33 protein-coding genes, 1 tRNA gene and 1 pseudogene (1 of these 35 cut by a window edge) are annotated in these 43,094 nt (G+C 71.4%); 19 read left to right on the top strand and 16 right to left on the bottom strand.

Going from position 1 to position 43,094, the window contains the following annotated elements:
* A pseudogene (gene rpsA / locus ACFYYF_RS24740) lies at window positions 1-163 on the bottom strand (30S ribosomal protein S1); the annotation flags it as partial.
* A gap of 320 nt (window positions 164-483) precedes the next feature.
* Between rpsA and ACFYYF_RS24735 the strand changes: the two are divergent.
* Complete coding sequence (locus tag ACFYYF_RS24735; RefSeq protein WP_388779179.1) at window positions 484-1,344, top strand: class I SAM-dependent methyltransferase; 861 nt, start codon at window positions 484-486, stop codon at window positions 1,342-1,344.
* Window positions 1,345-1,379: 35 nt separating this feature from the next.
* On the top strand, window positions 1,380-4,067 hold the full coding sequence (locus ACFYYF_RS24730; RefSeq protein ID WP_388779176.1) for an ATP-dependent RNA helicase: 2,688 nt from the start codon (window positions 1,380-1,382) through the stop codon (window positions 4,065-4,067).
* Here the strand turns inward: ACFYYF_RS24730 and ACFYYF_RS24725 are convergent.
* The 3 genes from ACFYYF_RS24725 to ACFYYF_RS24715 all read right to left on the bottom strand — a co-directional run bounded on the left by ACFYYF_RS24725 (window position 4,057) and on the right by ACFYYF_RS24715 (window position 7,093).
* On the bottom strand, window positions 4,057-5,049 hold the full coding sequence (locus ACFYYF_RS24725; RefSeq protein WP_388779173.1) for a DUF3068 domain-containing protein: 993 nt from the start codon (window positions 5,047-5,049) through the stop codon (window positions 4,057-4,059). The two genes, ACFYYF_RS24730 and ACFYYF_RS24725, sit on opposite strands and share 11 nt — an antisense overlap.
* Window positions 5,050-5,074: 25 nt before the next feature.
* Window positions 5,075-5,209 (bottom strand): SPW_0924 family protein, encoded by a 135-nt coding sequence (locus ACFYYF_RS24720; protein WP_361695378.1) that lies wholly within the window; start codon window positions 5,207-5,209, stop codon window positions 5,075-5,077.
* Between the two features lie 165 nt (window positions 5,210-5,374).
* Window positions 5,375-7,093 carry a lytic transglycosylase domain-containing protein gene (locus tag ACFYYF_RS24715; protein ID WP_388779171.1) on the bottom strand — a complete coding sequence of 573 codons (1,719 nt, stop codon included), beginning with the start codon at window positions 7,091-7,093 and terminating at the stop codon, window positions 5,375-5,377.
* Between the two features lie 241 nt (window positions 7,094-7,334).
* Between ACFYYF_RS24715 and ACFYYF_RS24710 the strand changes: the two genes are divergently transcribed.
* Complete coding sequence (locus ACFYYF_RS24710) at window positions 7,335-8,189, top strand: DUF4184 family protein (RefSeq protein WP_388779222.1); 855 nt, start codon at window positions 7,335-7,337, stop codon at window positions 8,187-8,189.
* Here the strand turns inward: ACFYYF_RS24710 and ACFYYF_RS24705 are convergent.
* Window positions 8,110-8,844, bottom strand: coding sequence for a hypothetical protein (locus tag ACFYYF_RS24705; protein WP_388779168.1), 735 nt, complete (start codon window positions 8,842-8,844; stop codon window positions 8,110-8,112). The two genes, ACFYYF_RS24710 and ACFYYF_RS24705, sit on opposite strands and share 80 nt — an antisense overlap.
* Window positions 8,845-9,053: 209 nt before the next feature.
* Window positions 9,054-11,780: a DNA polymerase I gene (gene polA, locus ACFYYF_RS24700; RefSeq protein ID WP_388779165.1), complete on the bottom strand. Its 2,727-nt coding sequence runs from the start codon at window positions 11,778-11,780 to the stop codon at window positions 9,054-9,056.
* Between the two features lie 170 nt (window positions 11,781-11,950).
* Here polA and ACFYYF_RS24695 point away from each other — a divergent pair, with 170 nt between their 5' ends.
* The 7 genes from ACFYYF_RS24695 (at window position 11,951) to ACFYYF_RS24665 (ending at window position 22,396) form a co-directional block, all read left to right on the top strand.
* Window positions 11,951-14,230 (top strand): FdhF/YdeP family oxidoreductase, encoded by a 2,280-nt coding sequence (locus ACFYYF_RS24695; RefSeq protein ID WP_388779163.1) that lies wholly within the window; start codon window positions 11,951-11,953, stop codon window positions 14,228-14,230.
* Window positions 14,231-14,291: 61 nt separating this feature from the next.
* Window positions 14,292-14,753, top strand: a complete 462-nt coding sequence (locus ACFYYF_RS24690; protein ID WP_382796202.1) for a PaaI family thioesterase — start codon at window positions 14,292-14,294, stop codon at window positions 14,751-14,753.
* Window positions 14,754-16,509: 1,756 nt separating this feature from the next.
* Window positions 16,510-17,715 (top strand): branched-chain amino acid ABC transporter substrate-binding protein, encoded by a 1,206-nt coding sequence (locus ACFYYF_RS24685; protein WP_365491050.1) that lies wholly within the window; start codon window positions 16,510-16,512, stop codon window positions 17,713-17,715.
* 196 nt (window positions 17,716-17,911) lie between these two features.
* The gene (locus tag ACFYYF_RS24680; protein ID WP_361692257.1) at window positions 17,912-18,844 is read left to right on the top strand and encodes a branched-chain amino acid ABC transporter permease; all 933 of its coding nucleotides are present in this window, start codon (window positions 17,912-17,914) and stop codon (window positions 18,842-18,844) included.
* Between the two features lie 5 nt (window positions 18,845-18,849).
* Window positions 18,850-20,631 carry a branched-chain amino acid ABC transporter permease gene (locus ACFYYF_RS24675; protein WP_388779220.1) on the top strand — a complete coding sequence of 594 codons (1,782 nt, stop codon included), beginning with the start codon at window positions 18,850-18,852 and terminating at the stop codon, window positions 20,629-20,631.
* Between the two features lie 5 nt (window positions 20,632-20,636).
* Complete coding sequence (locus tag ACFYYF_RS24670; protein WP_388779159.1) at window positions 20,637-21,683, top strand: ABC transporter ATP-binding protein; 1,047 nt, start codon at window positions 20,637-20,639, stop codon at window positions 21,681-21,683.
* Entirely contained in the window at window positions 21,680-22,396 is a 717-nt protein-coding gene (locus tag ACFYYF_RS24665; protein ID WP_361692251.1) for an ABC transporter ATP-binding protein, read from the top strand. The genes ACFYYF_RS24670 and ACFYYF_RS24665 overlap by 4 nt, the downstream gene beginning before the upstream one ends.
* A 106-nt stretch (window positions 22,397-22,502) precedes the next feature.
* On the opposite strand, the gene ACFYYF_RS24660 is transcribed toward ACFYYF_RS24665, so the two are convergent.
* Window positions 22,503-23,159, bottom strand: coding sequence for an ANTAR domain-containing response regulator (locus ACFYYF_RS24660; protein ID WP_037624717.1), 657 nt, complete (start codon window positions 23,157-23,159; stop codon window positions 22,503-22,505).
* Between the two features lie 101 nt (window positions 23,160-23,260).
* On the opposite strand from ACFYYF_RS24660, the gene ACFYYF_RS24655 reads away from it, so the two are divergent.
* A tRNA-Leu gene (locus ACFYYF_RS24655) sits at window positions 23,261-23,343 on the top strand.
* A gap of 87 nt (window positions 23,344-23,430) precedes the next feature.
* Window positions 23,431-24,219 carry a helix-turn-helix domain-containing protein gene (locus ACFYYF_RS24650; protein ID WP_388779154.1) on the top strand — a complete coding sequence of 263 codons (789 nt, stop codon included), beginning with the start codon at window positions 23,431-23,433 and terminating at the stop codon, window positions 24,217-24,219.
* A 56-nt stretch (window positions 24,220-24,275) separates the two neighbouring features.
* Here the strand turns inward: ACFYYF_RS24650 and pyk are convergent, their stop codons facing one another.
* The gene (gene pyk, locus ACFYYF_RS24645) at window positions 24,276-25,712 is read right to left on the bottom strand and encodes a pyruvate kinase (protein WP_361692245.1); all 1,437 of its coding nucleotides are present in this window, start codon (window positions 25,710-25,712) and stop codon (window positions 24,276-24,278) included.
* 251 nt (window positions 25,713-25,963) lie between these two features.
* Window positions 25,964-26,698 (bottom strand): SIMPL domain-containing protein, encoded by a 735-nt coding sequence (locus ACFYYF_RS24640; RefSeq protein ID WP_388779151.1) that lies wholly within the window; start codon window positions 26,696-26,698, stop codon window positions 25,964-25,966.
* 138 nt (window positions 26,699-26,836) lie between these two features.
* Here ACFYYF_RS24640 and ACFYYF_RS24635 point away from each other — a divergent pair, with 138 nt between their 5' ends.
* Complete coding sequence (locus ACFYYF_RS24635) at window positions 26,837-28,642, top strand: bifunctional metallophosphatase/5'-nucleotidase (RefSeq protein WP_388779148.1); 1,806 nt, start codon at window positions 26,837-26,839, stop codon at window positions 28,640-28,642.
* A 151-nt stretch (window positions 28,643-28,793) separates the two neighbouring features.
* Here ACFYYF_RS24635 and ACFYYF_RS24630 read toward each other — a convergent pair whose 3' ends face one another.
* The 5 genes from ACFYYF_RS24630 to ACFYYF_RS24610 all read right to left on the bottom strand — a co-directional run bounded on the left by ACFYYF_RS24630 (window position 28,794) and on the right by ACFYYF_RS24610 (window position 36,102).
* Window positions 28,794-30,233: a SidA/IucD/PvdA family monooxygenase gene (locus tag ACFYYF_RS24630; RefSeq protein WP_361692236.1), complete on the bottom strand. Its 1,440-nt coding sequence runs from the start codon at window positions 30,231-30,233 to the stop codon at window positions 28,794-28,796.
* A complete protein-coding gene (locus tag ACFYYF_RS24625; protein WP_388779144.1) occupies window positions 30,230-31,753 on the bottom strand; it encodes a pyridoxal phosphate-dependent decarboxylase family protein in 1,524 nt (507 codons plus the stop codon). Before ACFYYF_RS24625 ends, ACFYYF_RS24630 begins: the two co-directional genes overlap by 4 nt.
* 274 nt (window positions 31,754-32,027) lie before the next feature.
* Window positions 32,028-34,520 carry an aminopeptidase N gene (gene pepN, locus ACFYYF_RS24620; RefSeq protein ID WP_388779141.1) on the bottom strand — a complete coding sequence of 831 codons (2,493 nt, stop codon included), beginning with the start codon at window positions 34,518-34,520 and terminating at the stop codon, window positions 32,028-32,030.
* Between the two features lie 277 nt (window positions 34,521-34,797).
* Window positions 34,798-35,196, bottom strand: coding sequence for a chorismate mutase (locus tag ACFYYF_RS24615; protein ID WP_388779138.1), 399 nt, complete (start codon window positions 35,194-35,196; stop codon window positions 34,798-34,800).
* 123 nt (window positions 35,197-35,319) lie between these two features.
* On the bottom strand, window positions 35,320-36,102 hold the full coding sequence (locus ACFYYF_RS24610) for a serine protease (protein WP_365490912.1): 783 nt from the start codon (window positions 36,100-36,102) through the stop codon (window positions 35,320-35,322).
* Between the two features lie 231 nt (window positions 36,103-36,333).
* Here ACFYYF_RS24610 and ACFYYF_RS24605 point away from each other — a divergent pair, with 231 nt between their 5' ends.
* A complete protein-coding gene (locus ACFYYF_RS24605) occupies window positions 36,334-37,227 on the top strand; it encodes a hypothetical protein (protein WP_388779135.1) in 894 nt (297 codons plus the stop codon).
* A gap of 168 nt (window positions 37,228-37,395) precedes the next feature.
* On the top strand, window positions 37,396-38,142 hold the full coding sequence (locus ACFYYF_RS24600; protein ID WP_361692218.1) for an ankyrin repeat domain-containing protein: 747 nt from the start codon (window positions 37,396-37,398) through the stop codon (window positions 38,140-38,142).
* A gap of 193 nt (window positions 38,143-38,335) precedes the next feature.
* Here the strand turns inward: ACFYYF_RS24600 and ACFYYF_RS24595 are convergent, their stop codons facing one another.
* Window positions 38,336-39,250 (bottom strand): SDR family oxidoreductase, encoded by a 915-nt coding sequence (locus ACFYYF_RS24595; protein WP_388779131.1) that lies wholly within the window; start codon window positions 39,248-39,250, stop codon window positions 38,336-38,338.
* The gene (locus ACFYYF_RS24590) at window positions 39,247-40,041 is read right to left on the bottom strand and encodes an SDR family oxidoreductase (RefSeq protein ID WP_388779129.1); all 795 of its coding nucleotides are present in this window, start codon (window positions 40,039-40,041) and stop codon (window positions 39,247-39,249) included. The genes ACFYYF_RS24595 and ACFYYF_RS24590 overlap by 4 nt, the downstream gene beginning before the upstream one ends.
* Before the next feature lie 82 nt (window positions 40,042-40,123).
* Between ACFYYF_RS24590 and ACFYYF_RS24585 the strand changes: the two genes are divergently transcribed.
* The 4 genes in view from ACFYYF_RS24585 to ACFYYF_RS24570 are tightly spaced (at most 38 nt apart) and all read left to right on the top strand, a layout consistent with a single transcriptional unit that may run on beyond the window.
* Window positions 40,124-40,876, top strand: a complete 753-nt coding sequence (locus ACFYYF_RS24585; RefSeq protein ID WP_388779127.1) for an enoyl-CoA hydratase family protein — start codon at window positions 40,124-40,126, stop codon at window positions 40,874-40,876.
* Complete coding sequence (locus ACFYYF_RS24580) at window positions 40,873-41,739, top strand: CoA transferase subunit A (RefSeq protein ID WP_388779125.1); 867 nt, start codon at window positions 40,873-40,875, stop codon at window positions 41,737-41,739. The genes ACFYYF_RS24585 and ACFYYF_RS24580 overlap by 4 nt, the downstream gene beginning before the upstream one ends.
* Window positions 41,740-41,777: 38 nt before the next feature.
* Window positions 41,778-42,578, top strand: a complete 801-nt coding sequence (locus ACFYYF_RS24575) for a CoA-transferase subunit beta (protein ID WP_388779123.1) — start codon at window positions 41,778-41,780, stop codon at window positions 42,576-42,578.
* Window positions 42,578-43,094 carry the 5' end (the start) of an NAD(P)H-dependent flavin oxidoreductase gene (locus ACFYYF_RS24570; RefSeq protein WP_388779120.1) on the top strand. Its footprint extends 578 nt past the window's final position, so only the first 517 of its 1,095 coding nucleotides appear in the window; the start codon lies at window positions 42,578-42,580; the stop codon falls past the right edge of the window. Before ACFYYF_RS24575 ends, ACFYYF_RS24570 begins: the two co-directional genes overlap by 1 nt.

The following is a 43,094-nucleotide window of genomic DNA, read 5'->3' as shown; positions in this document are numbered from 1 at the left end:
GGACCTCGTCCCGGTCGACCTTCACGATGACGCCGTCGACGATGTCGCCGTCGTTGAAGTACTTGATCGTCTCGTCGATCGCGGCGAGGAAGGCTTCCTCGTTACCGATGTCGTTGACCGCAACCTGCGGGGTGGTGGCGGTGGTCTCGGTGCTGCTCGTCATGTGGGAAAGGGCTCCGGTACGGACAGTGAGTCGTAGGTACTGCTTACGCCGGGAGCCCGTTTCGCCCTGTAGAAGCCGGACAGCCAAGGAAGCGCCCGACCCGGCCAAGCCGGAAGGCGCCTCGAGAACCGAGGGGACATACATACAGATGCGAGCACAGCCTGCTATGTCTGAGGAGCGCAGGCCCGCAGCGCAACTTGTAGCATACGGGGGCAGCCGGGCAGGGTCAATGCGCGAAGGCGCACACCCGGGGCGGATCGCCGCAATCCCGGCACAAGACCTGTCTCACAAGGCCACGCAGGCAGTAGGACGCCTCTGTCGTGACACGCCCGAGACGGGTTGGACGGAAGAGTACGACGAGGGAGCCGATCATCCAAGAGCCCGAACCGTTCGAACCGGAAGCCACCCGGCGTGACGCGGATCTCATCGAGAGTTCCCGGGCGAATCGGGGCTGGTGGGACCGGAACGCGGACGACTACCAGATCGAGCACGGCACGTTCCTCGGCGACGACCGGTTCGTGTGGTGCCCCGAGGGTCTCGACGAGGTGGAGGCCGAGCTGCTGGGCCCCGCGGAGGACCTCAAGGACAAGGACGTCCTGGAGATCGGTGCCGGCGCGGCGCAGTGCTCGCGCTGGCTGGCCGGACAGGGCGCGCGCCCGGTCGCCCTGGACCTCTCCCACCGCCAGCTCCAGCACGCGCTGCGCATCGGGGGCGCCGTGCCCCTCGTGGAGGCGGACGCGAGCGCGCTGCCCTTCGCGGACGGATCCTTCGACCTCGCGTGCTCGGCGTACGGCGCGCTGCCCTTCGTCGCCGATCCGGTACTGGTGCTGAGGGAGGTCCACCGGGTGCTGCGCCCCGGCGGCCGTTTCGTCTTCTCCGTCACGCACCCGGTCCGCTGGGCGTTCCCCGACGAACCGGGCCCCGAGGGCCTGTCGGTGGCCGCGTCCTACTTCGACCGCACCCCGTACGTGGAGCAGGACGAGGAGGGCCGCGCGGTCTACGTCGAGCACCACAGGACGTTCGGCGACCGGGTGCGTGACGTGGTGGCCGGCGGTTTCCGCCTGGTCGACGTCGTCGAGCCCGAGTGGCCCGCCTGGAACACCCAGGAGTGGGGCGGCTGGTCCCCGCTGCGCGGCAACCTCATCCCGGGCACGGCGATCTTCGTCTGCGAACGGGACTGACGTACACCCGTCGGCGCTCGTACGAGACTGGGGTCGTGATCCGTTACGAAGCCCTGGACGCGCTGCCCGTGCGCGGCGCTCTGCCCGCCGTGGACGACGCCCTGGAGGGGAACGGCGCCGCGGTGCTGGTGGCGCCGCCCGGCACCGGCAAGACGACGCTGGTGCCGCTCGCCCTGGCCGGTCTCCTGGACGACGGGCGCCCGGCGCGCCGGGTGGTGGTGGCCGAGCCGCGCCGGATCGCGGCCCGTGCGGCCGCCCGGCGAATGGCGTGGCTGCTGGGTGAGAAGACCGGGGAGAGCGTCGGCTTCACGGTGCGCGGGGAACGCGTGGTCGGTCCGCACGCGCGCGTGGAGGTCATCACGACCGGGGTCCTGCTCCAGCGGCTCCAGCGCGACCAGGAACTCGCGGGCGTCGACGTGGTCGTGCTCGACGAGTGTCACGAGCGGCATCTGGACGCCGACACGGTGGCCGCCTTCCTGCTGGACGTGCGGGCCGCGCTCCGTCCCGAGCTGCGGCTGGTCGCCGCGTCCGCGACGACGGACGCCGGGGGCTGGGCCCGGCTGCTGGGCGACGCGCCGGTCGTCGAGGCGCAGGGGGTCTCGTATCCGGTCGAGACGGTGTGGGCGCCGCCCGCGCGCCCCGTACGCCCCCCGCACGGGATGCGGGTGGATCCGGCCCTGCTGACGCATGTGGCGTCCACGGTCCGGCGGGCGCTGGCCGAGCGCCCGGGTGACCTCCTGTGCTTCCTTCCCGGGGTCGGGGAGATCGCGCGGGTGGCCGGGCAGCTCGGCGGTATCGGGGACGTCGACGTCCTCCAGGTGCACGGGCGGGCTCCGGCGGCCGTGCAGGACGCGGTGCTCACGGCCGGCGCGCGGCGCCGGGTGGTCCTCGCGACCTCGGTCGCGGAGTCGTCGCTGACGGTTCCGGGAGTGCGGGTGGTCGTGGACTCGGGGCTCGCGCGGGAGCCGCGGGTGGACCACGCGCGCGGGCTGAGCGCCCTGGCGACCGTACGGGCCTCGCAGGCGGCCGGGCGGCAGCGGGCGGGGCGCGCCGGCCGTGAGGCGCCGGGCACGGTCTACCGCTGCTGGGCGGAGGCGGAGGACGGCCGTCTGACGCGGTTCCCGGAACCCGAGATCAAGGTGGCCGACCTGACGGCGTTCGCGCTCCAGGCGGCCTGCTGGGGCGATCCCGGGGCGACCGGGCTGGCCCTGCTGGATCCGCCGCCGGGCGGGGCGATGGCGGCGGCGCGGGCCGTGCTGTCGGCCGTGGGCGCGGTCGACGCCGCGGGGCGGGCCACGGAACGCGGTGTGCGCATGTCCCGTCTCGGCCTGCACCCCCGGCTGGCGCGCGCCCTGCTGGACGCGGCCCCGCTGGTGGGCGCGGCGCGGGCGGCGGACGTGGTGGCCCTGCTGAGCGAGGAGCCCCCGCGCGAGTACGGCGACGACCTGGCCGCGGCCTGGCGCACCGCCCGGCGCGGCGGCGACGCCTACGCGGCCCGCTGGCGCGCCGAGTCCCGCCGTCTGCGCTCCTCGGCGGCCGGCCTCGCCCCCGCCGCCGCTCCGGACGTCGCCCCGGCCTCCGCACCCGGCCCGACGTCGGCCCCGGACGCGGGCTCTCCCGGTCGGCCCTCCCCCGCGGGCTCCCCCACCGTCCCTTCGGCGTCCCCTGCCTCTTCCCCTTCTCCGCCCTCTTCTTCTCCCTCTTCCCCTTCCTCCCCTCCGGGCGTGCGCGCCGGAGGGGAGGAGCCCGGGGACGACCGGGTCGCCGGGCTCGTCGCCGCGCTGGCGTTCCCCGAGCGGGTCGCGCAGCTGAGGGGCGGCTCCCACCTCATGGTCGGCGGGACCCGCGCCGACGCCGGTGAGGGTTCCGTCCTGCGCGGTGCGCCCTGGCTCGCGGTCGCCGTCGCCGACCGTCCCGTCGGCAGGGGGCACGCGCGCGTGCGGCTCGCGGCGGTGATCGACGAGCCGACGGCACGGCGCGCCGCCGCCGGCCTGTACGACGAGGGCGAGGAGGTCCACTGGGCCGGGGGTGACGTCGTCGCCCGGCGGGTGGAGCGGCTGGGGGCGATCGAGCTGGCCGATCGGCCGCTGCGCGACGCGGACCCCGGCCTCGTACGGGAGGCGCTGCTCCAAGGGCTGCGGGAGGAGGGTTTCGGTCTGCTGCGGTGGTCGCCGGACGCCGAGGTGCTGCGCCGGCGGCTCGCGTTCCTGCGCCTGCGGCTCGGCGACCCGTGGCCGGACGTCTCCGCGGAAGCCCTCCACGCGCGCGTGAGCGAGTGGCTGGAGCCGGAACTGAGCCGCGCCCGGCGGCGGGCGGACCTGGCGCGGATCGACGCCGGGCAGGCGCTGAACCGGCTGCTGCCCTGGGCCACGGGGGAGGCGGCCCGGCTCGACGAGCTCGCGCCCGAGCGGATCGAGGTGCCGAGCGGGTCGAGGATCCGCGTGGACTACACCGACCCGGCGCAGCCGGTGCTCGCCGTGAAGCTGCAGGAGATGTTCGGGCTCCAGGCGTCCCCCGAGGTGGCCGGTGTGCCCGTCCTCGTGCATCTCCTGTCTCCGGCGGGCCGTCCGGCCGCGGTGACCGCCGATCTCGCGTCCTTCTGGAAAGACGGCTACAAGGGCGTACGGGCCGAGCTGCGGGGCCGCTACCCCAAGCACCCGTGGCCCGAGGACCCGGCGACCGCCGAGGCGACGAGGTACACGAACGCGCGGCTCAGGCGCTGACGGGCTCGGGGTCGGCGGCGGGGGCGGGCGTGGGGTCGCCGGGCCTGCGTCCGCGGGCCTCCAGATACAGCGAGAGGGACAGCAGGGCCGCGCCGAGGAGCAGGAAACCCCAGGGGAGGTAGGAGGTCATCATCAGGACGAGGGTGCGGTTGGACTTGACGAGGTCGACGGTGTGCCGGATGTAGTCCTCGCGCATCCTCACGTCCCCGGAGAAGGCGGTCACCTTGTCGCGGCCGCCCAGGAGGGTGCCGCCGCGCAGTTCCTCCTTGTGGATCTCCTCGCCGAAGACGGGCGCTCCGGTGACCGGTTCGACCCAGAACTTGCGGACGGTGGTGTACCAGCGGGTGGTGCCGGTCTTGGCGAGGGATTCGGGGGTGACGCCCTGGACGGGCATGATCTTGGGGAACTTCACCTTCGTCCAGGGGATGGTCTGCTCGAAGTAGTAGACCTCGACGCCCCGGAAGGTCGTGGTGCGCTTGTAGTGGATGGGCGCCGAGGTGCGGGTCTGCGCGTCGAAGTACTCGTAGTCCCGTTTCTCGGTCCTGAAGGGCCACTTGAACTCGATGCCCTGGCGGGTGACGGGGTCGCCGTCGACGGACTCGCCGGTGGCGTGGACGGGTTCCTGGCTGTGCGCGTCGAAGATGTAGCGCTCGGGGAGCTTGGAGACCATCTTCCCGTCGGGGCCCTGGACGTAGGAGAGGGAGTCCCAGACGACGACGTCGCGGCCGGCGGTCCGCTCGATCCTCTCGGAGGCCTCGACGTCGCCCTTGAGGGTCTGGACGACGGTGACCTTGGAGACCTTCCTGGCCTGCATGGTGCCGTAGTCGAGGAGGGTCGCGTCCTTCGCTTCCAGGACCATGTCCTGGTACTGGCCGGCGGGGACCTTGGCCAGGCGCGGGAAGGCGTACCAGCGCAGCAGCGGGGACAGCGCCGCGAAGAACACGGCGAGCGCGAGCAGGATCAGGCTTGCCTTGCGGCGCATCTCGACGGCCCTCCCGGTGCGTGCGTCAGGGGTGCTTGGGAACGGTGGTGAGCAGCGGTTTCGGCGAGGTGTGTCCGGCCGGCGAGCCCATGGCCGTGACGGTCAGGACCAGCGCGAGTGCCGCGGCGAGACCGGTCGCGGCGGCGATGAGGGCACGCATGCGGGCCTCCCGGGGCCAGGAGCTGATACGTCGTCAGGTCGGGCACCGTAGCAACGGCGGGGCGAGATGAGAACACGTTGCACACACAACGATCAGGGCGCCCTCGCGGCGTGAGCCGGGAGGGCGCCCTGGGGCGAGCGCGGGCCGCGCGGTGGCGGCGCGGTTCTAGGAGGCGGGTTCGGTGGCGGAGGCGGTGGGAGCGGCGGCCACCGTCAGTTCCACGGTCAGGGTCGCCCCGCCCGTGGTGGTGATCCGGAGCAGGAAGGTGCCGGTGGTGTCGTCGGCGTACAGCTTCGGGAGCTTGAGCAGGCCGTCCGCGTCGGTGGTCAGGGCGCCGAGGGTGCGTACGGTCTTGCCGTCCGCGTCCTTGAAGTAGGGGCCCTTGTCGTTCTCGCCCGTGTCGTCGGCGGACTTGACCAGGGTCGCGGTCGCGGCGACCTTGCCCGCGACCGCGCCCTTGTAGGTGGCCTTCACCTCGACCTGGTCGGCGAACTCTCCGCCCGGGACGCAGGTCAGCGCGGTGTCGCCGGTGCGGGCCAGGGTGTCCGCCTGGCGCGCGGTGACGCTGGCCGCGTAGTCGAGGCCGGCCATGACGCGGCCGACGACGGTGACGCGGACGGTGAAGTCGCCCGTCTTCTCCCCCGCCACGAGCGCGGGCGCGGTGGCCATGCCGAGTTTGTCGGTGACCTGGGTGGCGACGCTCTCGCCGCCGGTGAAGGTGGCGTCGGTGTCGCCGACGATGGTGAACCGCACCCGGACCTTCGCCACGGCCTTGCCGGCCTTGTCGTCGGTGCGCACGGCGATCTTCTGCGCGAACGTGTCCCCGGCGGTCGCCGTGAGCCTGCCCGCGCCCACGTTCGTCAGGTGGTCCACCGTCTCGGTGGGCGTCGGCGTGGGGGTCGGCGGGCTCGTCGGCGGCGGTGTGGCCGGCGGGGTCGGGGTGGCGGGAGGCGTCGGCGTGGGGGTCGAGGGGCCGCCCGGCCGGGGGCTGCTCGGCGGGGACGGCTGCGGGGGCGTGGGAGTCGGGCTCGACGTCGCCGGCTCGTCGCTTTCGTGCGAGGGCAGCGTGCCGGTGCCGTCCGGCACCTCGTGCGTGCCCTTGCGGTAGTACTCCAGCCACGACAGGACGGTGTTGAGGTACGCCGTCGAGTTGTTGTAGCTGAGGATCGCCGCGTTCATCTGCGACTGGACCGCCATGTCGCGGTTGCCGCGGCACAGGTAGTGCCCGGCGGCCAGCGCCGCGTCGTAGATGTTGTTCGGGTCCTTCTTGCCGTCGCCGTTGCCGTCACGGCCCGCCCACTCCCAGGTGGAGGGGATGAACTGCATGGGCCCGACCGCGCGGTCGTAGGTGCTGTCGCCGTCGAAGGCGCCGTTGTCGGTGTCCTTGATGTTGGCGAAGCCGTAGCCGTTCAGGACCGGGCCGAGGATGGGCGACAGGGTCGTGCCGCTCGCGTCGACACGGCCGCCGCGGGCCTGGCCCGACTCGACCTTGCCGATGGCGGCGAGGAGCTGCCAGGGCAGGTTGCAGGTCGGCTTGGACTCGCGCAGCGACGCCTCGGCCTGCTTGTAGGCGGCCAGCACGGTCGCGGGGATGCCCGCCTCGGCGGCCCCCGTCGCGGCCGGTGTGCCGCTGCCCGTGGTCGGCGCCGGGTTGGGGCTCTGCAGCGGCGGCAGGTCCGTGTAGTACCGCCCGTTGCCGGTCGCGGTGCCGTCGTCGCCCGTGCCGTCGGTGTCCAGGCCGAGGTCGGCACCCGCCGACTGTCTGCCGGGCTCGTCGGTGACGGCCCCCGGGCCCTGGGAGGCGGACAGAGCCGCGACCGCGAGCGCGGCCACAGCAGTGGTTGCCGCGCCCTTGCGCAGCCTCCTGCCGAATTCCGCCGCCATCGAGTGAACCCCTCCCATGGACGACCGGCGTGACCCGTCGCCCCTCAGTCCCGCGCCGCCGCTGTCTCCAGGCCGTGCTCCCCGCACGGCAACCCAAGTGACCCTACGACAACTTCCGTCGCCCAGGGACCTGTTCGCGCCCGATATTCACCAGTTGGCCATGAGCCGCCGTCCCGCATACTGGCCTGTGATGATCAACCGGCCGCACATAGCCGGTCAACAGGAGACGCAGGGGGACGATTTGCCCTTCACTCTCAGTCACGCGGCCGCCGTGCTGCCCGCGATCCGCGGGAACGGAAACGGCCGCGGTCGATTGATTCCCGCCGTTCTGCTGGCGGGCTCCTTCGCTCCCGACATGACCTACTACGCGGCGAGCGTGGTGCCCGGGGCGATGGAGTTCGGGACGTTCACCCACACGTTCACCGGCGTGTTCACGGTTGATGTGGTTGTCGCATGGGCGCTGGTGGGTGCTTGGCTCCTGCTGCGCGAACCACTGGTCGCGCTGTTGCCCGCGGCACGACAGGGGCGTACGGCGCGGCTTGTGCGCTGTGGAGCCGCGCGTGAGCCGGTGCGTGCGCCGGCCGTTCTCCGCTGGTACGCCTCCGCGGTCCTCGGAGCGACGACGCACGTCGTGTGGGACGCGTTCACCCATCACGACCGGTGGGGCGTCGAGCTCTTCCCCGTCCTCGGACACACCCTCGCGGGCTCGCCGCTCTACTGGTACGTCCAGTACGGCAGTTCGGCGGCCGCCGCCCTCGTGATCGTGACGTTCGTGGTGCTCGCGCTGCGCCGCGCCCCGGACGGCCCCGTCGTCGCCGTGCCCGTCCTGTCCACCGCCGACCGGTGGCTGGCGGCGACGGTGATCGGCGGTCTCACGGTCGCGTCCGCGGTGCAGCGGGCGGTGCACTGGTGGGCGTACTGGAAATCCGTCGCGAAGCCGTGGGAACTCATTCCCGCGCTGTGCTTCGGCGGGGGCGCCGGACTGGTCCTCGGCCTGTGCCTGTACGTCCTCGCGGTCAGGATCTGGCGTCCCGCTCCGGCTCGTCCCGGCCCTGAGGCGGCGCGTCCGGAGCCGAGCCGACCCGCCGCTCGCTGACCGCCCCGCCCGCGGCGAGCCCCCGGAACAGCCCGCGGCCCCGGCCGAGGCCCCGGTGCACCGCCCGGGCGACCCGCTCGACGACACGGGCGCGATACGGCGTCGTCGGATGGTCGTACGACAGGACGATCACGCGGTAGCTGCGGGCCGGGCCGGTGAAGGAACCGATGCCGTGGACCCGCCCGCCGTTCGCCGCCCGGGGGAGCCGGCCGGTCGAGATGTGGGCCCCCAGGCCGCGCGACAGCCCGCGGAACGCGGTGCGGGGCCGGCCGTCAGCGAGCCGTGTGAACTCCCGCAGGCGGCTCGCGCCGGCTCCCAGGAACGAGCGGGCGCGGGACACCGCCGCCGGCCACTGCCGCAGCAGGTCCCCGGCCGTCGTACGGGCCGGGCCGACTCCCTCGTCGTCGCGCACCGACACCAGGACCGTGCCCGGGCGTGCGGACAGCGCCGCCCGGAGATCGCGGGACAGCCGGGCCTCGAAGTCCTCCTCACGGGAGGAGCCGGCGGACCCCAGGAGCTGGCCGGTGCCCGCTCCGGCCGCGACCGCGGGTACCGGCGCGAGCAGCGCCGGGACGACGGCCGCGGCCACCGTCGCGGTCGCGACCACCACGGTCGCGGCCATGGCCGTACGGCGGTGCAGCGTGCGTATACCCATGCCCGCATCCTTACGTCGCCCTCCCGCACCGGGCGCCCTGTGAGAGCCACGCGAGTGACGAGCCCGACGACTCAGAGCAGCCCGCACGGCACCCCGAACCGCCCGCACGGGCACCCTGAACCAACCGCACCGCGGCCGAGAACGCCCGAGGGCCGCGGGTCCGGCACCTGGTGGTGCGGAACCGCGGCCCTCGGATGAAGCGCCCGGCGCTAGTGCGCGGCCGACTCCCAGTCACGGCCGACGCCGACGGAGACGTCCAGCGGGACCTGGAGCCGGACCGCGGACGCCATCTCGTGGCGCAGCAGTTCCTCGGTCCTCTCCCGCTCACCGGGGGCGATCTCCAGAACGATTTCGTCATGGACCTGGAGCAGCATGCGGGATTCCAGCTTCGCCTCGCGCAGCGCCCGGTCCACGTTCAGCATCGCGATCTTCACGATGTCGGCGGCCGTGCCCTGGATGGGCGCGTTCAGGGCCATGCGCTCGGCCGCCTCACGGCGCTGACGGTTGTCGCTGTTGAGATCGGGCAGATAGCGGCGGCGCCCGAACAGCGTCGCCGTGTAGCCCGTGGCCCGGGCCTCGTCGACCGCGCGGCGCAGATAGTCCCGTACACCGCCGAAGCGCTCGAAGTAGGTGTCCATCAGCCCACGGGCCTCGCCCGCCTCGATGTTGAGCTGCTGGGACAGGCCGAAAGCCGACAGACCGTACGCGAGGCCGTACGACATCGCCTTGATCTTGCGGCGCATCTCGGCGTCCACCGCGGAGCGCTCCACCGAGAACACCTGGGAGGCGACGGTGGTGTGCAGGTCCTCACCGGAGGTGAACGCCTCCAGCAGACCCTCGTCCTCGGACAGATGGGCCATCACCCGCAGCTCGATCTGGCTGTAGTCCGCGGTCATCAGGCACTCGAAGCCCTCACCGACCACGAAACCGCGGCGGATCGCGCGGCCCTCGTCCGTGCGCACCGGGATGTTCTGCAGGTTCGGGTCGGTCGACGACAGACGGCCCGTCGCCGCCACCGTCTGGTTGAACGTCGTGTGGATACGGCCGTCCGCGGCGATCGTCTTGATCAGACCCTCGACCGTGGACCGCAGCTTGGCCTGCTCACGGTGACGCAGCATGATCACGGGCAGTTCGTTCTCGGTCTGCGCCGCCAGCCAGGCGAGCGCGTCCGCGTCCGTCGTGTAGCCCGTCTTCGTCTTCTTCGTCTTCGGCAGGGCCAGCTCGCCGAAGAGGACTTCCTGGAGCTGCTTGGGCGAACCGAGGTTGAACTCGTGCCCGGCCGCCGCGTGCGCCTCCTTCACCGCCTGCTGCACGGCTCCGGCGAACGTCTGCTCCATGGTCTCCAGGTGCGCCCGGTCCGCCGCGATGCCGTACCGCTCCAGCCGCGCCAGCAGGCTGGACGTGGGCAGCTCCATGTCCCGCAGCAGATCCGCCGCGCCGACCTCCTGGAGCTTCTCCCCGAACGCCTCCCCGAGATCGAGGATCGTGCGGGCCTGCGCCATCAGCGCGTCGGCCTCGGCCTGCTCGTCCGTACCGAACGCGAGCTGTCCGTCGGCCGCGGCGGCGGGCCCGAGCTCCCGGCCCAGATACTCCAGGGACAGCGCGTCCAGCGCGAAGGAACGGCGGCCCGGCTTGACCAGATACGCGGCGAGCGCCGTGTCCATGGTCACGCCCTCGATGCTCCAGCCGTGCTCGGCGAAGACCCGCATCACGCCCTTGGCGTTGTGCATGACCTTGTGCCTGTCGGGGTCGGCGAGCCACGCGGCGAACGCGTTCTCGTCCGCCTCGTCCAGCCGGGACGGGTCGAACCAGACCGCGGGCCCCGCACCCGTGGCGAGCGCCACCTCGGCCACCGACCCCGCGCCCAGCGCCCACGAGTCGACCGTGGACACGCCCAGCACGTCGCCGCCGTGCTCGGCCAGCCACGGCTTCAACTCACCCGCGCCCAGCACCACCCCGTCGATCTCGACGCCCTCGGCGACCGGCCGCGCCTCCTCGGCCTCCGCGCCCCCCGGATCCACGGCGAGAAGCCGCTCACGCAGCGAGGGGTTACGGATCTCCAGCGTGTCCAGGACCATCGCCACGGCCGTACGGTCGTACGCGGCCCGCTCCAGGTCCGCCACCGTCCGGGACAGCTCGACGTCCTTGACCATCTCCGTGAGACGGCGGTTGAGCTTCACCGCCTCCAGGTGGTCGCGCAGGTTCTGCCCGGCCTTGCCCTTGACCTCCTCGACCCGCTCGACCAGCTCCGCGAACGAACCGAACTGGTTGATCCACTTCGCGGCCGTCTTCTCCCCCACACCGGGAATGCCCGGCAGGTTGTCCGACGGGTCACCGCGCAGCGCCGCGAAGTCCGGATACTGCGCCGGCGTCAGCCCGTACTTCTCGAAGACCTTCTCCGGAGTGAACCGGGTCAGCTCCGAGACACCCTTCGTCGGGTACAGCACCGTCGTGTGCTCCGAGACGAGCTGGAAGGAGTCACGGTCACCCGTGACGATCAGCACCTCGAAACCCTCGGCCTCCGCCTGCGTGGCGAGCGTCGCGATGATGTCGTCGGCCTCGAACCCGTCCACCGCGAACCGCTGCGCGTGCATCGCGTCCAGCAGCTCGCCGATCAGCTCGACCTGCCCCTTGAACTCGTCCGGGGTCTTCGACCTGTTCGCCTTGTACTCGGTGAACTCCTCGGAACGCCAGGTCTTGCGCGATACGTCGAACGCCACCGCGAAATGCGTGGGCGACTCGTCGCGCAGCGTGTTCGCCAGCATCGACGCGAAACCATAGATGGCGTTCGTCGGCTGCCCCGTCGCGGTCGTGAAGTTCTCCGCGGGCAGCGCGAAGAACGCGCGGTAGGCCAGCGAGTGCCCGTCCATGAGCATCAGGCGCGGACGGCCGCCACCAGCGGTTTTCTCGGTCTTCTTCGATGCTGTCTCTGCCACACCCCCGATCCTGCCACGGCCCGCTGACAACGAGTGCCCTCCCGGCCCGCCGCACCCCCTCCCCACCCCGGATTCCCACAACCCACGGCCTTCGCCGCCGGTGGCGCGTGCGAGGATCGAAGAGGTACGAACACACGCACACCGACGTGCGCACGCGAAGGGGTTCAGCGATGGCCAGCAAGCCGCCGAAAAGCGATCCGGTCCAGGACGCGCCGCAGGTAGCCGGACCGAAGCACGCGGCGGCCGGACTCCCCGCCATCGGACACACCCTGCGCATCGCCCAGCAGCAGATGGGCGTCCGCCGCACCGCGCTCACCCTCCTGCGCGTCAACCAGAAGGACGGCTTCGACTGCCCGGGCTGCGCCTGGCCCGAGCCCGAGCACCGGCACGCCGCGGAGTTCTGCGAGAACGGCGCCAAGGCCGTCGCCGAGGAAGCCACCCTGCGCCGGGTCACCCCCGACTTCTTCGCCGCGCACCCCGTCTCCGACCTCGCCGGCCGCAGCGGCTACTGGCTCGGCCAGCAGGGCCGCCTCACCCACCCGATGTACCTGCCCGAGGGCGCCGACCACTACGAGCCCATAGCCTGGGAACGCGCCTTCGACATCGTCGCCGAGGAACTCGCCGCGCTCGGCTCCCCGGACGAGGCCCTCTTCTACACCTCGGGCCGCACCAGCAACGAGGCCGCCTTCCTCTACCAGCTCTTCGCCCGCGAACTCGGCACGAACAACCTGCCCGACTGCTCGAACATGTGCCACGAGTCGTCCGGCTCCGCGCTCAACGAGACCATCGGCATCGGCAAGGGCAGCGTCCTGCTCGACGACCTCTACCGCGCGGATCTGATCATCGTCGCCGGACAGAACCCCGGCACGAACCACCCGCGCATGCTCTCCGCCCTGGAGAAGGCCAAGGCCAACGGCGCGAAGATCATTACCGTCAACCCGCTGCCCGAAGCGGGCATGGAACGCTTCAAGAACCCGCAGACACCCCAGGGCATGGTCAAGGGCGCCGCGCTCACCGACCTCTTCCTCCAGATCCGCATCGGCGGCGACCAGGCGCTCTTCCGCCTGCTCAACAAGCTGATCCTCGACACCGAGGGAGCCGTCGACGAGACGTTCGTCGCCGAACACACCCACGGCTTCGAGGACTTCGCCGAGGCCGCCCGCGCCGCCGACTGGGACGAGACCCTCACCGCGACCGGCCTCACCCGCGACAGCATCGACGAGGCCCTGCGGATGGTCCTCGCCTCGAAGCGCACCATCGTGTGCTGGGCCATGGGCCTCACCCAGCACAAGCACTCCGTCCCCACCATCCGCGAAGTCGTCAACTTCCTGCTGCTGCGCGGCAACATCGGCCGCCCCGGCGCCGGCGTCTGCCCCGTCCGCGGACACTCCAACGTCCAGGGCGACCGCACGATGGGCATCTTCGAACGCCCCGCCCCCGCCTTCCTCGACGCCCTGGAGAAGGAGTTCGGCTTCAAGCCGCCCCGCGCACACGGCTACGACGTCGTACGGGCCATCCGCGCGCTGCGCGACGGCGAGGCGAAGGTCTTCTTCGCCATGGGCGGCAACTTCGTCTCCGCCTCCCCCGACACCGACGTCACCGAGGCCGCCATGCGGCGCGCCCGGCTCACCGTCCACGTCTCCACCAAGCTCAACCGCTCGCACGTGGTCACCGGCGCACGCGCCCTCATCCTGCCCACCCTCGGACGCACCGAGCGCGACCTCCAGGGCAGCGGCGAACAGTTCGTGACCGTCGAGGACTCCATGGGCATGGTGCACGCCTCACGCGGCCGCCTGGAGCCCGCGAGCCCTCACCTGCTCTCCGAGCCCGCCATCGTCGCCCGCCTCGCCCGCAGGGTCCTCGGCGAGACCAGCGGCACCCCCTGGGAAGAGTTCGAGAAGGACTACGCGGCCGTCCGCGACCGCATAGCCCGCGTGATCCCCGGCTTCCAGGACTTCAACGCGCGCGTGGCCGACCCCGCCGGCTTCGCCCTCCCCCACGCCCCCCGCGACGAACGCCGCTTCCCGACGGCCACCGGCAAGGCCAACTTCACCGCCGCGCCCGTCGAACACCCCGAACTCCCCGCGGGGCGCCTGCTGCTGCAGACGCTGCGCTCCCACGACCAGTACAACACCACCATCTACGGACTCGACGACCGATACAGGGGCATAAAGAACGGCCGCCGGGTCGTCCTCGTCAACCCCGACGACGCCCGCGAACTGAAGATCGCGGACGGCTCGTACGTCGACCTCGTCGGCGAATGGAAGGACGGCGTGGAACGCCGCGCGCCCGGCTTCCGCGTCGTGCACTACCCCACCGCCCGGGGCTGCGCCGCCGCCTACTACCCCGAGACGAACGTCCTGGTCCCCCTGGACTCGACCGCCGACACCAGCAACACCCCTGCCAGCAAGTCCGTGGTCGTCCGTCTGGAACAATCGACAGCCGACTGAGCGTTCGCTCAGCGAGGGACATCCACGACGACGTGGTCCACGACGAACGGAGCAGGGCCCCATGGGCGAACAGCACACCCCGAAGTTCCCGCAAGGGGTCATCGACGAGTACGCCGCGCTCGGCGTCGACCTGCCCGCCCTCTTCTCCGCGGGCCACCTCGGCAACCGCATGGGCGTCCAGATCACCGAGGCCTCCGCGGAACGCGTCGTGGGCACCATGCCCGTCGAGGGCAACACCCAGCCCTACGGCCTCCTCCACGGAGGAGCCTCCGCCGTCCTCGCCGAGACCATCGGCTCCGTCGGCGCCATGCTCCACGGCGGCATCACCAAGATCGCCGTCGGCGTCGACCTGAACTGCACCCACCACCGCGGTGTCCGCTCCGGCCTCGTCACCGGTGTGGCCACGCCCGTCCACCGCGGCCGCACCTCGGCGACGTACGAGATCGCCATCACCGGCGAGGACGGCAAGCGCGTCTGCAGCGCCCGCCTGACCTGCATCCTCAAGGACGCTCCCCAGGGCTGACCCCGGCGCCCCGGGATGCCCCGGGGCCCACACGGCCCGTCCCGGCGTCCCAGGGCTCCCCGGGGCGCGCAAATCTTCCGACCGTCCACCGGGCCGTCGGAGGAACGAGGACACGCGGAGCCTGCGAGGGGCGCGGCTGATCCTGCACTCCAGGGCGGCGCGGATCCTGCGGGGCGCCCGGGCCCGCGGCGTGGCCGACTCGGATCCTGCGGGGCGCCCGGGCCCGCCAGGGCACTCGGCGTCTCCGGCCCGCGCATCCACCGGGTGCCCCAGCCCACCGGGGCTCGCCGGGAAACCGGGCGCCGCGCCCGGACGCTCGGATTGCGCGGGGTACCCCGCGGCCACCGGGGTGCGCGACTCCCGCGGAACGCCCGGGCCCGCCGGGGCACGCGGATCATCCGGCGTGCGTGGACCCTCGGGGCCGCCCGGGTCACTCGGGCACGACGGGTCCCGGGCGCTGCGGCACCGCGAAGCCCTGGACCCGGGTCCCGGGCGAAGCCCCGCGCCCGCATTCCGCGGGCGTCCGGATCCGGCGGGGCCCCGAATCCGGCGGGACGCTCCGATGCCGCCGGGTTGCGCGACTCCGCCGGCGGGTCCCGAAGCCCCGGGGCGCTTCGGCCCCCTCTTCAGGGCCCAGGGATTCTCCTCGTCAGGGCCCAGGGATTCTCCTCGTCAGGGCCCAGGGATTCTCCAGCGCGCTCCCGCCTCCCGCGAGGCGCACGGATTTCGCCGGGCGCCCCGCGAGGCGGTAACTCCACGGCCCTGCCGTCGACCTCCGGAGCGGTCCGGCGAAGTCCAACCCCCTCACCTCCGAGTCCCGTTGGGCCGCTCCGCCGGCGCCCCGGCGGTGACCCTCCGGGTCCGGATTCCCGTCGCGATCGCAATCGGCGCCCTCGACCGCCCGCCCCCGCGCCGCCCGTGGCCGCCGAGGAGACCGCACCCCGGTGACAAGTGCCGCGACGGCAACCGCACTTCCTTCCGCTTCGCGGTCGGCACCCGGTCCCGCACGGTCTGCGCCGCCCGCCAAGTAGGCTCAGCGACACCCGAGTTGGGTGCGAACGACCCAGCTCCGCTGCCACTGACAGTGAAGACCGGAAACGCCCGCCTCATCACCTTGCGCCGAGCCGTATACAACCGCCCCGGCCGGCAGCCCGCCGTACAGGCTTCCCGCCCCCGCCCGCCCGTCCGCGACGACGACGCACAGCAACAGCAAAGCCTCACTTCGGCGGCACCCGGCCGCCCGGCGCGAAGGCCGCCGCGCGCGCCCCCCGCCGCCCCAACACGCCCCCACCGGCACCCACTTCGCCCGGCCAGGACACCGACGACCGCCTCACGCGGCAGTAACACACGGTTACCTCTGCCGCAATAAAGCAATCCCCACACCGCGAGCCGCGCCGCACCACGCCCCCGACGGCCCCTCGAACCGCGACCGGGCGCACAGCTTCCGGTATCCGCCATCAACCCGGAACAGCGCGTTCTCACCATGCGAACACACAACCGCCTTCAGCCAACGCGCCGAAATGCTCCGATCGTCCGCCCCACCCCCCGCGAGACACCCCCCGGATAACAAGAGCGTCACAGCCTTCCCCACGCTCCTCCCCACCCCCCCGACCTGCGCCTATAGTCACGGCCAGTCACCGCGCCGCCGGGCGCGTCACTGCACGGCCCTGCTTCATCCAGTACGGCCCGGCGAGAAACACGGCCCCCACCCTGGGGTGCCGCGCCAGGGAGAGGAATCAACGTGCGACAGCGTTCCATGGTCATACTCACCGCCGTGCTCACGACAGGAGCACTCACGCTGACCGCCTGCGGCTCGCGCGACGACAGCGGCGACGGCAAGAGCGACAAGAAGACCGAGATCATCATCGGCGTGGACGCGCCGCTGACCGGCCAGAACTCGGCCACCGGCCTCGGCATCCAGGGCGGCGTCCAGATCGCCGTGGACGACGCCAACAAGAACAACACCGTTCCCGGCGTGACCTTCAAGGTCAAGGCGCTCGACGACAAGGCCATCCCGGCCTCCGGCCAGGCCAACGCCACCCAGCTCGTCCAGGACGACAAGGTCCTCGGCGTGGTCGGCCCGCTGAACTCCGGCGTCGCCACCCAGATGCAGCAGGTCTTCGACACCGCGAACCTCGTCGAGATCTCGCCGTCGAACACCGCGCCCGAGCTCACGCAGGGCAAGAACTGGCAGACCTCCAAGTCCCGCCCGTTCAAGACCTACTTCCGCACCGCCACCACCGACGCCCTCCAGGGCGGCTTCGCGGCCGACTACGCCTACAACACGCTGAAGAAGCGCAAGGTGTACGTGGTCGACGACAAGCAGACCTACGGCGCCGGCCTGGCCAAGCTCTTCAAGGCCGGCTTCACCAAGTCCGGCGGCAAGCTCGCGGGCGAGGACCACGTCAACACCGGCGACACGGACTTCTCCGCCCTCGTCACCAAGATCAAGAACTCCAAGGCCGACCTCGTCTACTACGGCGGCCAGTACGACGAGTCCGAGAAGCTCACCAAGCAGCTCAAGGACGGCGGCGTCAAGGTCCCGCTGTTCGGCGGTGACGGCATGTTCTCCGACACCTACATCCAGACCGCCGGCAAGACCTCCGAGGGCGACCTCGTCACCTCGGTCGGCCAGCCCGTCGACTCCCTGGCCTCCGCCGCCGACTTCATCAAGAAGTACAAGGCGTCCGGCCTCAAGGGCGACTACGGCACCTACGGTGGCTACTCCTACGACGCCGCCACGGCCATCATCAAGGCCATCGGCGCTGTCGTGAAGGACGGCAAGATCCCGGACGGCGCCCGCGCCAAGATCGTCGCCGAGGTTCAGAAGACCAAGTTCGACGGCATCGCCGGCCCGGTCTCGTTCGACGAGTACGGCGACACCACGAACAAGCAGCTGACCGTGTACCAGGTCGTCGACGGCAAGTGGAAGGCCGTCAAGAGCGGCACGTTCAACGGCTGATCAGCAACACCCGGGACACTCCGGTGGATCGGTCCACAACCAGGCGGCGGCGCCCCGAGCGGCACCGCACGCCCGGTCCGATCCACCGGACAGGCCCTCCGCACAACCTCAGGGCCGCGCGGCCACGACCACACGTCACCGCGCGGCCCGCTTCATACGCCCTGCTCAACTCTCCCCACCACATGGAGGCCACGCGGTGAACACCCTGCCGCAGCAGCTGGCCAACGGGCTGTTCCTCGGCTCGATGTACGGGCTGATCGCCATCGGCTACACGATGGTGTACGGCATCGTCCAGCTCATCAACTTCGCCCACGGCGAGATCTTCATGACCGGCGGCTTCGGCGCACTCTCGGTCTACCTCTACGTTCTGCCAAACGGCACATCCATGTGGATAGCCCTCCCAGCGATGCTGATAGGCGGCGGAATCGTCTCCGTCCTCATCGCCGTCGGGGCCGAACGCTTCGCCTACCGGCCACTGCGCGGAGCACCACGCCTCGCACCCCTCATCACCGCCATCGGTCTGTCCCTGGCCCTCCAGCAGATCGTCTTCAACACCTACCCCGACGCCAAGACCGACCTGAAGTTCCCCCAGCTTCCCTTCGGTCCGCTGCACATCGGCTCCGTCAGCATCCAGAGCGGCTCGGTCTTCGTCATCGTCGCCGCCCCCCTGTGCATGGCGGCCCTCGCCCTCTTCGTCAGCCTCTCCCGCACCGGCCGCGCCATGCAGGCCACCGCGCAGGACCCTGACACCGCGCAGCTCATGGGCATCGACACCAACCGCATCATCGTCATCGCCTTCGCCATCGGCGGCTTCTTCGCCGCCGTCGCGGCCGTGGCCTACGGCCTGCGCTACGGCACCGTCAAGTACGACATGGGCTTCCAGATGGGCCTCAAGGCCTTCACCGCGGCCGTCCTCGGCGGCATCGGCAACATCTACGGCGCCATGATCGGCGGCCTCGTCCTCGGCCTCGCCGAGACCCTGGCCACCAGCTACATCGACGGCATCCCCGGCATGCAGCAGCTCGGCGGCGGCGGCTGGTCCTCCGTCTGGGCCTTCGTACTCCTCATCCTCGTACTGCTGTTCAGGCCACAGGGCCTCGTCGGCGAACGCGTCGCGGACAGGGCGTGAGCACCATGGCAACCACCGAGACGACCACCCCCGAGCGCGGCCTGATCGCACTCCCCGAGAGCGCGGCCCGCGTCCTCGTCGCGATCGGCGCCATCGCCACCATCGCCAGCACGTTCATGTCCTGGACCTACACGTCCGACTTCCCCGGGGACCTCACCTACTACGGTTCCCCGGCCGGACTCCAGGTCCTCGACATCGTCGCCGGCGCCCTCACGCTTCTCTTCGCCCTGACCCTCTGGAACGTCCGCGGCCTCGGCTGGCTCAACCCGGCGGGCGCCACCCAGCCCGTCGTCCTCGCCGCCGCCTCCGCGTTCGCCGTGAGCTGGTTCAGCGCGATCGCCATCGCCGTCGACCTCAAGGGCCTCGTCGCGCTCGACCCCGGCGCCTACCTCGCCGCCGTCGGCTCCCTCGTCGCCCTCCTCGGCACCCTGGCACTCCCCAAGCCCGGGGACACGTTCAAGGACTACATCACCAAGCCCGACCTCATCCCGCCGGCCGCCAAGCTGGCAGGCTGGATCGAGCGCCTCATCGTCACCGCCGCCACCGCCGTCGCGCTGATCGTCTTCAACTACGGCATCGGCGTCGACCCCGACGCGAGCGAAACGTTCCTGGGCTACCTGTTCCTCGTCGTCTTCGGCGCCTGGGCCCTGCTCACCGCCGGACTCTTCGACCGCTTCGCGCAGCTGAACGCCCGCCACAAGGGATTCGCCACCAGCATGGCCTTCCTGGCCGCGGCGATCTTCCCGTTCCTCGCGAACAACGAGCACAACTCCAACCTCGGCGTCAACATCCTCGTCGTCGCCACCGTCGCCCTCGGCCTCAACATCGTCGTCGGCCTCACCGGACTCCTCGACCTCGGATACGTCGCCTTCCTCGGCGTCGGCGCCTACGCCGCGGCCCTCGTCTCCGGCTCCGAGTTCTCCCGCTTCTCCGGCGTCCAGTTCCCCTTCTGGGCCGCCATGCTCACCGGCATGGCCGCGTCGCTCGTCTTCGGCGTCCTCATCGGCGCCCCGACCCTGCGACTGCGCGGCGACTACCTCGCCATCGTGACCCTGGGCTTCGGAGAGATCTTCCGCATCGCCGTCAACAACATGGACGGGACCTCCGGCCCCAACCTCACCAACGGCCCCAACGGCATCTCGATGATCCCGGACCTCGACATCTTCGGGTTCAACTTCGGCGCCGAGCACAACATCCTCGGCTTCGCCCTCGGCCGGTTCGCGAACTACTTCCTGCTGATGCTCCTCATCACCGCGGTCGTGGTCGTCGTCTTCAACCGCGCCGCGGACTCCCGCATCGGCCGCTCCTGGATCGCCATCCGCGAGGACGAGACCGCCGCCACCGCCATGGGCATCAACGGCTTCCGCGTCAAGCTCATCGCCTTCGCCCTCGGCGCCTCCCTCGCCGGCCTCGCCGGCACGGTCAGCGCCCACGTCGGCTACAGCGTCAACCCGGCCCCGTACCAGTTCGCCGGCTCCGTGCCCCCGAACTCCGCCTTCCTCCTCGCGGCGGTCGTTCTCGGCGGCATGGGAACCGTCAACGGACCCATCCTCGGCGCCACCCTGCTCTACCTCCTCCCCGAGAAGCTCAGCTTCCTCAAGGAGTACGAGCTCCTCGCCTTCGGCATCGCGCTCGTCATCCTGATGCGCTTCCGCCCCGAAGGCATCATCGCCAACCGCCGCCGCCAGCTCGAGTTCCACGTGAGCGACGACAGCGACAAGGCCGTCCACATCCCCGAACAAGGCCTGCCCGACTCCACCGTCGGCGTCACCAAGGCAGGGGCGTAACCAACATGACCACCACCACAGCCCCCAGCCCGGTCCTCGAAGCCACCGGCGTCACCATGCGCTTCGGCGGCCTCACCGCCGTGCGGAACGTCGACCTCACCGTCAACGCCGGAGAGATCGTCGGTCTCATCGGCCCCAACGGCGCGGGCAAGACCACCTTCTTCAACTGCCTCACCGGCCTCTACGTCCCCACCGAGGGCAAGGTCGCCTACAAGGGCACGGTGCTGCCGCCCAAGCCGCACCTCGTCACCAGCGCCGGCATCGCCCGCACCTTCCAGAACATCCGGCTCTTCGCCAACATGACCGTCCTGGAGAACGTGCTCGTCGGACGCCACACCCGCACCAAGGAAGGCCTCTGGTCGGCCCTCCTGCGCGGCCCCGGCTTCCGCAAGGCAGAAGCCGAGTCCCGCGAACGCGCCATGGAACTGCTGGAGTTCATCGGCCTCGACCACAAGGCCGACCACCTCTCCCGCAACCTCCCCTACGGCGAACAGCGCAAGCTGGAGATCGCGCGCGCCATGGCGAGCGAGCCGGGCCTCCTCCTCCTGGACGAGCCCACCGCCGGCATGAACCCCCAGGAAACCCGCGCGACCGAAGAACTCGTCTTCGCCATCCGCGACCGCGGCATCGCCGTCCTCGTCATCGAGCACGACATGCGCTTCATCTTCAACCTGTCCGACCGCGTGGCCTGCCTCGTCCAGGGCGAGAAGCTCGTCGAAGGCACCTCCGAGGTCGTCCAGGGCGACGAGCGCGTCATCGCCGCCTACCTCGGCACCCCCTTCGAGGGCGCCCCCGGCGCCGACGAACTCGCCGAGGTCGAGGCCGCCGAAGCCGCCGGAACCACCGCGGCGGCCGCCCCGGCCGACGACACGACGGAAGCCCCCGCCGCCGAGGAAGCCGAGGAGACCCCGGCAGCCGAGGACAGCACGGCGACCGAGGACACCACGGACACCGACGAAGCCCCCGAGGCCTCCGAGGAGCCCGCGGACGCCACCGCGTCCGACGACTCCGACGCGCAGGGCAGCACCACCAAGGAAGGAACCGCCCAGTGACCGCACTGCTCGAGGTCGAAGACCTCAAGGTCGCCTACGGCAAGATCGAAGCCGTCAAGGGCATCTCCTTCACCGTCGAGGCCGGCCAGATCGTCACCCTCATCGGCACCAACGGCGCCGGCAAGACGACGACGCTGCGCACCCTCTCCGGGCTCCTCAAGCCCAGCGGAGGCCGCATCCTCTTCGACGGCCAGCCCCTGGCCAACATCCCCGCCCACAAGATCGTCGCCCTCGGACTCGCGCACTCCCCCGAGGGACGCCACATCTTCCCCCGCCTCACCATCGCGGAGAACCTCCAGCTCGGAGCCTTCCTCCGCAGCGACAAGGCGGGCATCGAGAAGGACATCCAGCGCGCCTACGACCTCTTCCCCATCCTGGGAGAACGCCGTAAGCAGGCCGCGGGAACCCTCTCGGGCGGCGAGCAGCAGATGCTCGCCATGGGACGCGCCCTCATGTCCCAGCCCAAGCTGCTCATGCTCGACGAGCCCTCCATGGGTCTCTCGCCGATCATGATGCAGAAGATCCTCGCCACCATCGCCGAACTCAAGGCGTCCGGCACCACCATCCTGCTCGTCGAGCAGAACGCCCAGGCGGCGCTCTCGCTGGCCGACCAGGCGCACGTCATGGAGGTCGGCAGCATCGTCCTCTCCGGCACCGGCCAGGACCTCCTGCACGACGAGTCCGTCCGCAAGGCCTACCTCGGCGAGGACTGACCCCCGCGACCCCGGTCGCACGAAAAGGCCCGCACCTCCGTCAGGGGTGCGGGCCTCTTCCGTCCGCCGCTTCGCCGCGGACCGAGTTCTGCTGCGGGGCTCGGGACTAGCCCTTCGCCGCCTTCTTCTCCGCGGCGTCCTCGATGACCGCCTCGGCCACCTGCTGCATCGACATCCGGCGGTCCATCGACGTCTTCTGGATCCACCGGAACGCCGCCGGCTCCGTCAGGCCGTACTCCGTCTGGAGAACCGACTTCGCGCGGTCCACCAGCTTCCGGGTCTCCAGACGCTGCGTGAGATCCGCGATCTCACCCTCCAGCGCCTTCAGCTCCGCGAACCGGGACACCGCCATCTCGATCGCCGGCACCACGTCGCTCTTGCTGAACGGCTTCACCAGGTACGCCATCGCGCCGGCGTCGCGGGCCCGCTCGACGAGGTCGCGCTGCGAGAACGCGGTCAGCATCAGCACCGGGGCGATCGACTCCTCGGCGATCTTCTCCGCCGCCGAGATGCCGTCCAGCTTCGGCATCTTCACGTCCAGGATCACCAGGTCGGGCTTGTGCTCCCGGGCCAGCTCGACGGCCTGCTCACCGTCGCCGGCCTCGCCTACGACGGTGTAGCCCTCCTCCTCCAGCATCTCCTTGAGGTCGAGACGGATCAGCGCCTCGTCCTCGGCGATGACGACACGGGTCGTCAGCGGAGGCACGTGCGACTTGTCGTCGTCGGGCGCGTCTACGGGCTGGGGCGACTCGGGGGCGGTCACGGGGGCTCCTCATTACGGGCCGGGCAGGTAGTGCTGCTTAAGAAGACTACCTAGCGGCGGCGGGCTGCGATGACCCGGTATGCTTCCGCAGAGCCGGTCTCGCCGGGTTGGTGGAACGGTATACACGGAGGTCTCAAACACCTCTGCCTGAGAGGGCTTGCGGGTTCGAATCCCGCACCCGGCACAACTCACCTCAAAGCGGAGGTTCACGTTCGCGTGGACCTCCGCTTTTTGCTGCACATGGTAGCGATCACTGACTCAGAGTGGTCACATGAACGGGCATGGCACAGAAGTACGACAGCTTGCGATCACCCTGCTCCGTGACGGTGCCAAGAACGCAGACGTGGCGCGGAGGGTCGGGGTTCCGCTGGGCACAATTGGCTACTGGAAGCACCTGGATCGCGCCGAGCGAGGTGAGTGTCCCGGAAAGCACGATCCGAAGTGCCCTCGCTGCCACGGTCGCGAGCTGGACCCTGGCGCCTACAGCTACCTGCTGGGGCTATACCTGGGCGACGGCCACATCAGTCACTACTCCGAGCATCGCGTACCCAACCTCATGATCACCTGTTGTGGATCGTGGCCGGGTCTCATGGATCTCTGCGAGCAGGCCATGCGGACCGTCTTCCCTGACAACTCCGTCTGCCGCGTGCGCAAATCCGGCTGCCGCAATGTCAAGGTCTACTCAAAGCATCTGCCCTGCCTGTTCCCCCAGCACGGCCCTGGCAAGAAGCACGAGCGGCCGATCGTGCTCGCTGCCTGGCAGCAGGAGATCGTCGACGCCCACCCCTGGGAGTTCGTCCGGGGGCTCATCCATTCCGACGGGTGTCGCATCACGAACTGGACCACCCGTGTCGTCGGCGGGGAGCCCAAGCGTTATGAGTACCCGCGGTACTTCTTCACCAACGTCTCGGACGACATCAGGCAGCTCTACACCGACACCCTGGACCGGCTCGGTGTCGAGTGGACGCACTGCACCCGGCACGGGAACCCGTACAACATCTCCGTTGCCCGCAAAGCCTCCGTAGCCCTCATGGACGCCCATGTGGGCCCCAAGTACTGACCGGCGGCGGGAGTGACCCTCCGTCGGCCCGGCAGGGGCCCGTCGGACGCGTGTGGCTACTTGGGGCTGTCGTCCTCGCCGATGTGGTGGACGCGGACCAGGTTCGTGGAGCCGGAGACTCCGGGCGGGGAGCCGGCGGTGATCACGACGATGTCGCCCTTGGCGCAGCGGCCGTACTTCAGGAGGAGTTCGTCGACCTGGTCGACCATGGCGTCGGTGGAGTCGACGTGGGGGCCGAGGAAGGTCTCGACGCCCCAGGTGAGGTTGAGCTGGGAGCGGGTCGAGGGGGTGGGGGTGAAGGCGAGGAGGGGAATGGGCGAGCGGTAGCGGGAGAGGCGGCGGACGGTGTCGCCGGACTGGGTGAAGGCGACGAGGAACTTGGCGCCGAGGAAGTCGCCCATCTCGGCGGCGGCCCGGGCGACGGCACCCCCCTGGGTGCGGGGTTTGTTGCGTTCGGTCAGCGGGGGCAGCCCCTTGGCGAGGATGTCCTCCTCGGCGGCTTCGACGATCTTCGCCATCGTCCTGACCGTCTCGATGGGGTATTTGCCGACGCTGGTCTCGCCGGAGAGCATCACGGCGTCGGTGCCGTCGATGACGGCGTTGGCGACGTCGGAGGCCTCGGCGCGGGTGGGGCGGGAGTTGTCGATCATCGAGTCGAGCATCTGAGTGGCGACGATGACCGGCTTGGCATTGCGCTTGGCGAGTTTGATGGCCCGCTTCTGGACGATGGGGACCTGTTCGAGCGGCATTTCCACGCCGAGGTCGCCGCGGGCGACCATGATGCCGTCGAATGCGGCGACGATGTCGTCGATGTTGTCGACGGCCTGGGGCTTTTCGACCTTGGCGATGACGGGGAGGCGGCGGCCTTCCTCGTCCATGATGCGGTGGACGTCCTGGATGTCCTTGCCGCTGCGGACGAAGGACAGGGCGATGACGTCGAAGCCGGTGCGCAGGGCCCAGCGGAGGTCGTCCTCGTCCTTGTCGGAGAGGGCGGGGACGGAGACGGCGACGCCGGGGAGGTTGAGGCCCTTGTGGTCGGAGACCATGCCGCCTTCGATGACGGTGGTGTGGACGCGGGGGCCGTCGACGCCGGTGACTTCGAGGCAGACCTTTCCGTCGTCGACGAGGATGCGTTCACCGGGAGTGACGTCGGTGGCCAGTCCGTCGTAGGTGGTTCCGCAGGATTCCTGGTCTCCTTGGGCGCCTTCTTCGACGGTGATGGTGAAGGTGTCTCCGCGTTCAAGGAGTACGGGTCCTTCGGTGAAGCGGCCGAGGCGGATCTTCGGGCCTTGAAGGTCGCCGAGGATTCCGACGCTGCGGCCCGTTTCGTCGGAGGCTTTCCGGACGTGTCGGTAGCGCTCTTCGTGATCGGCGTGGGTGCCGTGGCTGAGGTTGAAGCGGGCTACGTCCATTCCGGCTTCGACCAGGGCTTTGATCTGGTCGTACGAGTCGGTGGCGGGGCCCAGTGTGCAGACGATTTTCGCTCGGCGCATGATTCGAGCCTAGGCCTTACCGGTCGGTAGAGAATTGGTCGCGCATGACTACTCAACAACCTTTGCGTGAAGGGTTATTGACAACTGTTGAATTGTGCGCCGCACCGCTCCGATGAGCGGAGCATGGTCGAGCGTTGCTCTTCGTGCGGCCGGCGCGTTCTTCGACCTGTGCCCGTCCAGTGTGCGCCGGGCTGCGGGGTGGGTGCGCGGAAGAGTCTCGCGGTGACTTTCCGTGATGCTTTCAGGTGCGGCTAGAGCCGTGGTGGCGCCATGGTGAAGCGGGCGGTGACCTGGGCGTGGACGTGCTGGCGCTGGGGTTCGAGGTCGATGGGTGCGGGTTCGTCCTCGGTGGGGGCGCCGTAGGCGGACCGGCTGAGCGCGCGGGTGCTCTGGGGGACGCGGGGGTGGGTGTCCTCGGTCCCGGTGTCGGCGAGTTCGACGAGGGCGGTGACGGTGGTGTCGAGGGCTTCGGCGTATTCGCGGGCGCGCTGGACGGCCTCGCGGACTGCCTGCCGGCGTGCCGCGCGGTGGGCGGGTGAGGTGGGGCGCAGACTCCACCAGGGGCCGTCCACACGGGTGAGGTCGAGGTCGGCGAGGGCGGTGACGAGTTCGCCGAGTGCGCTGAAGTCGCCCAGTACGGCGGTGATGTGGACGAGTCCGTGGTGGGTACGCGTGCGCTCTCCGCGGCCGTGGCGGCCGAGTTCGGGGGTGATGGTGAGGGCGCTGGTCTCGAGGTGTTCGACGGCGTCGCCATGGGCTTTGACGAGGTCGAGGGCGCGGGCGTTGCGCTGGGTGAGGTCGGTGAGGGTCTGGCGGCGGTCCTTGCCGCGGGCGGTGACGGTGATGGTGATGCGGGCGAGTTCGGGGGCTACTTCGAGGTGGGCTTCGCCGCGGACGGCGATGCGGGGGGTGTCGGGGGTGCCGTAGGGGACGGCGGGGGTGGTGGCCGGGGTGTGCCGGTCGGCGGGGCCGGTGTCGGGGGTCATACGTCCCACTCTGTCACTGGGTGGGGGGTCGGTGGTGCCGTCCGGCCATCAGATGGAAACCTCCAGGGTCTTTTGCGGGGGCGGGTGTTGGGCCAGAATCTACGCGCGTCGTTGCCCTTTTCCCGAGGAGTTCGAACCATGCCGTTGAATCGCCGGAAGTTTCTGAAGGAGTCCGCCGTGACCGGTGCGGGGGTGGCGCTCGCGGGTGTGGGCGCGGCTCCTGCGGCGCAGGCCGCGGAGGGCGCGAAGGGGGGCCGGCCGGTGAAGCGGTACGAGCTGACGGTGATGGGGACGACCGACCTGCACGGTCACGTCTTCAACTGGGACTACTTCAAGGACGCGGAGTACTCGGACAAGGCTGGCAACGCCCAGGGTCTGGCGCGGATCTCGACGCTGGTGAACGAGATCCGTGCGGAGAAGGGGCGTTGCAACACGCTGCTGCTGGACGCGGGTGACACGATCCAGGGCACGCCGTTGACGTACTACTACGCGAAGGTGGATCCGATCACCGCCAAGGGTGGTCCGGTGCATCCGATGGCGCAGGCGATGAACGCGATCGGGTATGACGCGGTGGCGCTCGGGAACCACGAGTTCAACTACGGGATCGAGACGCTGCGGAAGTTCGAGTCGCAGTGCCGTTTCCCGTTGCTGGGTGCGAACGCGCTGGACGCGAAGACGCTGAAGCCGGCGTTCCCGCCGTACTTCATGAAGGAGTTCCGCGTTCACGGTGCCCCGCCGGTGAAGGTGGCGGTGCTGGGGCTGACCAATCCCGGTATCGCGATCTGGGACAAGGCTTATGTGCAGGGGAAGTTGACGTTCCCGGGTCTTGAGGAGCAGGCGGCGAAGTGGGTGCCGAAGCTGCGGTCGATGGGTGCGGACGTGGTGGTCGTGTCGGCGCATTCCGGTACGTCGGGCACGTCGTCGTACGGTGATCAGGTGCCGTACGTGGAGAACTCGGCGGCGCTGGTGGCTCAGCAGGTGCCGGGGATCGACGCGATCCTGGTGGGTCACGCGCATGTGGAGATCCCGGAGCTGAAGGTCACGAACACGGCGACGGGGAAGACGGTGGTGCTGTCGGAGCCGCTGGCGTTCGCGGAGCGGCTGTCGGTGTTCGACTTCGGGCTGGTCTTCGAGAAGGGCCGTTGGCGGGTCGAGTCGGTGGCGTCCTCGGTGCGCAACGCGAACTCGGTGGCGGACGACCCGAAGATCACGCGGCTGCTGAAGGACGAGCACGATCTCGTGGTGGCGTACGTCAACCAGGTGGTGGGTACGGCGACGGACACGCTGACGACGGTGGAGGCGCGGTACAAGGACGCTCCGATCATCGATCTGATCACGAAGGTCCAGGAGGACGTGGTGCGGGCCGCCCTGGTGGGGACGCAGTACGCGTCGCTGCCGGTGATCGCGCAGGCGTCGCCGTTCTCGCGGACCTCCGAGATCCCGGCCGGCAATGTGACGATCCGGGATCTGTCCAGCCTGTACGTGTACGACAACACGCTGGTAGCGAAGGTGCTGACGGGTGCGCAGGTCCGTGCGTACCTGGAGTACTCGGCGAACTATTTCGTGCAGACGGCTGCGGGCGCGGTGGTCGACACGGAGAAGCTGACGAACGCGAACGGCCGCCCGGACTACAACTACGACTATGTGTCGGGTCTTCAGTACGACATCGACATAGCGCAGGCGGAGGGTTCGCGGATCAAGAACCTGACGTACAACGGTGCGCCGTTGGACGACGCTCAGCAGTTCGTGTTCGCGGTGAACAACTACCGGGCCAATGGTGGTGGCGCGTTCCCGCACGTCGCCACAGCGACCGAGGTGTGGTCGGAGTCGACGGAGATCCGGACGCGGATCGCGGAGTGGGTCACGGCGAAGGGTGTGCTGGACCCGAAGGACTTCGCGTCGGTGGACTGGAAGCTGACGCGTGAGGGTGTGCCCGTGTTCTAGGGCGTTCTTGGTTCAGGTCGGCGGCGTCGGCGCGGTTTCTCGCGTCGGCGCCGTTCGTGTTTGGGCGGGTGTACGAGGCGGTCGGGGATTCACGGCCGGGGCGTGAACCGATCGGCGGGGCTCGTCCGATGAGGGGATGTGGGGGTGGGCCTCATCGTCCTTCGACGAGGGGGATGAGGGGGACGAGCCGGGTGAGGGGCCGGGTTTCCTGGCGGGCGGCGGGGACGCGGGGGGTGTGTTCGAGGCCGAAGGTGGTGAAGGCGGTCCGGCCGGGGAGGGGGTAGGGGTCCTTGCCGGTGAGGGAGTTGAGGATGGTGGCGCTGCGCCAGGCGGCGAGGCCGAGGTCGGGGGTGCCGACGCCGTGGGTGTGGAGTTCGGCGTTCTGGACGTAGACGCGGCCGGTGACGGTGGGGTCGAGGACGAGGCGGAACTGGTCGTCGATGTCGGGGCGTTCGGCGTTGTCGCGGCGGAGGTAGGGGTCGAGTCCGGCGAGGAGGGGGGCGATGGGGCGTTCGCGGTAGCCGGTGGCGAGGACGACGGCGTTGGTGGTGAGGCGCGTCCGGGTGCCCTGCTGGACGTGTTCGAGGTGGAGTTCGATCTTGGTGGTGGCGATGCGTCCGGCGGTGCGGACGGTGACGGCGGGGGTGAGGACGGCGTCGGGCCAGCCGCCGTGGAGGGTGCGGCGGTAGAGCTCGTCGTGGATGGCGGCGATGGTGTCGGCGTCGATGCCTTTGTGGAGCTGCCACTGGGCGGCGAGGAGGCGGTCGCGGACGGGTTCGGTGAGGGCGTGGAAGTAGCGGGTGTAGTCGGGGGTGAAGTGTTCGAGGCCGAGTTTGGAGTACTCCATGGGGGCGAAGGCCTCGGTGCGGGCGAGCCAGTGGATCTTTTCTTTTCCGGTGGGGCGGTTGCGCAGGAGGTCGAGGAAGACCTCGGCTCCCGACTGGCCGGCGCCGATGACGGTGATGTGGTCGGCGGTGAGGAACCGGTCGCGGTGCTTGAGGTAGTCGGCGGCGTGGATGACGGGTGCGTCGGGGGCTTCGACGAGTGGTTTGAGGGGTTCGGGGATGTGGGGGGCGGTGCCGACGCCGAGGACGATGTTGCGGGTGTGGGTGCGGCCGAGGGCCTGGGCCTGGCCGTGGGCGTCGAGGCGGGTGAAGTCGACTTCGAAGAGGTCTCGTTCGGGGTTCCAGCGGACGGCGTCGACCTGGTGGGCGAAGCGGAGTCCGGGGAGGTTGTCGGCGACCCAGCGGCAGTAGGCGTCGTATTCGGCGCGCTGGATGTGGAAGCGCTCGGCGAAGTAGAAGGGGAAGAGGCGGTCGCGGTCCTTGAGGTAGTTGAGGAAGGACCAGGGGCTGGTGGGGTGGGCGAGGGTGACCAGGTCGGCGAGGAAGGGGACTTGAAGGGTGGCGCCGTCGATGAGGAGGCCGGGGTGCCAGTCGAAGCCGGGGCGTTGCTCGTAGAAGACGGTGTCGAGTTCGGTGAGGGGGTGGGCGAGGGCGGCGAGGGAGAGGTTGAAGGGGCCGATGCCGATGCCGACCAGGTCGCGGGGTGTGTCGGCGGTGGGGGGCTGGGGCTGGGGTGTCGGTCTCATCGGGGTGTGTGTCCTTCCACCAGTTTCAGGAGCGTGGCCAGGTCGCCGGGCCGGGTGTGGGGGTTGAGGAGGGTGGCTTTGAGCCAGCGGCGGCCGTCGAGGGTGGCGCGGCCGAGGACGGCGCGGCCTTGGTCGAGGAGGGTGCGGCGTACGGCGGCGACGGTGTCGTCGGTGGCGCCTTGGGGCCGGAAGAGGACGGTGCTGATGACGGGGCGGTCGTAGAGCTCGAAGCCGGGGTGGGCGGTGATGAGGTCGGCGAGTTCGTGGGCGTGGGCGCAGACCTGGTCGACGAGGGTTCCGATGCCGTGGCGTCCGAGGGTCTTGAGGGTGACGGCGATCTTGAGGATGTCGGGACGGCGGGTGGTGCGCAGCGAGCGTCCGAGGAGGTCGGGGTGGCCGGCTTCGGTGTCGTCGTCGGCGTTGAGGTAGTCGGCGCGGTGGGCGAGGGGGGTGAGGTCGGTGGGGTCGCGTACGGCGAGGAGTCCGGCGGCGACGGGCTGCCAGCCGAGTTTGTGCAGGTCGAGGGTGACGGTGTCGGCGCGGGCGAGTCCGTCGAGTCGGGTGCGGTGCCGGTCGCTGAAGAGGAGGCCTCCGCCGTAGGCGGCGTCGATGTGGAGGCGGGCGCCGTGGGTGGCGCAGAGGTCGGCGATCTCGGGCAGCGGGTCGATGAGTCCGGCGTCGGTGGTGCCGGCGGTGGCGGCGACGAGGAGGGGGCCGCGCAGTGTGGTGAGGGCGTTGTCGAGGGCGGCGGGGTCGAGGGTGCCGGCGGGTGCGGGGAGGACGACGGGTTCGGGGAGGCCGAGGAGCCAGGCGGCGCGCTGGAGGGAGTGGTGGGCGCCTGCTCCGCAGACGAGCTGGATGCCCTGGTGCATCTCGCGGGCGAGGAGGAGGGCGAGTTGGTTGGATTCGGTGCCACCGGTGGTGACGAGGGCGTCGCCCTTGACGCGCCGCGCCCCCGCGCCGTCCGCCCCCGCGCCCTCCGCCCGCGTGCCCTCCGCCCGCATCGCGTGCGCTTCCGTGCTCTCCCCCTCCGTGCCCCGTGCCGCCCGCGCGCTGGAGGGGTCCGAAGCACCGCCGGCGTCCGACGCACCCCCGGCGTCCGGGTCGCCGTAGACCAGGGTGGCCAGGGCCTGGGTGAGGGCCGCTTCGAGTTCGGAGGCGGCCGGTGCCTGGTCCCAGGAGTCGAGGGACGGGTTGAGGGCGGAGGCGGCGAGGTCGGCGGCGGTGGCGACGGCGAGGGGCGGGCAGTGCAGGTGGGCCGCGCACAGGGGGTCGGCGGGGTCGGCGGCGCCTTCCGCGAGGGCGCGGACGAGGGTGTACAGGGCGTCGGTGGCGCCGTGCTGCGGCAGGGGGTCGCCGAGGGCTGTGCGCAGCCGCTGGGCGACGTGTTCGGGTCCTCCGGCGGGGAGGGGTCCTCCGCGGGCGGCGGTGCCTTCGGCGAGGGCGTGCAGGACGGTGTCGAGCAACGGCCGCAGTGCGTCGGGGCCTTCGGGGCCTGAGGCGAGGGGCGGCGTGCTCATGGGTGTCCTCCGATGGACGTGCGGCGGGTCCTTCCCGGCGTGTACGTGTTTTGGGCAGGTGCGCCCGCCAAGGAGAACGATTCGGCCCCGGCGGGGGTACTGCCGTACGGAGGATTTGTGTGAGCGGGGCCGGACACGCCGGACGCCGGACCGCTTGCCCGGGGGCGGCGGTCCGGCGTCCTGGTTCACGTCCGGTGTCCGGGTTCGCATCCGGGCTCGGGCGTCTGTTGTCCGCTGTGTCGGACGTCCCGTCTCCGGTGCGTCCGGTGGGCGGTTAGGCCTGCCTCACCCGCAACGCGCGGGCGAGGTCGTCGAGCTGGTCGGCGAGCTTGCGGCGCAGGGCCGGGATGGGGTCGGCGTCGCGCAGGCAGCTCTCGCCGAGGGCGAGGGTCTCCGGGGCGACGGCGACGGCGGGGAAGGCCCAGCGGCCGGTGGCTTCGGCCATGGCGGGGCCGCGGCGTTCGGCGACGGCGACCGCGTCGGGCCAGTACCGCTCGACGTACTCGCGGACGAGGTCGGCCTGTTCGGGCTGCCAGAAGCCCTGGGCGGTGGCGGTGAACAGGTAGTTGGAGAGGTCGTCGGTGGCGAACATCGCCTCCCAGGCGGCGCGTTTGGCCTCGGGGTCGGGCAGCGAGGCGCGGCAGCGGGCGGCGCCCTCCTGGCCGGTGGCGCTGGGGTCCTGGACGAGTTCGGCGTCGATCACCGCGTCGTCGACGGCGCCGAGGACGCTGAGCCGGCCGAGGATGCGCCAGCGCAGCTCGGGGTCGAGTTCGGGGCCGCCGGGGACGGTGCCCTCGGAGAACCACGCGCTGATCGTGTCGGGGTGGACGGCCACGTCGATGAGGTGGCGTACGGCGGTCAGGCGCAGGCCGGGGTGTGAGCCGTCCTCGGTGCGGCGGATGAGGTCGCGGCACAGGTCGGTGAGGGTGGCGAGGGCGGTGGGCCGCTCTTCGGGACTCAGGAACCGGTCGGCGACGTAGACGGTGGCAAAGGTCAGGACGCCCTGGACGACGGCGAGGTCGGTCTCGCGCGGCAGGTGGGTGCGGGCGGTCTCGATGTAGTCCATGGCGGGCAGTTCGCCGTCGCGTACGGCGTCGCGCAGGGCGTTCCAGACGACGGCCCGGGTGAGGGGGTCGGGGAGGCCCGCGAGGGCGGCTCGTACGGTCTGGAAGGACTTGGTGTCGAAGCGGACCTTGGCGTAGGTGAGGTCGCCGTCGTTGAGGAGGAGCAGGTCGGGGCGGCGGCCGGGCCTCGGGGCGGCGGAGTCGCCCTGCGGGACGTCGAGTTCGAAGCGCTCGCGCAGGGTGAGCCGGTCGTCCTCGCCGGGGACGGTGTCGTAGGCGCCGACGGCGATGCGGTGGGGGCGGCTGCCGTCGCGGTCGACGGTGAGGTGCCACTGGCCGTCGGCTTCGGTGATCGCGGGCCTGAGGGTGTCGACGCCGGTGGTGCGCAGCCAGGCGTCGGCCCAGGCGTGGACGTCGCGTTCGGTGGCGGAGGCGAGGTTGTCGATGAAGTCGGCGAGGGTGGCGTTGGCGAACTTGTGGCGGGCGAAGTGGGTGTTGATGCCCGCGAGGAAGTCCTTCTCGCCGAGCCAGGCGACGAGCTGGCGCAGTGCGGAGGCGCCCTTGGCGTAGGAGATGCCGTCGAAGTTGAGCATGGCGGACGCGGTGTCGGGGACGGCGGCCGGGTCGGGGGCGACGGGGTGGGTGGAGGGGCGCTGGTCGGCGTCGTAGCCCCAGGACTTGCGGGCGACGCCGAAGTCGACCCAGGTGTCGGTGAAGCGGGTGGCTTCGGTGAGGGTCTGGTAGCCCATGTACTCGGCGAAGGACTCGTTGAGCCAGATGTCGTCCCACCAGCGCAGGGTGACGAGGTCGCCGAACCACATGTGGGCCATCTCGTGGGCGATGACCATGGCGCGGGTCTGCCGCTCGGTGTCGGTGACGGCGGAGCGGTAGATGAACTCGTCGCGGAAGGTGACGAGTCCGGGGTTCTCCATGGCGCCGGCGTTGAACTCGGGGACGAACGCCTGGTCGTAGGAGTCGAAGGGGTAGGGCTCGTCGAACTTCTCGTGGTAGCGGTCGAAGCAGGCGCGGGTGACGTCGAGGATCTCGTCGGCGTCGGCGTCGAGGTAGGGGGCCAGCGAGCGGCGGCAGTGGAGGCCGAAGGGCAGGCCGCCGTGTTCGGTGCGCACCGAGTGCCAGGGGCCCGCGGCGACGGCGACGAGGTAGGTGGAGATCAGCGGGGTGGGGGCGGCCTTCCAGCGGCCGTCTCCGAGGTGTTCGGTGACGCCGTTGGCGAGGACGGTCCAGGCTTCGGGGGCGGTGATGGAGAGTTCGAAGACGGACTTGAGGTCGGGCTGGTCGAAGGCGGCGAAGACGCGCTGGACGTCTTCCATGAAGAGCTGGGTGTAGAGGTAGGTCTCGCCGTCGGTGGGGTCGGTGAAGCGGTGCATGCCCTCCCCGGTGCGGGAGTAGCGCATGGAGGCGTCGACGCGCAGTTCGTGCTCGCCGGCGGTGAGTCCCTTGAGGGGCAGCCGGTTCTCGTCCAGGGTCTCGGGGTCGAGGGGGCGGCCGTCCAGGGTGACGGAGCGCAGTTCGGCGGGCTTCAGCTCGACGAAGGTGTCCGCGTCGGCACGGGAGGTGAACCGGATGACGGTGAGGGAGTCGAAGGTCTCGTCCCCTCCCCTCAGGTCGAGTTCGATCCCGTAGTGGTGGACGTCGAGGAGCTTGGCACGGGTCTGCGCTTCGTCGCGCGTCAGTACGGACATGAGGCCATGCTGCCCGATGGCGCGGGCGGGACACAGGGGTGGTGCGGTATGTACCGTTTGCCACCGCCTGGTCACGGGCCGCGGTCGCGGCCCGGCCGGGGGGCCGGCTCGCCCGGGGGGCCGGGAAGGCCCGGAGAATCCGGGACCGCCGAGGGAGGGACAGGGCCCCGCGCCGCCGTCACTCCTGCGAGTCGGCCGAGCTCCTCGCGCCGGTCGTACCGACCGGGTGCGACGTGCCGACCGCGCCCGACGTGGCGACCGGGCCCGACGTACCGACCTAGTCGGACGTGCCTGCCGCGGCCGTGGTCCCGGTCTTGTCCGTCGTGCCGGTCGTGTCCGTCGCGTCGGCCGGGCCGCCGCCCGCGTCGTCGGCGATGCGCTCGTGGTGCCGGATGACCTCGGCGATGATGAAGTTCAGCAGCTTCTCGGCGAAGGCCGGGTCGAGCTTGGCGCTCTCGGCGAGGCGGCGCAGCCGGGCGATCTGGTGGGCCTCGCGGGAGGGGTCGGCGGGCGGGAGCTGGTGGGCGGCCTTGAGGTGGCCGACCTGCTGGGTGCACTTGAAGCGTTCGGCGAGCATGTGGACGACGGCGGCGTCGATGTTGTCGATGCTGTCGCGCAGCCGGGCGAGCTCCGCCCTGACGTCGGGGCCGGCTTCCTGGGGCTTGCTGGTGGTCATGACAGCCAACCCTACGTGGCCCGCGGGGGCCCGATCCTGACGGGACGCGGTGCGCGGTCGCCCGCGACCGGGGTCGCGGGCGCCGCGTCTACGGGTCGTACGAGCCGTACGGGCCGTGCGGGATCAGAGGCCGGCGGCCGCCCTCGCTATGTCGGCGGCGAAGGTCGAGACCTCGCTGTAGACGCCGGGGTATCCGGGCCGGGCGCAGCCCTCGCCCCAGCTGACGATGCCGACCTGGAGGTAGGCGCCCGTGTCGTCCTTGCGGAACATGGGTCCGCCGGAGTCGCCCTGACAGGTGTCGACGCCGCCCTGGGCGACGAATCCGGCGCAGATCTCGTCGCCGGGGACGAGGTCGCTGCCGTACGCCTGCTTGCAGGTGGCGTCGTCGACGAAGGGGACGGTGGCCTTGAGCAGGTAGCGCTGCTGTGCGCCGCCTTCGCGGGCGGCGCCCCAGCCGGCGACGGTGAAGTTGCCGTTGTTGTAGGCGGTGTTGGTGGCGATCTTCAGGGTGGGCAGTGCGATGGGCGAGGCGAGCTTGATGAGGGCCCAGTCCTTGCCCTTGCCGTTGTAGCCGGGGGCCTGGAGCACCTTGGTGGACTTGACCTTGACGGCGCTGCTGCTCTGGAGGTCGACGACGCCGGCGGTGGCGGTGATGGAGGTGTTGGTGCCGGAGCCGTTCACGCAGTGCGCGGCGGTCAGGACGATGTTCTGGGTGTAGAGGGCGCCGCCGCAGCCCATGGAGAGGCGGACCATGAAGGGGAATTCGCCCTGGGCGGCGCGGGTTCCGCCGACGACGGGTGCGGGTGCGGCGTGTGCGGTCAGCGGCTGGAGTGACACGGTGGCGAGGGCGACCGCACCGACGGCGAGCAGTCTTCTGATGACGCCGTACTTCTTGAGAGACTTCAACGCGCTTCCTTTCGTGGGGGGTTGTCCGCCGGGCGGGCGCGGGGGGACATGCACGGGAAACCGCGCATGGCATGCACCTGCCAAGCTGGTGGGGATTATGAGGACCGCCCGCGGCACCGGGCAAGAGCGGCATTCCGGCCAGTCGCCGCCCCGGCCGCCCCGCTCCCCCGCCACCGGGCGGAACCCCGCCTACAGTGGAGAGGAGTTCCGGCGTCTTCTGGGGGTGCGGGCGTGGCGAACGGCGGACCCGTCGAGCACGGCTACCCGCATCTGGACACGGTGCGGGCGTCGGTCACCGCGCTCTACAAGCGGCTCTCGTACGACACCATCCACACCTTCGCGACCAGCGTGGCGCCCGCCGACGTCGCCTTCGCGGACGTCGACGACCTGCATCTGGGCGCCCAGCGCGTCGCCCGTGAGATGGTCCGGCACTACCGGCTGCCGGACGCCCGGATGATCATCGGCTTCCGCGAGATGACCCACGCCGCGCATGTCGAACTCGCCGCGGGACCCGAGTACTTCATCGAGCTCAACGACCGCTTCCGCACCCATCGCAGGGACATCGGCGCCGCCCTCGCCCACGAGGTGATGCACGTCTATCTGCACCGCCTCGACCTCTCGTTCCCCGGCACCCGCGACACCGAGATCCTCACCGACACGGCCGCGGCCTACCTCGGCGCGGGCTGGCTCCTTCTCGACGCCTACCGCGAGGACGGAGCGTCCTCGCAGAAGCTCGGCTATCTGACGCCCGAGGAGTTCGGATACGTCCTCGCCAAGCGCGCCCTGGTCTTCGGCGAGGACCCCTCGGTGTGGTTCACCAGCCCGCAGGCGTTCACCGCGTACACCAAGGGCATGGAGCTGGCCCTGCGCGACGCGCGGCAGCCCCCGCTGACCGCCGCCGGCTGGGCGGGCCGCCGCCGCTACGCCAGGGACCGCCGGCACGCCCAGGACCACCGCACCCCCGACCAGCCGGGCGTCCCCTACGCCTTCGCGCCCGACGACCGCGGACCGCTGCGCGTCTCCTTCCCGTGCCCGACCTGCCACCAGCGCATCAGGGTGCCGGTCCGGGGCCGGGTACGGGCGCGGTGCACGCTGTGCCGGACGGTGCTGGAGTGCGACACCTAGGGCCGCGAACGCCGACTGTCGCGGCACTCGTCCTGTGACGGGCCTGCCGGCTCGCCCTGTGCGCCGCCCCGCGAGTCGGCCGATCGTGGCGCCGAGGGGTGGGCCGGGTGAGGCAGAACACCCCAAAAGTCTTTGCCTCGCGCGTCCGTGGCGAGCGAGGGTCGAAGGATGAGCACGAACGACCCGACCGCACTCCTCTTCCCCGCCGTGTACGAAGGCGACGAGGACGCGGTCGTACGGCTGCTGCGTGCCGGGGTGAGCCCGGAGGCGGTCGACGAGGACGGCCAGAGCGCCCTGTACCTGGCCGCGGTGAGCGACCGGCCCGCCGTCGTACGGCTGCTGCTGGTGGCCGGCGCCGAGCCCGACCGGCTGAGCCTGGGCACGGACGCCCCCCTGTGCGGTGCCGCCTGCGGCGGTCATACGGAGGTGGTCCGCGCCCTGCTCGCGGCGGGGGCGCACCCGGACACCGTGGAGGCGTTCGGCTTCACCGCGCTGACCTGGGCCCTGCGGCGCGGTCACACCGCCGTCGCGGAGGCGCTCCTCGCGGCGGGCGCGGACCCCGGCCGGCCCGGACCGACGGGCGAGCCCCCGCTGGTGACGGCCGCGCACCGGGGCTCGGCCGGCTGCGTACGGGCCCTGCTCGCGCACGGGGCGGGCGCCCGGGGCGAGGCGCTGGCGGAGGCCCGCCGGCTGCTCGGCGTCGGCGTCGAGACGGAGCTCCGGGAAAGCCTGGTCCGCACGCACGGCGCCGGCCACACGCCGGTCACCCACCGGCATTCCTCTCCCGAGGGCGTGACCGTCGAGGTGCAGCTCCTGGACGGGCAGGGCAGGCCGTTCGCGGGCGACGACCTGGAGACCGGTCACGCGGAGATCGTCACCCTGCTGAAGGCGAGCACGACCCGCCCCGGCCGCTGAGCCCCGGCGGATCGGGAAGGGCCCCGGCGGATCGGGAAGGGGTACGGCCGCACGCACCGGCCCCGTGAGCCGACACCCCCGAAACCGCACCAGGCCCGCCCCGCACGGAAGCCCTCGTCCGCGCCCGGGTCCCCGGCAGGACACGCCGGCCTCGGGCCATCCGGCCGGCCGGGCACGCGGATCGCGGGGCCGCCTACCGCGCCCCGTACACCGCCCCCGGCGTCTCGGTCCGCGTCAGCAGTTTGCGGACCGTTCCGCCCGCCTCCGCCGGGGTCCAGCGGGCTCCCTTGTCCGCGCTCGGGCCCGGCCGCCAGCCCTCCATCACCGTGATCCGGCCGCCCTCGGTCTCGAAGACCCGGCCGGTGACACCGGCGCTGGCCGCCGATCCGAGCCAGACCACCAGCGGGGAGACGTTGGCGGGGTCCATGGCGTCGAACCCGCTCCCGGGGGCGGCCATGGTGTCGGCGAAGGCGCGCTCGGTCATCCGGGTCCGGGCGGCCGGGGCGATGGCGTTGACCTGGATGCCGTGGCGTTCCATCTCGGCCGCCGCGACCAGCGTCAGCGCGACGATGCCCGCCTTGGCGGCGCTGTAGTTGCCCTGTCCGACCGACCCGAGCAGGCCCGCGCCGCTGCTGGTGTTGACGACCCTGGCCTCGGGCACGCGGCCCGCCTTCGCCTCGGAGCGCCAGTGCGCCGCCGCCTGCCTCAGCGGCAGGAAGTGTCCCTTCAGATGGACCCGCATCACGGCGTCCCAGTCGTCCTCGTCGAGGTTGACCAGCATCCGGTCGCGCAGGAATCCGGCGTTGTTGACGAGGGTGTCGAGACGCCCGTACGTCTCCAGGGCCGTGCGGACGAGGGACGCGGCGCCCTCGGCCGTGGCGACGTCGCCGCCGTGGGCCACCGCCTCGCCGCCCGCCGCACGGATCTCCTCGGCCACCTGCCGGGCCGGGCCGTCCGCCGCTGGAGCGCCGTCGAGGCCGACGCCGAGGTCGTTGACCACGAGCCGGGCGCCCTCGGCCGCGTACGCCAGCGCGTGCGCCCTCCCGAGCCCGCGGCCCGCGCCCGTGACGATCACGACGCGCCCCTCGCACAGCAGTCGTGCGCTCATCGTGTCTCTCCCTGCTGGTCCTTGTTGGCGGTGGCGGCGTCGAGGAAGGCGGGCCGCTCGCCGCCTCCGTGGACGAGGACGGAGGCGCCGCTGATGTAGGCGGCGGCGTCGGAGGCGAGGAAGACGGCGGCGGCGCCGACATCCGAGGGCAGGGCGAGCCGGCCCAGCGGGACGGTACGGGCGACGGCGGCGAGGCCGTCCTCGCCGCCGTAGTGCAGATGGGCGAGTTCGGTGCGGACCATGCCGACGACGAGGGTGTTGACCCGGATCTCCGGCGCCCACTCGACGGCCATCGAACGGGCCAGGCTCTCCAGCCCCGCCTTGGCCGCGCCGTAGGCCGCGGTGCCGGGCGAGGGGCGTGACCCGCTCACGCTGCCGATCATCACGATCGATCCCCGGGTCCGCCGGAGATGGCCGCGGGCCGCGATCGACGCGGTGAGGGGAGCGGTGAGGTTGAGCTCGATGACCCGGGCGTGCCGCTCGGCGTCCGCGTCGGCCAGCGGGCGCCAGGGGGCGCCGCCCGCGTTGTTGACGAGGACGTCGAGCCGGGGCAGGGCTTCGAAGAAGGCATGTACCGCGGCCGGGTCGCGCAGGTCGAGGGGGACGAAGTCGGCCTTGCCGAGAGGGATCTCGGGTGGCCGCCGCGCGCAGACCACGACGTGGGCGCCCGCTCGCTCGAAGGCCCGGGTGATGCCCGCGCCGACGCCCCGGGTGCCGCCGGTGACGACGACGGTCCGGCCGCCGAGGTCGGCAGCGGGTCCGGGGCGGTCGATGGTGTCCGGGTTGTCCACAGGGCCTCCCGCGCGGCCGCGATCGCTGCTAGCTTCGCATCACACCTAACAAACGTTTGGTGGAAAGGTAGCTGATGTGGCCATGGGTGTCTCCACCTCGTCCCCGGAAAAGGGGATTTCCGTCGTCACGGTCGACTTCCCGCCGGTGAACGCGCTGCCGGTGCAGGGCTGGTTCGACCTCGCCGAGGCCGTGCGCGCGGCGGGCGCCGGCCCCGGGGTCCGCTGTGTGGTCCTGAGAGCGGAGGGGCGCGGGTTCAACGCGGGCGTCGACATCAAGGAACTGCAGCGCGACCCCACCGGCGGAGCCGCGCTGATCGGCGCGAACCGCGGCTGCGCGGAGGCCTTCGCGGCGGTGTACGAGTGCGAGGTGCCGGTCGTGGCCGCGGTGCACGGTTTCTGTCTGGGCGGCGGCATCGGGCTCGTGGGGAACGCGGACGCGATCGTGGCGAGCGAGGACGCCGTCTTCGGGCTGCCCGAGCTGGACCGCGGCGCGCTCGGGGCGGCCACGCATCTGTCCCGTCTCGTGCCCCGCCATCTGATGCGGGTCCTGTACTACACCTCGCGCACGGTGACGGCGGCCGAGCTGCACGCCCACGGTTCGGTGTGGCGGGTCGTGCCGCGCGAGGAGCTCCGGTCCGCGGCGCTGGAGCTGGCGCGCGAGATAGCGGCCAAGGACGGGCAGCTCGTTCGGCTCGCCAAGGCCGCGATCAACGGCATCGATCCCGTCGACGTGCGCCGCAGCTACCGCTTCGAGCAGGGCTTCACCTTCGAGGCCTCGCTCACCGGCGTGGCCGCCCGCGTCCGCGACACGTTCGGCAAGGAGGCCCCGCGGTGAGCGACAAGACCATGTCGGCGCAGGACGTCGTCGGCCGGCTGGAGAGCGGGATGACGCTCGGCATCGGCGGCTGGGGCTCGCGGCGCAAGCCGATGGCCCTGGTGAGAGCGCTGCTCCGCAGCGAGATCACCGATCTGACCGTCGTGTCGTACGGCGGTCCGGACGTCGGGCTGCTCGCAGCGGCGGGCCGGATCCGCACCCTGGTGACCGCCTTCGCGACGCTCGACTCCGTTCCGCTCGAACCGCACTACCGCGCGGCCCGCGAACGCGGCGCGTTCGAGCTGAGGGAGGTGGACGAGGCGATGTTCATGTGGGGGCTGCACGCGGCGGCGAACCGGCTGCCGTTCCTGCCGGTGCGGGCGGGGCTCGGCTCGGACGTGATGCGGGTCAATCCCGCCCTGCGGACGGTCACTTCGCCGTATCCGGACCCGGCCTCGGGAGTCCACGAGGAGCTCGTCGCCATGCCGGCGCTGCGCCTGGACGCGGCCCTGGTCCACATGAACCGGTCGGACCGCGCGGGCAACGGCCAGTATCTGGGCCCCGACCCGTACTTCGACGACCTGTTCTGCGAGGCGGCGGACGCGGCGTACGTCTCCTGCGAGCGGATCGTCGACACGGCGGAGCTGACCAAGGAGGCGGCGCCGCAGACGCTGCTGCTCCAGCGGTCGTCGGTGACCGGCGTGGTGGAGACGCCGAACGGGGCGCACTTCACCTCGTGCGTCCCTGACTACGGACGGGACGAGGCCTTCCAGAAGCTGTACGCGGCCACGTCGTACGCCGAGTTCGCCGAGCGGTTCCTCGGCGGCGGTGAACCCGGTTATCAGAGCGCCGTGCGGGACTGGCGGAAGGAGCGGGAGCGGTGAACCCGGAGGGAGCGGTGAACGGCGAAGGAGCAGGACCGGTGAGCGGGGAAGGGGCGGCAGCGGTGGGCGTCACCCGGGCCGAGTACTGCGTGATCGCGTGCGCCGAGGCGTGGCGGGGCGACGGAGAGGTGCTCGCCAGCCCGATGGGCGTGATCCCGTCCGTCGGCGCCCGGCTGGCCCGGCACACGTTCTCGCCGGATCTGCTGCTGACCGACGGCGAGGCGCTGCTCGTCGGTCTCGACGGCACGGTGGAGGGCTGGCTGCCGTACCGCAGGCATCTGACGGCGGTGACCGGCGGGCGGCGGCACGTGATGATGGGCGCGAGCCAGATCGACCGGTTCGGCAACCAGAACATCGCGTGCGTCGGTGACTGGGCGAGGCCCCGGCGCCAGTTGCTGGGTGTGCGCGGCGCTCCGGTCAACACTCTGAACAATCCGACGAGTTACTGGATACCGCGGCATTCGCGGCGGGTGTTCGTGGAGCGGGTCGACATGGTGTGCGGGGTGGGGTACGACCGGGCCGGCGCCGCGGGCCCGACCGCCACCCGCTTCCACCGTCTTCCCCGGGTGGTGACCGACCTGGCCGTCCTGGACTTCGCGACGCCCGACCACTCGATGCGGCTGGTGTCCGTGCACCCGGGTGTGAGCGTCGGGCAGGTCGAGGAGGCGACGGGTTTCGGGCTGAGCGTCCCGGACGAGGTGCCGTTCACCCGTGAGCCGACCGCGCGGGAGCTGGAGCTGATCCGCACGGTGATCGACCCGGCCGGCCGGCGCGAGCGCGAGGTGCCCGATCCGCGGGGCGGCGGAACGTCCGGCGGTCCGGGTGGGGGCGGGCGCTGATGGAGACCGCGCTGACCCGGCTCGTCGGTGTCCGGCACCCCCTCGTGCAGACCGGCATGGGCTGGGTGGCGGGACCCCGCCTGGTCTCGGCGACGGCGAACGCGGGCGCGCTCGGCGTCCTGGCCTCGGCGACGATGACGCTCGACCAGCTCCGTGACGCCGTGCGGGAGGTCAAGTCCCGTACGGACCGGCCGTTCGGGGTGAACCTGCGGGCCGACGCCGGGGACGCGGGCGACCGGGTGCGGATCATCGTCGAGGAGGGTGTGCGGGTCGCGTCGTTCGCGCTCGCCCCGTCCCGGGAGCTGATCGCCGAGCTGAAGGGGGCGGGGGTGGTCGTCGTGCCGTCCGTCGGGGCCCGGCGGCACGCCGAGAAGGTGGCCGCCTGGGGTGCCGACGCGGTGATCGTGCAGGGCGGCGAGGGCGGCGGTCACACCGGGGAGGTGGCGACGAGCGTGCTGCTGCCCCAGGTGGTGGACGCCGTGGACATCCCGGTGGTGGCGGCGGGCGGCTTCCACG

This window comes from Streptomyces sp. NPDC001914 (assembly GCF_042891215.1).
Classification (GTDB): domain Bacteria; phylum Actinomycetota; class Actinomycetes; order Streptomycetales; family Streptomycetaceae; genus Streptomyces.
Note: the sequence above shows the minus strand (reverse complement) of the source record. Positions and strands in the feature narration are given on the sequence as shown.

Excerpts from the sequence above, each read along its gene's own strand:
- ACFYYF_RS24725 (WP_388779173.1), bottom strand. The coding sequence starts at position 5,049 with ATGCGCCGCAAGGCAAGCCTGATCCTGCTCGCGCTCGCCGTGTTCTTC.
- ACFYYF_RS24720 (WP_361695378.1), bottom strand. The coding sequence starts at position 5,209 with ATGCGTGCCCTCATCGCCGCCGCGACCGGTCTCGCCGCGGCACTCGCG.
- ACFYYF_RS24715 (WP_388779171.1), bottom strand. The coding sequence starts at position 7,093 with ATGGCGGCGGAATTCGGCAGGAGGCTGCGCAAGGGCGCGGCAACCACT.
- ACFYYF_RS24705 (WP_388779168.1), bottom strand. The coding sequence starts at position 8,844 with ATGGGTATACGCACGCTGCACCGCCGTACGGCCATGGCCGCGACCGTG.
- ACFYYF_RS24695 (WP_388779163.1), top strand. The coding sequence starts at position 11,951 with ATGGCCAGCAAGCCGCCGAAAAGCGATCCGGTCCAGGACGCGCCGCAG.
- ACFYYF_RS24690 (WP_382796202.1), top strand. The coding sequence starts at position 14,292 with ATGGGCGAACAGCACACCCCGAAGTTCCCGCAAGGGGTCATCGACGAG.
- ACFYYF_RS24685 (WP_365491050.1), top strand. The coding sequence starts at position 16,510 with ATGGTCATACTCACCGCCGTGCTCACGACAGGAGCACTCACGCTGACC.
- ACFYYF_RS24675 (WP_388779220.1), top strand. The coding sequence starts at position 18,850 with ATGGCAACCACCGAGACGACCACCCCCGAGCGCGGCCTGATCGCACTC.
- ACFYYF_RS24670 (WP_388779159.1), top strand. The coding sequence starts at position 20,637 with ATGACCACCACCACAGCCCCCAGCCCGGTCCTCGAAGCCACCGGCGTC.
- ACFYYF_RS24650 (WP_388779154.1), top strand. The coding sequence starts at position 23,431 with ATGAACGGGCATGGCACAGAAGTACGACAGCTTGCGATCACCCTGCTC.
- pyk (WP_361692245.1), bottom strand. The coding sequence starts at position 25,712 with ATGCGCCGAGCGAAAATCGTCTGCACACTGGGCCCCGCCACCGACTCG.
- ACFYYF_RS24640 (WP_388779151.1), bottom strand. The coding sequence starts at position 26,698 with ATGACCCCCGACACCGGCCCCGCCGACCGGCACACCCCGGCCACCACC.
- ACFYYF_RS24635 (WP_388779148.1), top strand. The coding sequence starts at position 26,837 with ATGCCGTTGAATCGCCGGAAGTTTCTGAAGGAGTCCGCCGTGACCGGT.
- ACFYYF_RS24630 (WP_361692236.1), bottom strand. The coding sequence starts at position 30,233 with ATGAGACCGACACCCCAGCCCCAGCCCCCCACCGCCGACACACCCCGC.
- ACFYYF_RS24625 (WP_388779144.1), bottom strand. The coding sequence starts at position 31,753 with ATGAGCACGCCGCCCCTCGCCTCAGGCCCCGAAGGCCCCGACGCACTG.
- pepN (WP_388779141.1), bottom strand. The coding sequence starts at position 34,520 with ATGTCCGTACTGACGCGCGACGAAGCGCAGACCCGTGCCAAGCTCCTC.
- ACFYYF_RS24615 (WP_388779138.1), bottom strand. The coding sequence starts at position 35,196 with ATGACCACCAGCAAGCCCCAGGAAGCCGGCCCCGACGTCAGGGCGGAG.
- ACFYYF_RS24600 (WP_361692218.1), top strand. The coding sequence starts at position 37,396 with ATGAGCACGAACGACCCGACCGCACTCCTCTTCCCCGCCGTGTACGAA.
- ACFYYF_RS24595 (WP_388779131.1), bottom strand. The coding sequence starts at position 39,250 with ATGAGCGCACGACTGCTGTGCGAGGGGCGCGTCGTGATCGTCACGGGC.
- ACFYYF_RS24585 (WP_388779127.1), top strand. The coding sequence starts at position 40,124 with ATGGGTGTCTCCACCTCGTCCCCGGAAAAGGGGATTTCCGTCGTCACG.